The sequence below is a fragment of the Lewinella sp. JB7 genome (assembly GCF_024297185.1).
Classification (GTDB): domain Bacteria; phylum Bacteroidota; class Bacteroidia; order Chitinophagales; family Saprospiraceae; genus Neolewinella.
In genome coordinates, this window is the sequence record NZ_JANCTD010000003.1 from 57,672 (window position 1) to 115,342 (window position 57,671).

Annotated in this window: 51 protein-coding genes and 3 tRNA genes (2 of these 54 cut by a window edge); 24 read left to right on the forward strand and 30 right to left on the reverse strand. The window is 59.5% G+C overall.

Annotation, left to right across the window (positions count from 1 at the left end; translation table 11 throughout):
- From NMA52_RS06350 to mraZ, 8 genes are all read right to left on the reverse strand, one after another.
- A protein-coding gene (locus tag NMA52_RS06350) for an FtsW/RodA/SpoVE family cell cycle protein (RefSeq protein WP_254826817.1) crosses the window boundary here: on the reverse strand, positions 1 to 853 show its 5' portion. Its footprint begins 308 nt before the window's first position; only the first 853 of its 1,161 coding nucleotides appear in the window; the start codon lies at positions 851 to 853; its stop codon lies off the left edge, out of view.
- The gene (murD, locus tag NMA52_RS06355) at positions 850 to 2,169 is read right to left on the reverse strand and encodes a UDP-N-acetylmuramoyl-L-alanine--D-glutamate ligase (protein ID WP_254826818.1); all 1,320 of its coding nucleotides are present in this window, start codon (positions 2,167 to 2,169) and stop codon (positions 850 to 852) included. Before murD ends, NMA52_RS06350 begins: the two co-directional genes overlap by 4 nt.
- 3 nt (positions 2,170 to 2,172) lie before the next feature.
- Positions 2,173 to 3,429, reverse strand: coding sequence for a phospho-N-acetylmuramoyl-pentapeptide-transferase (gene mraY, locus NMA52_RS06360; RefSeq protein WP_254826819.1), 1,257 nt, complete (start codon positions 3,427 to 3,429; stop codon positions 2,173 to 2,175).
- Positions 3,419 to 4,894, reverse strand: a complete 1,476-nt coding sequence (locus NMA52_RS06365; RefSeq protein ID WP_254826820.1) for a UDP-N-acetylmuramoyl-L-alanyl-D-glutamate--2,6-diaminopimelate ligase — start codon at positions 4,892 to 4,894, stop codon at positions 3,419 to 3,421. Before NMA52_RS06365 ends, mraY begins: the two co-directional genes overlap by 11 nt.
- Before the next feature lie 4 nt (positions 4,895 to 4,898).
- Positions 4,899 to 7,022, reverse strand: a complete 2,124-nt coding sequence (locus NMA52_RS06370; protein ID WP_254826821.1) for a penicillin-binding transpeptidase domain-containing protein — start codon at positions 7,020 to 7,022, stop codon at positions 4,899 to 4,901.
- A gap of 51 nt (positions 7,023 to 7,073) precedes the next feature.
- On the reverse strand, positions 7,074 to 7,385 hold the full coding sequence (locus NMA52_RS06375) for an FtsL-like putative cell division protein (RefSeq protein WP_254826822.1): 312 nt from the start codon (positions 7,383 to 7,385) through the stop codon (positions 7,074 to 7,076).
- Positions 7,386 to 7,499: 114 nt separating this feature from the next.
- The gene (gene rsmH / locus NMA52_RS06380; RefSeq protein ID WP_254826823.1) at positions 7,500 to 8,405 is read right to left on the reverse strand and encodes a 16S rRNA (cytosine(1402)-N(4))-methyltransferase RsmH; all 906 of its coding nucleotides are present in this window, start codon (positions 8,403 to 8,405) and stop codon (positions 7,500 to 7,502) included.
- Positions 8,406 to 8,885, reverse strand: coding sequence for a division/cell wall cluster transcriptional repressor MraZ (mraZ, locus tag NMA52_RS06385; RefSeq protein ID WP_254826824.1), 480 nt, complete (start codon positions 8,883 to 8,885; stop codon positions 8,406 to 8,408).
- Positions 8,886 to 9,301: 416 nt separating this feature from the next.
- Here mraZ and NMA52_RS06390 point away from each other — a divergent pair, with 416 nt between their 5' ends.
- Complete coding sequence (locus tag NMA52_RS06390; protein ID WP_254826825.1) at positions 9,302 to 9,790, forward strand: fatty acid hydroxylase; 489 nt, start codon at positions 9,302 to 9,304, stop codon at positions 9,788 to 9,790.
- 12 nt (positions 9,791 to 9,802) lie between these two features.
- Entirely contained in the window at positions 9,803 to 10,372 is a 570-nt protein-coding gene (locus tag NMA52_RS06395; protein ID WP_254826826.1) for a hypothetical protein, read from the forward strand.
- Here the strand turns inward: NMA52_RS06395 and NMA52_RS06400 are convergent.
- The 5 genes from NMA52_RS06400 to mdh all read right to left on the reverse strand — a co-directional run bounded on the left by NMA52_RS06400 (position 10,369) and on the right by mdh (position 15,784).
- Positions 10,369 to 11,208, reverse strand: a complete 840-nt coding sequence (locus NMA52_RS06400) for a histone deacetylase (RefSeq protein WP_254826827.1) — start codon at positions 11,206 to 11,208, stop codon at positions 10,369 to 10,371. The two genes, NMA52_RS06395 and NMA52_RS06400, sit on opposite strands and share 4 nt — an antisense overlap.
- Positions 11,209 to 11,271: 63 nt before the next feature.
- Complete coding sequence (locus NMA52_RS06405; RefSeq protein WP_254826828.1) at positions 11,272 to 12,786, reverse strand: ABC transporter substrate-binding protein; 1,515 nt, start codon at positions 12,784 to 12,786, stop codon at positions 11,272 to 11,274.
- Positions 12,743 to 14,284: a glutamine-hydrolyzing GMP synthase gene (gene guaA / locus NMA52_RS06410; protein WP_254826829.1), complete on the reverse strand. Its 1,542-nt coding sequence runs from the start codon at positions 14,282 to 14,284 to the stop codon at positions 12,743 to 12,745. Before guaA ends, NMA52_RS06405 begins: the two co-directional genes overlap by 44 nt.
- 96 nt (positions 14,285 to 14,380) lie before the next feature.
- On the reverse strand, positions 14,381 to 14,701 hold the full coding sequence (locus tag NMA52_RS06415) for a metalloregulator ArsR/SmtB family transcription factor (protein WP_254826830.1): 321 nt from the start codon (positions 14,699 to 14,701) through the stop codon (positions 14,381 to 14,383).
- Positions 14,702 to 14,851: 150 nt separating this feature from the next.
- Entirely contained in the window at positions 14,852 to 15,784 is a 933-nt protein-coding gene (gene mdh / locus NMA52_RS06420; RefSeq protein ID WP_254826831.1) for a malate dehydrogenase, read from the reverse strand.
- A gap of 178 nt (positions 15,785 to 15,962) precedes the next feature.
- On the opposite strand from mdh, the gene NMA52_RS06425 reads away from it, so the two are divergent.
- A complete protein-coding gene (locus tag NMA52_RS06425) occupies positions 15,963 to 17,483 on the forward strand; it encodes a T9SS type A sorting domain-containing protein (protein WP_254826832.1) in 1,521 nt (506 codons plus the stop codon).
- An 18-nt stretch (positions 17,484 to 17,501) separates the two neighbouring features.
- Here NMA52_RS06425 and NMA52_RS06430 read toward each other — a convergent pair whose 3' ends face one another.
- From NMA52_RS06430 to alr, 3 genes are read right to left on the reverse strand one after another with little or no spacing between them, the layout of a single operon-like run.
- On the reverse strand, positions 17,502 to 19,652 hold the full coding sequence (locus NMA52_RS06430) for a S46 family peptidase (RefSeq protein ID WP_254826833.1): 2,151 nt from the start codon (positions 19,650 to 19,652) through the stop codon (positions 17,502 to 17,504).
- 23 nt (positions 19,653 to 19,675) lie between these two features.
- The gene (locus tag NMA52_RS06435; RefSeq protein WP_254826834.1) at positions 19,676 to 20,617 is read right to left on the reverse strand and encodes an NAD(P)-dependent oxidoreductase; all 942 of its coding nucleotides are present in this window, start codon (positions 20,615 to 20,617) and stop codon (positions 19,676 to 19,678) included.
- Between the two features lie 16 nt (positions 20,618 to 20,633).
- Complete coding sequence (gene alr, locus NMA52_RS06440) at positions 20,634 to 23,045, reverse strand: alanine racemase (RefSeq protein ID WP_254826835.1); 2,412 nt, start codon at positions 23,043 to 23,045, stop codon at positions 20,634 to 20,636.
- Between the two features lie 24 nt (positions 23,046 to 23,069).
- Between alr and NMA52_RS06445 the strand changes: the two genes are divergently transcribed.
- On the forward strand, positions 23,070 to 23,780 hold the full coding sequence (locus tag NMA52_RS06445; protein WP_254826836.1) for a hypothetical protein: 711 nt from the start codon (positions 23,070 to 23,072) through the stop codon (positions 23,778 to 23,780).
- Here the strand turns inward: NMA52_RS06445 and NMA52_RS06450 are convergent.
- Complete coding sequence (locus tag NMA52_RS06450) at positions 23,749 to 24,462, reverse strand: hypothetical protein (protein WP_254826837.1); 714 nt, start codon at positions 24,460 to 24,462, stop codon at positions 23,749 to 23,751. The genes NMA52_RS06445 and NMA52_RS06450 overlap by 32 nt on opposite strands.
- 326 nt (positions 24,463 to 24,788) lie before the next feature.
- On the opposite strand from NMA52_RS06450, the gene NMA52_RS06455 reads away from it, so the two are divergent.
- Complete coding sequence (locus NMA52_RS06455; RefSeq protein ID WP_254826838.1) at positions 24,789 to 25,223, forward strand: hypothetical protein; 435 nt, start codon at positions 24,789 to 24,791, stop codon at positions 25,221 to 25,223.
- Positions 25,183 to 26,298 (forward strand): DNA polymerase IV, encoded by a 1,116-nt coding sequence (gene dinB, locus NMA52_RS06460; RefSeq protein WP_254826839.1) that lies wholly within the window; start codon positions 25,183 to 25,185, stop codon positions 26,296 to 26,298. Before NMA52_RS06455 ends, dinB begins: the two co-directional genes overlap by 41 nt.
- 171 nt (positions 26,299 to 26,469) lie before the next feature.
- Here dinB and NMA52_RS06465 read toward each other — a convergent pair whose 3' ends face one another.
- The 3 genes from NMA52_RS06465 to NMA52_RS06475 form a co-directional block, all read right to left on the reverse strand.
- Positions 26,470 to 27,294 (reverse strand): methyltransferase domain-containing protein, encoded by an 825-nt coding sequence (locus NMA52_RS06465; RefSeq protein ID WP_254826840.1) that lies wholly within the window; start codon positions 27,292 to 27,294, stop codon positions 26,470 to 26,472.
- Positions 27,295 to 27,357: 63 nt separating this feature from the next.
- Complete coding sequence (locus NMA52_RS06470) at positions 27,358 to 27,705, reverse strand: hypothetical protein (protein ID WP_254826841.1); 348 nt, start codon at positions 27,703 to 27,705, stop codon at positions 27,358 to 27,360.
- A gap of 20 nt (positions 27,706 to 27,725) precedes the next feature.
- Positions 27,726 to 28,820: a VWA domain-containing protein gene (locus NMA52_RS06475; protein WP_254826842.1), complete on the reverse strand. Its 1,095-nt coding sequence runs from the start codon at positions 28,818 to 28,820 to the stop codon at positions 27,726 to 27,728.
- Between the two features lie 219 nt (positions 28,821 to 29,039).
- Here NMA52_RS06475 and NMA52_RS06480 point away from each other — a divergent pair, with 219 nt between their 5' ends.
- Positions 29,040 to 29,672, forward strand: coding sequence for a transposase (locus NMA52_RS06480; RefSeq protein ID WP_254826843.1), 633 nt, complete (start codon positions 29,040 to 29,042; stop codon positions 29,670 to 29,672).
- 13 nt (positions 29,673 to 29,685) lie between these two features.
- On the opposite strand, the gene NMA52_RS06485 is transcribed toward NMA52_RS06480, so the two are convergent.
- The 4 genes from NMA52_RS06485 to rpsO all read right to left on the reverse strand — a co-directional run bounded on the left by NMA52_RS06485 (position 29,686) and on the right by rpsO (position 31,857).
- A complete protein-coding gene (locus NMA52_RS06485) occupies positions 29,686 to 30,342 on the reverse strand; it encodes a uroporphyrinogen-III synthase (protein ID WP_254826844.1) in 657 nt (218 codons plus the stop codon).
- Between the two features lie 2 nt (positions 30,343 to 30,344).
- Positions 30,345 to 31,301, reverse strand: a complete 957-nt coding sequence (locus NMA52_RS06490) for an NYN domain-containing protein (RefSeq protein WP_254826845.1) — start codon at positions 31,299 to 31,301, stop codon at positions 30,345 to 30,347.
- 118 nt (positions 31,302 to 31,419) lie between these two features.
- A tRNA-Lys gene (locus tag NMA52_RS06495) sits at positions 31,420 to 31,493 on the reverse strand.
- A gap of 88 nt (positions 31,494 to 31,581) precedes the next feature.
- On the reverse strand, positions 31,582 to 31,857 hold the full coding sequence (rpsO, locus tag NMA52_RS06500) for a 30S ribosomal protein S15 (protein ID WP_305884742.1): 276 nt from the start codon (positions 31,855 to 31,857) through the stop codon (positions 31,582 to 31,584).
- 152 nt (positions 31,858 to 32,009) lie between these two features.
- On the opposite strand from rpsO, the gene NMA52_RS06505 reads away from it, so the two are divergent.
- The gene (locus NMA52_RS06505; RefSeq protein ID WP_254826846.1) at positions 32,010 to 33,452 is read left to right on the forward strand and encodes a S9 family peptidase; all 1,443 of its coding nucleotides are present in this window, start codon (positions 32,010 to 32,012) and stop codon (positions 33,450 to 33,452) included.
- A gap of 22 nt (positions 33,453 to 33,474) precedes the next feature.
- Positions 33,475 to 33,924 carry a GNAT family N-acetyltransferase gene (locus NMA52_RS06510; protein WP_254826847.1) on the forward strand — a complete coding sequence of 150 codons (450 nt, stop codon included), beginning with the start codon at positions 33,475 to 33,477 and terminating at the stop codon, positions 33,922 to 33,924.
- A 3-nt stretch (positions 33,925 to 33,927) separates the two neighbouring features.
- On the opposite strand, the gene NMA52_RS06515 is transcribed toward NMA52_RS06510, so the two are convergent.
- The gene (locus tag NMA52_RS06515) at positions 33,928 to 34,926 is read right to left on the reverse strand and encodes a polyprenyl synthetase family protein (protein ID WP_254826848.1); all 999 of its coding nucleotides are present in this window, start codon (positions 34,924 to 34,926) and stop codon (positions 33,928 to 33,930) included.
- Positions 34,927 to 35,088: 162 nt separating this feature from the next.
- Here NMA52_RS06515 and NMA52_RS06520 point away from each other — a divergent pair, with 162 nt between their 5' ends.
- The 12 genes from NMA52_RS06520 (at position 35,089) to ruvB (ending at position 49,291) form a co-directional block, all read left to right on the forward strand.
- Positions 35,089 to 36,063: a YpdA family putative bacillithiol disulfide reductase gene (locus NMA52_RS06520; RefSeq protein ID WP_254826849.1), complete on the forward strand. Its 975-nt coding sequence runs from the start codon at positions 35,089 to 35,091 to the stop codon at positions 36,061 to 36,063.
- Between the two features lie 38 nt (positions 36,064 to 36,101).
- Entirely contained in the window at positions 36,102 to 37,466 is a 1,365-nt protein-coding gene (locus NMA52_RS06525; RefSeq protein WP_254826850.1) for an NAD(P)/FAD-dependent oxidoreductase, read from the forward strand.
- A gap of 5 nt (positions 37,467 to 37,471) precedes the next feature.
- On the forward strand, positions 37,472 to 39,127 hold the full coding sequence (locus NMA52_RS06530) for a DNA polymerase/3'-5' exonuclease PolX (protein ID WP_254826851.1): 1,656 nt from the start codon (positions 37,472 to 37,474) through the stop codon (positions 39,125 to 39,127).
- 265 nt (positions 39,128 to 39,392) lie between these two features.
- Positions 39,393 to 42,356 carry a SusC/RagA family TonB-linked outer membrane protein gene (locus tag NMA52_RS06535; protein WP_254826852.1) on the forward strand — a complete coding sequence of 988 codons (2,964 nt, stop codon included), beginning with the start codon at positions 39,393 to 39,395 and terminating at the stop codon, positions 42,354 to 42,356.
- Between the two features lie 24 nt (positions 42,357 to 42,380).
- Positions 42,381 to 43,718, forward strand: coding sequence for a RagB/SusD family nutrient uptake outer membrane protein (locus NMA52_RS06540; RefSeq protein WP_254826853.1), 1,338 nt, complete (start codon positions 42,381 to 42,383; stop codon positions 43,716 to 43,718).
- A gap of 106 nt (positions 43,719 to 43,824) precedes the next feature.
- A complete protein-coding gene (locus NMA52_RS06545) occupies positions 43,825 to 44,016 on the forward strand; it encodes a hypothetical protein (protein WP_254826854.1) in 192 nt (63 codons plus the stop codon).
- Between the two features lie 68 nt (positions 44,017 to 44,084).
- Positions 44,085 to 44,621, forward strand: coding sequence for an NADPH-dependent FMN reductase (locus NMA52_RS06550; protein WP_254826855.1), 537 nt, complete (start codon positions 44,085 to 44,087; stop codon positions 44,619 to 44,621).
- Positions 44,622 to 44,651: 30 nt separating this feature from the next.
- Complete coding sequence (topA, locus tag NMA52_RS06555; protein ID WP_254826856.1) at positions 44,652 to 47,234, forward strand: type I DNA topoisomerase; 2,583 nt, start codon at positions 44,652 to 44,654, stop codon at positions 47,232 to 47,234.
- A 32-nt stretch (positions 47,235 to 47,266) separates the two neighbouring features.
- Complete coding sequence (locus tag NMA52_RS06560; protein WP_254826857.1) at positions 47,267 to 47,599, forward strand: DUF3467 domain-containing protein; 333 nt, start codon at positions 47,267 to 47,269, stop codon at positions 47,597 to 47,599.
- Positions 47,600 to 47,674: 75 nt separating this feature from the next.
- Positions 47,675 to 47,749: transfer RNA gene (locus NMA52_RS06565), tRNA-Val, on the forward strand.
- Positions 47,750 to 47,764: 15 nt separating this feature from the next.
- A tRNA-Pro gene (locus tag NMA52_RS06570) sits at positions 47,765 to 47,841 on the forward strand.
- Positions 47,842 to 48,262: 421 nt separating this feature from the next.
- Positions 48,263 to 49,291 (forward strand): Holliday junction branch migration DNA helicase RuvB, encoded by a 1,029-nt coding sequence (gene ruvB, locus NMA52_RS06575; RefSeq protein ID WP_254826858.1) that lies wholly within the window; start codon positions 48,263 to 48,265, stop codon positions 49,289 to 49,291.
- Positions 49,292 to 49,311: 20 nt separating this feature from the next.
- Here the strand turns inward: ruvB and NMA52_RS06580 are convergent, their stop codons facing one another.
- The 5 genes from NMA52_RS06580 to panC all read right to left on the reverse strand — a co-directional run bounded on the left by NMA52_RS06580 (position 49,312) and on the right by panC (position 54,074).
- The gene (locus NMA52_RS06580) at positions 49,312 to 50,775 is read right to left on the reverse strand and encodes a hypothetical protein (RefSeq protein WP_254826859.1); all 1,464 of its coding nucleotides are present in this window, start codon (positions 50,773 to 50,775) and stop codon (positions 49,312 to 49,314) included.
- A gap of 116 nt (positions 50,776 to 50,891) precedes the next feature.
- Entirely contained in the window at positions 50,892 to 51,902 is a 1,011-nt protein-coding gene (locus tag NMA52_RS06585; RefSeq protein ID WP_254826860.1) for an aspartate-semialdehyde dehydrogenase, read from the reverse strand.
- Positions 51,903 to 52,053: 151 nt separating this feature from the next.
- Positions 52,054 to 52,569, reverse strand: coding sequence for a fasciclin domain-containing protein (locus tag NMA52_RS06590; RefSeq protein WP_254826861.1), 516 nt, complete (start codon positions 52,567 to 52,569; stop codon positions 52,054 to 52,056).
- A gap of 231 nt (positions 52,570 to 52,800) precedes the next feature.
- Positions 52,801 to 53,148, reverse strand: a complete 348-nt coding sequence (gene panD / locus NMA52_RS06595) for an aspartate 1-decarboxylase (RefSeq protein WP_254826862.1) — start codon at positions 53,146 to 53,148, stop codon at positions 52,801 to 52,803.
- Between the two features lie 56 nt (positions 53,149 to 53,204).
- The gene (gene panC, locus NMA52_RS06600) at positions 53,205 to 54,074 is read right to left on the reverse strand and encodes a pantoate--beta-alanine ligase (protein WP_254826863.1); all 870 of its coding nucleotides are present in this window, start codon (positions 54,072 to 54,074) and stop codon (positions 53,205 to 53,207) included.
- A gap of 166 nt (positions 54,075 to 54,240) precedes the next feature.
- Here panC and NMA52_RS06605 point away from each other — a divergent pair, with 166 nt between their 5' ends.
- The 3 genes from NMA52_RS06605 to glmS all read left to right on the forward strand — a co-directional run.
- The gene (locus NMA52_RS06605; protein ID WP_254826864.1) at positions 54,241 to 55,065 is read left to right on the forward strand and encodes a glycogen/starch synthase; all 825 of its coding nucleotides are present in this window, start codon (positions 54,241 to 54,243) and stop codon (positions 55,063 to 55,065) included.
- 138 nt (positions 55,066 to 55,203) lie between these two features.
- Positions 55,204 to 56,592, forward strand: a complete 1,389-nt coding sequence (locus NMA52_RS06610; RefSeq protein ID WP_254826865.1) for a DUF4270 family protein — start codon at positions 55,204 to 55,206, stop codon at positions 56,590 to 56,592.
- Between the two features lie 121 nt (positions 56,593 to 56,713).
- Positions 56,714 to 57,671, forward strand: the 5' portion of a protein-coding gene (gene glmS, locus NMA52_RS06615; protein ID WP_254826866.1) for a glutamine--fructose-6-phosphate transaminase (isomerizing). 881 nt of this gene lie beyond the right edge of the window; only the first 958 of its 1,839 coding nucleotides appear in the window; it begins with the start codon at positions 56,714 to 56,716; its stop codon lies beyond the right edge, outside the window.

The following is a 57,671-nucleotide window of genomic DNA, read 5'->3' on the forward strand; positions in this document are numbered from 1 at the left end:
CCACGATGATGCTGTAGATGAAGTCGGACTGCGCACTGTACAGCGTGTGCCGTTGGGTGGAGTTTCCCGGTCCTACGCCGACGACGCCGCCGTTAGCGATCGCGATCATCGCCCCGGTAATCTGCCGCCGGTCGTCTACTTTGGCGGCGGCCGGATTGAAGTACGTTTCGATGCGTTTCTCCCAGGTCGCGGCCCGCGGTACTAAGTTGGGGTACTTAGCCCCCACCATCACCAGAATACTGAAGACACTAATGCCCAGCAGGATCAGCATGATGATGTACTGCAGGGCCACCCGCCCCACCACCATCATCAGGATGCAGATCACGAACAACATGATGGCCGAGGATAGGTCACTCAGGGCGATGAGCAAGCAGATGCCGAGCACCGGCAGAATGATCGGTACAAAGGCTTCCTTGAAGTCCTTGATCACGTCCTGCTTAGACCCGATGGATCGGGCCACGAACAAGATGAGCGCGAGTTTGGCAAAGTCGGAACTCTGAAAGGTCAGTCCGATGCCCGGCACGGTCAGCCAGCGCCGCGCGCCGTTGATGTCGGTACCGAACACCTGCGTCAGCAACAGCAATACGATGGCCATGACCAGCATGGAGGGCGCCCAGCGAGAGTACTTCGTGTAGGCCAGTAAGTGACCGATGTACACCACGACCAATCCAAATCCGAGGATCACGCCGTGCTTTATGATGTAACCGCTGACCGCCCCACCCGAATTCCGGTAGGCCAGGTTCGCCACCGCACTGTATACCGCGACCATGGATACCAGCGACAGGACGAAGATGATCGCCCACAGTACACGGTCTCCCCGCAACTCGGTCGCTATGCGCGTGGAAAGATTCATGCGGTCAGGGTTTTGACGTAGTGACGAAACTGGTCGCCGCGATCTACGTAGTTTTTGAAGAGATCGAAACTTGCGCAGGCCGGACTCAGCAGGATGCGGTCGCCCGGTTCGGCCACCTCCCGTGCCAGGCGAACGGCTTCCTCGGCACTCCTCGCTTCGCGGATCCGTCCGATGTAGGGAGTAAAGGCTTCGATGATTTTTTGATTATCCACACCCATACATATGAGCGTGTGCACTTTACCGGCAATGACCTCTTGTAGTACGTCGTACACATTCCCTTTATCGGTGCCACCGGCGATCCACACGGTTGGTCCGTCCATAGCCTCCAGGGCGAAGTAGGCGCTGTCGACGTTCGTGGCTTTGCTGTCGTTGATCCAGGTACGTCCGTCGGTCGTCGGTATCACCTCCATGCGGTGGGGCGCGGGGTGAAAACTGCTCAGGGCTTGCCGGATATCTTGTTCCTCTACGCCCAACAGGAGGGCGATGCGCACGGCGAACAGGGCATTCATGGCGTTGTGACGACCGTGGAGCTGGCCAGCGGACAGGTCAAACTTCCGGTCCCCTACCCGGATAACGCGTCCGTCCACTTCCCCGCGGGGATCGATGAGGGTAACGGCGGCGTGGACGGGGTTGCGGCGGCGCGCGGGAGCAATGGTTTCCGGATCGTCCAGTAAAAGCAGGTGATCGTCCGACCGCTGGTTCATGGCGATGCGGAACTTACTGTCCGCATACTTTTCCAGCGAATAACCGTAACGATCGAGGTGATCGGGGGTGATGTTCAGGATGGCGGCAATGGAGGGACGGAAGTCCACGATACCGTCCAGTTGAAAGCTGCTGAGTTCCAGGACGTACACGTCCTGGACGGGATGATCCACCAGCAGGCGGGCGAGACTATCGCCTAGATTTCCGCCGGCCAGGGCACGGATCCCCGCACTCTCCAGCAGGTGGTGGGTCAGCATGGTGGTCGTAGTCTTACCGTTACTGCCGGTGATGCCCACGATACGTGCGTTAGGGTCGAGGTAGCGGGCGGCAAACTCAATCTCGGAGATCACGGGAATGCCGGCCTGCCGCAGGTCACGGATCAGGGGTACGGTATCGGGGATGCCGGGGCTTTTGACCACCTCGTCGGCCCGCAGAATCTCCTCCCGGCTGTGCCCGCCGGTTTCAAACTCGATACCGGTCTCCCTAAGTTCTTCCAGGAACTTCGGACTGCCCGCTCCACCGTCGCTGACGAACACCCGGTAGCCCGCGCGCTGCCCGAGGCGGGCGGCACTTGCTCCGGATTCTCCGGCACCGAGTATGACGAGGCGTTTCACGGTTTAGCGCAGTTTGAGGGTTAGGATGGTGGCGACGGCCAGGAGAATTCCGATGATCCAGAAGCGGATGACGATCTTGACTTCCGACATCCCGCCCTTCTGGTAGTGGTGGTGCAGGGGCGACATACGCAGGATACGCCGACCGGCACCGTACTTTTTCTTGGTATACTTAAAGTAGCTCACCTGCGCGATGACGGAAAGGTTTTCGATCACGAAAATTCCGCACAAAATGGGGATGAGCAATTCCTTGCGGAGCATGATCGCGAGGGCGGCGATAATTCCCCCCAGGGCAAGGGAGCCGGTGTCGCCCATGAAGACCGCCGCGGGAAAACTGTTGTGCCACAGGAATCCCAGGCAGGCGCCGAACAGGCATCCGCTGAAAACGACCAGTTCCTGAGTACCCGGTAGGTGCAGAATGCCGAGGTAGTTCGCCGCGATGGCGTTACTTCCCACGTAGGCGAACACGGCCAGCGTTCCCGCGATGATGGCGGAGGTGCCGGTTGCCAGACCGTCAAGTCCGTCGGTCAGATTCGCCGCGTTGGATACCGCCGTGACGATAAATACGATCAGCGGTACGAAGATCACCCAGGCCAGTTGCCGTCCGATGCCGAAAATGTTGGCGTAGGTGAGCACGCTGCCCTTAAGGAAAGGTACGTTCGTCAGGGTCGTGCGGTAGTTTGCCCGCTCTACGGTGGTGCCATCGTCCAGGGTGACGGTCACGGCCTCCCCGACGCGTTGCTCGGCGGTGATGCCGTCGGCCTCCGCCTGGGATACGTTCATGCGGACCACGACCTGCTCACTTAGCAGCATGATGAGGGCTACAAGCAGACCGAGGCCGATCTGTCCCATGATCTTGAACTTGCCGGCCAGGCCGTCCTTATTCTTATGCTTGATCTTCAGGTAATCGTCGATAAAGCCGATGGCGCCCATCCAAACGGTGGCCACGAGCATCGTGACGAGATATACGTTGTCCAGCCGCGCAAAGAGCAGACACGGCAGCAGAATGGCGAGCAAAATGATCACTCCCCCCATTGTCGGGGTTCCCTTCTTCTCCAGCTGCCCCTCCAGTCCGAGGTCACGGACCGACTCACCGATCTGCTGCCGCCGCAGGTAGCGGATGATGCGTCCGCCGGTAACGATGCTGAGCAGCAGCGACACGATGATGGCTACGCCGGTGCGCACACTCAGGAAGTCCAGGAGATTTGCCCCGGGGAAGTCGCCGAAGGTGGCCTTTAACCAGTCGAATAGCTCAATTAACACGGGCGGATTCCTTTAGGGCGTTCGCTAATTCGATCCGGTCGTCGAAGGGGTGGCGCTCCCCCTGAATTTCCTGGTAGGCTTCGTGCCCCTTTCCGGCCACGAGGATCACTTCGTGCCCCATGCGGACCGCGGTGCGAATGGCCTGCCGCCGGTCCGTAATGCGGAGGACCCGGTGGGCCAGCGCGGCGGGAACACCGCCCTCCATCTCGTCGAGAATGGCTTCGGGTGATTCCGTACGTGGGTTGTCCGTGGTCAGAATTGTCTGATCCGCGAGTTCGGCGGTAACGCGGGCCATCTCGGGCCGTTTCGCGCGATCGCGGTTACCGCCGGCCCCCACGACGCAGGTCAGCCGGTGACCGTCCGGAAGCAGGGCGCGCAGTGTTTCGAGCACGTTGCGCAGGGCATCCGGGGTGTGGGCGTAGTCGACCAGAGCGGTAACCCGGCCACCCGGGTCCGGTACGTGCTCCAGGCGGCCCTCCGCTCCGCGCAGCGCGGACAGGGCCACGAGTACTTCCTGAACGTCCTGGTCGAGCAGTACGGCGGTTCCGTAGGCGGCCAGTAAATTGTACGCATTGTACCGACCGATGAGTTTGAAGAACACTTCGGTGCCGTTGATCTCCATTTGTAGCCCCTCGGGGGTGTTACCAATGAGCCGTGCGTGAAAATCCACCATGGTCCGCAGGCTGTAGCGGTAGGTTTTGGCCGCTGTATTCTGCACCATGACCGCTCCGCGCTTATCGTCGGCGTTCACCAGGGCGAAGGCGGACTTCGGGAGCCGGTCGAAGAATAGTTTTTTGGCCCGGATATATTCGGCAAAGCTGCCGTGATAATCCAGATGATCGTGGGAGAGATTTGTGAACACGCCCCCCGCGAAGTGGAGCCCGTACGTCCGCTGCTGGTGCACGGCGTGGCTGCTCACCTCCATAAATACGTAGTCAATGCGAGCGTCCCGCATATCGGCCAAAGTCGCCTGAATCGCCAACGCGTCGGGGGTAGTGTGCGTGGCCGGCCGTACTTCCCGTCCGATGCGCACCTCCACCGTGGATAGGAGGCCCGCCCGGTACCCCAGGTCGCAAAATAGATCGTGTAACAAGGTAGTGACCGTAGTCTTGCCGTTAGTCCCGGTGACGCCCACCAGGGTCAACTGGCGACTCGGCGATCCGTACCAGGTATCCGCCAGCTGCGCCAGCGCAACGGCCGAGTCGGTTACCGGCACTACCGGGACGGCGGCGGCTGCCTTCCCGCCCTGGTCATACCAGCTTTGCTCCGCCACGATGGCTACGGCTCCCGCGTCCACCGCCGCGTCGATGTAGTCGTGTCCGTCTACCTGGGTACCCCGCACCGCTACGAACAGGTAGCCGGGACGTACCCGACGGCTGTCGAAGGCAATCCCCTCCACGGGGATGTCCGTCGTCTCCGGGGAGGCGCTCGGGGTCAGGGGCGCTATGAGTTCGTGGAGCTTCATGCGATCAGCGGAGAATGAGTTCGACGTCCTTTCCCCGTTGCCCGCGCCCGTCGCTCTGCCAGCGCATATTGACCACGCGTCCCACGCCGCGCGGGTGGACGGTATAGCCTTCGTTCTCTAGAACGTAGAGGGCGTCGCGCAAGCGCATGCCGCGAACGTTGGGAAACTTCTGTCCGGCGGGGTTGATGGCGGACAGCGCCACCCGTTCGCCCTCGGCGGTTACCTGGGCCAGTTCCGAACCGGGCAGGGAATCGATACCTACGTTGACGTAGCGCAGCACCGTCGCCAGTTCGGGCAGGTAGCCGGCGTCCCGGTTGGGAAGCTCGTCGGCGTACAGCACGGGGCGCGGCCCCTGGTTCAGCGGCTCGTGCACCTCGATCATGCTGTTGTAGATGTTGTCGGCGATCTCGCGGAAGATGGGTCCCGCGACCTCGCCCCCGTAGTAGGCACCGGCGGTCGGGTCCTTCACTACTACGATGATGCTGTAGGTCGGGTTCTCGGCGGGGAAGTAGCCGGCAAAACTGGCCTGGTATTTTTTCTTCCGGTTGCTTTGCCCGTAGTTCTGCTGGCTCGTTCCGGTCTTGCCGGCGAAGCGGTACTGGTCCGTCTTCAGCCGTTTGGCCGTGCCCCGGTCGACGACGCCTTCCAGCAGCGACTGTAGCTTTTCGATGGTTTCCGGTTGCGCGATGCGCTTGTCGATGACGGTCGGCTTGTACTCCTCGATGACCCGGCCGCTGCGCCGAATGTCGGTGACCAGATAGGGCTTCATCATGCGGCCACCGTTGGCGACGGCATTGTAGAAGGTGAGCATTTGCAGGGGCGTCAGGCGGCTTTCGTAGCCGATGGCCATCCACGCCTTGGAGATGCCCGAAAATTCGGCGCGGCTCGTATCGTTGATGAAGGGCGCCCGTTCTCCTTCCAGTTCGATACCGCTTTCAGCGTCGAGGTGGAAATCCTTGAGGCGTTCGGAAAATTCGTTGTCGCGGTACAGGCTGTCGACCAATTTGGCCATACCCACGTTGGAGGACTGCTCGAAGGCATCGCGGACGGAAATGATCCGCCACCCCTTGCTGGCGGGGCTGGAATCCTCCATGGTGAGGTCGTAGAACGTTTTGGAGCCGTTTTCGATGTCTACTTCGCTGTCGAGATCGACGTGTCCGTCCTCGAGCAGGGCCATCATGGTGGCCAGCTTGAAGGTGGAGCCCGGTTCGTTGGAGCGCGAGATCGCGTAGTTGTACTGCTCGGCGTAGCGATTGCGGGACGCGTTGACGGCCCCGAGATTGGCCATGGCCCGGATCGCGCCCGTCTTCACGTCCATGACGATGGCGGCACCCCACTCCGCGCGGTGACGGCGCACGCCGTTTTCTAAAGCATTTTCGGTGATGTCCTGAATGTTGACGTCCAGGGTAGTGTAGACGTTCGCTCCCGACGTGGGTTCCACGATCGCGAGGTTGTCCGTGGGCAGCCAGATGCCATTGCCCATATTGAACATCTCCTGCTTTCCGCTCTCGCCGGCGAGGGCCTCGTCGAACGCGCCCTCCAGGCCGACCCGGGCGCCGCCCTCCTTGCTGTAGCCGATGGTGCGGCGCGCCAACCAACCAAAGGGTCGCTTCCGCGCGGCGCGCTTTTCTACGATCAGTCCGCCGCCCATGCGCCCCTGATTGAAAATGGGAAACTTGCGGATCCGCGCCAGCTCACTGTAGCTTACACTTTCCTTCAACTTGAAGTAATGATTGGCTACTCCGCTGACGCTGTCGCGCATCATGAGCAGGCTGTCGCGCCACGCACCCGGGGTGTGGCGGGCGTCGATGTGCCGGGAGAGCAGAAGTGCGAGGCTATCGATGTTGTCGTAGTAATCCCGGGGACTGGATACGTAGGGGTCGAAGTGCAGGCTGAAGTACGGAACCGACGTAGCCAGCAGGTTATCGTTGTGACTGTAGATGTTCCCGCGTTCGGCCTGTACGGTCACGACCCGGAAGCGCTCCTGCCCCATTTCCTTGAATTCCGCCTGCCGCACCACGGCGATATCCACCGTTCGGTACACCAGCAGGGCGGCTACGGGCACGATGACCACCGCCAGGATGGCAAAAATGCGAACCAGTACCTCGTCTTTAAAATTTACGGCCACGGGGTGGTTGGGTGAGTGAGTGAGTGAGTGGAGGAGTGTGTGGGTGAGTAACTATTTAGCTACCGGGGCGTAAATCTTTTTGGGTTTGCCGCGGTGTAGTCGGAGCCCGGCGGGTCGGACCTGGTCGACGACCTCGGAGCGGAGTCCGTTGTACATGTTTTCGCTCTGGAGCGACATGTAGAGCCAGCGTTTTTCCTTGATGTCCGACTCCAGTTCCTGGATGCGGCGGACGTTGTACTCGGCGTAGTGGGCGTTGCCGATGTAGAGCAGGGCCAACACTCCCAAAAAGGAGATGAATCCCAGATTTTCCAAAATGAGCGCGGGCACGGAAATAGCCGTGGCACGCTTGCGCTTTGCTGCCATGTTTTGTCACACCTTTTAGCTTCCCGCGGTCAATACGGGGTAAAAATAACACAGGTCCTGCGGGCCGTCGAACTTTCCGAAGCGCACGGGGCGCTTCGGAAAGGATTCGGCGGTCTACCGGAGCCGCTCCCCCGCGCGCAGTTTAGCACTACGTGCGCGGGAATTCTGCTGAATTTCTTCAGCGGAGGGCAAGACGGGTTTCTTCGTCAGAATCTTGTAGGGACGGTCAATCTTCCCGTAAAAATCCTTGGTGACGGTTCCTTCCGCGTTGCCGGTTTTGAGGAAGTTTTTCGTGATGCGATCTTCGAGCGAATGATAGCTGATCACGCTGAGTCGGCCGTGTGTTGGTATCAGTAAGTCGGTGGCTTGCGCCAATAAATCAGTAAGTGCGCCGATCTCGTCGTTCACCTCAATGCGTAGTGCCTGAAACACCTGCGCCAGGTAGCGCGGGCGTTGTCCCCGGACCCAGGGCGAAACCACCTGCAGGAAGTCCTGGATGGTCGCAATCGGTGCTTGCTCCCGGGCCTCCGCGATGGCGAGGGCCAGGGAGCGGGCGTTGCGCACTTCGCCGTATTCGCCTAGTACCTTTTGCAGGTCATCCGGACTGTAGTGATTAACTACGTCGGCGGCCGTGCGGTCGGTACCCGAACCCATGCGCATGTCCAGCTCGGCGTCGAAACGAAAGCTGAACCCGCGTTCCGCCTGATCGAACTGGTGGCTGGAGACTCCGAGGTCGGCCAGCAGGCCATCGATCCGGTCGACTCCGTAGAGTCGCAGGAAATTGCGCAGGTTGCGGAAGTTGGCGGCTACGAAGGTAAATCTGCTATCGTCCAGGGCATTGGCCGCGGCTGCTTCATCCTGGTCAAATCCGAACAGGCGCAGGTCCATGGACCCGGCTTGCTCGAGGATAAAGCGGCTGTGGCCGCCGCCACCGAAGGTAGCATCAACGTAAACTCCTCCCGGGCGGAGGTTCAGTAAACCGACGCTTTCGCCGGCCAGTACGGGGACGTGGTAAGCCATCTATAGCGAACCCTCGTCTTCGGCACTCGAACCACCGAGTACGTCTTCCGCGAGCGAGGAATAGTCTTCGACTTCCTCGTTCAACAGTCTTTCGTATTCGGCTTCCGCCCAAATTTCAATGCGATCGTTCATCGCCATCAGGACCAGATTCTTGTCCGTTTTCGCCCAGGCCAGCAACTGCTTGGGGAGCAGGAGCCGGTCGGCGGAATCGGGAACCAGTTCGCTGGCACCGCGGTAGAAGAGCCTGGTAAACTGCAGGTTCTTCCGGTTGTACTTGTTCAGCGCGTCCACCTCGGTCTTGATCTCGTCCCATACCGGCTTCGGATACAGTACGAGACAGTTGTCAAATCCTCGGTTGACGACGAACTTCAACGTGTCACGGTCGCCCAGTCCCTTCAGCAATCCACTCGGCAAACGGAAGCGACCCTTGGAGTCAAGCGCCACGTAAAATTCGCCCAGCAAGTCATACTGATGTGTCATAAACGATCAACGGGGATACGGTTACCCACCGCTGACGCTAAGGTAACACCTTGTCCCACAAGTTACCACTTTGTAACACTTTTTTTCCCCGTCTTATTTTGATTTCGCCCGCTAAATTCCGGGAACCTTCCGGAGTACAAACTTTATGCTGTTACCTCATCCCATATTCACATTTAGCTTACGGCTACACGGTGTTGAAAATGCCCATTTCGGTCGATATTCCGGTTTGCTTGCGGGAGTGCGTCCCTTGTCGCGTGGTAAAATGTGGGAAGCGGAAGCCAGCATTGAATATTGGACTCCTTAAACGCACACCGGCGGAACTAAACGAAGATCACCCAAAATGTTGGATTTGCCAAGTCCATTGCTCCCGCGGACCCGCCCTGAACTAAGTCCTGCAGCCGCTGTTGGTTCTGGGTATGCAAGTTGTGCTCTACATCGCCATTACGCTTCTGACGGTCGCCGGCATGGAGTTCGTCGCCTGGGCCGCGCATAAGTACCTTATGCACGGTGCCCTCTGGATCTGGCACGAGGACCACCACCGCCCCCACCACAAGGATGGGTTCTTCGAAAAGAACGACTTGTTCTTCCTCGTTTTCGCCATCCCGAGTGCCGCCTCTTACATTATAGGACTCAACGTCGACGGTTGGTTCTGGCTCACCTTCGTGGGGATCGGCATCAGCATCTACGGACTCATTTACTTCCTCATCCACGATGTGTACATCCACCGGCGGTTCTCCTGGTTCCGGCAACTGGATGGCAAGTACAGCCGGGCCATCCTACGTGCCCACGGACACCATCACGCCGTGACCGAAAAGGACGGCGCGGAGAGCTTCGGACTGCTCGTGGTCGCTAAAAAGTACTTCGGTAAGCGGTCGGAATGGGCCGACGAGAAGACAAAGGCGTAATTTAGCGTCGGCATGGAAGATCGATTACTGGATAAAATCGCCGAACCCTTCAACCTGCAGCTTCCGGAATACGAAACGCTGGAGGCTATGATTGACGGGGTACTGCCCGCCGTTTCCCGCTTTAGCGAGCCGAACGTTTTGCCGGAAGACAGTCCTCTCTACACCAACAACTGGGTCAAAATGACCGACCGCCCCGGGGCCACCGAGATCGTCCTCTACCGCTTTCAGGGATACCAGCAGGGAGAGATTCGGGTCGTCACCGACGGAGAAATCGGTTCGAAGGCGTACGAGGTGGAGGAAAGTGGAGAACGCATCATCGTCGGGGAGAGCATCATGCGCGACAGCTTCCTCTACGAACTGTCCTTCATCGACGCCGACTTCCTCATTCTGCGCCGCCACGGCAATTTGGCGAACCTCCCCCACCCCTACCTCTTTTTTTGCCGGGAAGCCATCGGCACCCGCCTGACCTGGAACGAGGCCCTCGAGCGACTGGTGGATAAGTACCGGAACAGCCAGTTCCCGCTCCTGGCCGTTGGGCTGTTCATCGCCGCGATGATTGCCCTGATGCTCTATTTCCGTTAATCGTACAGACTGCTCGCTACCCGGTAGGTGTTGGCGTGGGCCTCGATGATGATCGCCAATCGTTCGCTGTAGCCGCCGCCCATACTGATGGCTACGGGTAGCGCCCGTTCGTGACAGGCGTGCAGGACCAGGCGGTCGCGTTCCATGCAACCGCGCAGGCTCAGGGACAGCCGTCCGAGTTTATCGGATTCCAGTACGTCCACCCCGCTGAGGTAGAATACGATGTCGGGCCGGAGGCCGTCCAGCAGACCGTATAGATGGTTGCTCAGGGTTTCCAGGTACACTTCGTCGCCCGTCCCGTCGGGGAGACCGATGTCGAGGTCCGACCGCTCCTTGCGGGTGGGGTAATTACGTGCGCCGTGCATACTGAAGGTGAATACCCGGGGTTCGTGGGCGAAGATGCTGGCCGTGCCGTTGCCCTGGTGCACGTCGAGGTCGATGATCAGCGCCCGTTCGATCTCCCCCGTAGCGAGAAGCTCGTTCGCCGCGATAGCAATGTCATTGAATACGCAAAACCCCTCTCCCCAATCGGCAAAGGCGTGGTGGGTGCCGCCCGCGATGTTGAGTGCCACCCCGTCGCGAAAGGCGTAGCGCGCGCAGTCCAGGGTACCCTGAGCGATCACCCGTCCGCGCGCGATCAGTTCCGGCCGCATGGGAAAACCGATGGCCCGGGCCTCCTTAGCACTCAGGGAACCGTCACGCAACTTCGACCAGTAGGCTGCCGTGTGGGTACGCAGGATCGCCTCCTCGGTGAGTGGCGCGGCCGTGAAGAACTGGCTTTCCGTGAGGGTGCCCTCGTAAAGCAGTTGCTCCGGCAGTAAGGTGTACTTGTCCATGGGAAACCGGTGCTTCGGGGGAAGCTGGTACCGGTAGATCGGACTGTACGCGACCCGCATTGCCTAGTTCACCCGCTTGTAGGCGTAGTCCTGGAAGCGGAGAATGTTCACGAATTTGTTCTCGAAGCGATCGATGACGGCTTCCTCCAGATCGGTAGCCGTAGCCGGCACGACCGCGACGGGCGCGAAGCGGAAACTGGTGTGCATCATGTCCTCGGGGTGCCGCTCCAGTTCAAACTGGAAGCGGGTACCGTAGCGGGCCGCCATCCGGAGGAAGTAGGACGTGACGTCGTAACCGATGTAGGCCTCGTCGCGGGGAAGGGCGGCATAGCGATCGTAGAACTTACGCCGGAACTCCCGCACCTCGGGGTCGAGCAAATCAATAAACACGCTGCTACTGATGTGCACGTTGACACCCTGCACGAAATCGGAGTTGAGCCGTTGAAATTCCGCCCACTGCGGCAAGCCGTAGACGGCCACATTGTCCCCCCGCTCCGCGAGCGTAGTCTGGTATACCTGGCGCAGGAAATTGGAGACGAAGGCCTCGTCTTCATAGACCGGAACCATGAACACGGTGCGGCGTCCGCGCAGGTACTGGGAGAGATCCGGAATGGCTCCGCTGATCACCAGTTCTTCCAGCGGCTCGCCCTGATCGTCACCCGTCAGCAGCTTATATTCATCCTGAAAATAGGCCAGGCGGGCCCGCTGACCGGATTGCGCGACCAGTACGATACGGTCGGCACCCTGGGTGCGGAAGGCATGGCCGAGTAAGCTGCGCAGGTGCGTTTCCAGGGTCGGGTTTACCTGAATGTAGTTTGGGTTAGACTCCGTAATGCCGGTGGCGGCACTGTACGGGGAGATGAGGACTTTCTCCTGACCGCGCACCGCGTCGGCAAGTTGGGTCACCTGCTCCTTTAGGTAGGGTCCGATGATGAGTTGCGACCGCTGGTACTCCGGGGAAGCAATGATCGACTCCACCTTGCGGGCGTTCGCGCGGGAATCCTGGACGCGCACGTCGAAGCTGATGCTGGGTTCCCGCAACTCCTCCAGGGCCAGTTCGGCTCCGCTGTAAAAGTGGAGGGCCCACAGTGAATTGGCGTCGAGCCGCTCGGTATCCTCCCGGTAACGGTCCGACAGGAAGGGCAGCACGAAATCGACGCCGTAGCCGGTCAGTAAACGCGATCCGTTGCGGCCGGTACCGGTCTGGCGGACGGGGGGCAGTCCCGGTGCCGCGGGAGCAACGGGAGCAGGAGCGACGTAGGCGTGACTGCCGTCTTCGACAATAGGCGTAACCTCCTCGCTCGCTACCTCCTTCCACTGTACCGTATCCATGGGTTCGGTGGGGGCGTTGACGTAGATATAGGTGCCGGTTTCCGGGTCGAATACCCGGCGGCTCTGCACGGGGTCGAGGTCGTCGCCGCCGCGGCCGGGCCGGGTGCCGGTGGTCGGACGGGTCGAATCGACCGGCCGGAAGAGTTCGCAGGAAGTGGTGACCGTCGTCAGCAGCAGCGCCAGCAGACAGTAATACAGGGCGTTATTCCCACTCGATGGTAGCCGGCGGCTTGGTACTGATGTCATAAACGACGCGGTTAATTCCTTTAACGTTATTGATGATGGAGCTGGACACGGCGGCCAGGAACTCGTAGGGCAGATGACTCCATTCGGCGGTCATGCCGTCGGTGGATGTCACGGCCCTTAACGCGACGGCCTGCTCGTAAGTGCGCTCGTCGCCCATCACGCCGACCGACTGCACGGGCAGCAGGATGGTTCCGGCCTGCCAGACCTGGTCGTACAGTCCGTACTCCCGCATTTTATTGATGTAGATCGCATCGGCCTCCTGGAGGAGCCGCACCTTCTCGGGGGTGATGTCGCCCAGAATGCGGATGGCGAGACCAGGGCCGGGGAAGGGATGTCGCCCGATGAGGTGAGCCGGCATACCGAGTTCTCCCCCTACGCGACGAACCTCGTCCTTGAACAGGTTGCGCAGGGGTTCCACGATCTTTAGTCCCATCTTTTCGGGCAGTCCCCCCACGTTGTGGTGACTCTTGATGGTGACCGACGGTCCGTGAACGCTGACGCTTTCGATCACGTCGGGGTAGATCGTTCCCTGGGCGAGGTACTTGATGTTCGTCAGTTTCTTGGCTTCCCGCTCGAATACTTCGATGAACACCCGTCCGATAGCCTTGCGCTTGCGTTCGGGATCCGATTCGCCGGCGAGAGCGGAGTAAAACTCCTGCTTAGCGTCGATGGCCGTCACGTTGAGCCCCATACCTTCGTAGCTGCGTTCCACCTCCTCGAACTCATCCTTACGGAGCAATCCGTTATCGATAAAGAAGCAGAACAGGCGGTCTCCGATCGCCCGGTGCAGCAGCATGGCGGCCACGGAGCTGTCCACGCCGCCGCTGAGGCCGAGCAGTACGCGATCCTCCCCGACCTTCGTCCGTAGTTCTTCCACGGTTTGCTCGATGAAGTGGGCGGGAGTCCAGTCGCCGGAGCAGCCCGCGATATTGATCACGAAATTTCGGAGCAGTTGGGTACCGTCCAGGCTGTGGTACACCTCGGGGTGAAACTGAATGCAGTAAACCGGTGCACCAAAGCGACCATTTTCGCTACCAAAGGCGGCCACTTCCACGTCCGCCGTGGAGGCCAGCAACTCAAATCCGTCGGGCAGGTCCTGGATCGTATCCCCGTGCGACATCCAGACCTGGGAGCCGGTTTCGATCTTTTCGAACAGTCCGGCGGAGCGGTGTACCCTGCCCAGATTGGCCTTGCCGTATTCCCGCTTCAGGCTGCGGCTGACGGTACCGCCGTAGTAGTCGGCGATGTACTGGGCGCCGTAGCAGATGCCGAGCACCGGGCGCTTGCCGATGATCGCCTCCAGATCGGGCCGCAGGGCACGCTCTTCCCGCACGCTAAAGGGACTGCCGCTGAGGATGACCGCTTTGTAGCTGTCGTCCAGTTTGGGCACTTTGTTGTAGGGTACGATCTCGCTGTACACATTGAGCTCGCGGATCCGGCGCGCGATAAGCTGAGTATACTGGCTGCCAAAATCGAGGATGAGCACCTTTTCCGTCATGGCCGCAAATATAGGCAAGGAGTTCGCTCCTGGTACCGGGGCGGGGCCGCAGGAGCCGGCTAAATCGGAAAAGCCAGGGTTTCCGGTGGGGAACCTTTACATATTGCACTGGCAATTTTCCAGACACTCGATGATCAGACTGACGTCCCGTTCCTTCAGGGAGTACATCACGGATCTTCCGTCGCGCTTAGCACTGAGGATGCCCTTCAGTTTCATGGTCTGCAGGTGGTGACTTACCAACGACTGCTCGCTTTCCAGAGCGTCCGTAATGTTACTCACGCTCAGTCGCGGATGCTGCTCCAGCAAGTGCACGATGCCCAGACGGAGTGGATGCGCGACCGTCTTCAATATAAAGGCGATCCGTTCCAGTTTTTCGGCTTCCTGGGGGTTGAGTACGGTAGGCTTAATATCTGGCACAGCGCGGAAGGATTGATAAGGAGTGATCCTTTATACGCGCGGGGGGAGGTAAAGGTTGGGGGGAGGGGGGGGGTGGTAGTGTGGTAGGGTAGTAATCTGGTCATACCAAACTACCACATTACTTGACTACCACATTACCATTCCACCATTCTAAATATCCAGTCCCTCAAAAACCTCCATCACTTCCCGTACGTGGTCGGCGCTGGTGTTCAGGAGGTCCATTTCCTGATCGTTGAGTTTGAGTTCGATGACCTGGGCGATGCCCTCCTTACCGAGCTTAACGGGGACGCCGAGGAAGATGCCGGACATACCGTACTCTCCGTCCAGCTGGGCGCAGCAGGGGAAGATGCGGTTCTCGTCGCGGACGATGCTGGCGACCATCTGAGCGGCGGCGGCGCCGGGAGCATACCAGGCCGAAGTGCCCATCAGTTTGACGAGCTCTCCCCCACCCGATTTGGTGCGTTCGACAATGGCGTCGAGATCCTCATCCGAGATCATTTCGGTCACCGGAATACCGCTGACGGTGGTGTAGCGGGGCAGCGGCACCATGGTATCGCCGTGGCCACCGAGCAACATTGCCTGGATGTCCTTCGGGCTGACGTCGAGGGCCGTAGCGAGGAAGGCGCGGTAGCGGGCCGTATCCAGGATGCCGGCCATACCGAACACCCGGTTGCGGGGCAGACCACTGGCCTTGTGCGCGGCGTGGGTCATGACGTCCAGCGGGTTGGACACGACAATGATGATGGGGTTCTTGGAGTATTCCATGATCGACTTGGTCACCATGGTCACGATCTTGGCGTTGGTCGAGATCAGGTCATCGCGGCTCATGCCGGGCTTGCGGGGGATACCGGCGGTAATGACCACGATGTCGCTATCGGCGGTGGCGGCGTAGTCCTCCGTACCCGTGAGCCGGGTGCTGTAATTATCAATGCTGGCCTGCTGCCAGGAATCCAGGGCCTTACCCCGGGCCATGTCACCCTTAATATCGAGGACCACGACTTCGCGGACCAGATCCTTATGGGCGAGAACATTGGCGACGGTGGCTCCGACATTTCCGGCGCCGACAACAGTTACTTTACTCATTATTGCTGTTCGTTTAAATTGATTTGGCTGTACTCCTCCGGTGGAGGCAGTACGGGTTAAGATTAATTCAGGGAGTTGGCGAAAGTAGCCAAATTTGTGCTGACGCCCACAAATGCCGCGATACTGACCGTTTATCAGGGGACTCCGGGGTACTTTTACCCAACCCTACCTTCCCCCGATGACGATAAAGCGACTAACGGTTTTTAGTTTACTACTCTTCTTCACGGTGTGCCAACTGCCCGCCCAAACGTCGCCGCCAACCCAGGTTTGCGGCACCACCGGGCGCTCCCCGTGGTTGGATAAATACCAGGCCGGTAAGATCGCTCCGCTGCCCAAGTCGGCCGCCACCCAGTACATCCCCGTCCACCTCACCATCGTGGGCGAAGACGAAGGTTCGGGCTACGCCGATCCGCTGACGCTCGTCCAGAGCTTCCAGTTACTGAACCAGGACTTCAGCGGACTCAACATTCAGTTCTATATCGACGGCGACATCGACTACTTGAACAGCTCGATCTATTACGACCATGACTTTAATAACGGTCGCGATCTGCTCACCAACTTCAATCGCCGCAACGTCTTCAACAACTACGTCGTTGGCAATCCCGCCGGCAACTGCGGATACTACAGCGCCGCCGAGGATGCCATCGTACTGGGAGTCGGATGCATCAATGGAGGTGACCGCACCTGGAGTCACGAGGTGGGGCACTTCCTCGGACTTCCCCATACCTTCTACGGCTGGGAAGGCGTCGGAGAGATCAGCAAGGTCGAGGCCTTCGACAAGCCCGCTCCCACCACCGTCACCCTCGGCCGCCAGTCGGTCGAAGTGGAACGGGTCGACGGCAGCAACTGCGCCGACGCGGCCGATGGTTTCTGCGATACGCCCCCCGATTACCTTCCCGAGCGCTGGCAGTGTAACAACGCGGGCGTCTACGCCGACAGCCTGCTCGATCCCGACTCCACCCGCTTCGTGGTGCACGGTAAGAACATCATGTCCTACGCCAACGACCGCTGCGTAGAAGAGTTTTCGGAGGAGCAGATTACCGCCATGACCACCAACCTCGGAGGACGCACCGGACTGGCCATCACCAACCCTCCGGCCTTCGCGGCGGCACGGGCGGAAGACCTCACCATTCTTTCTCCCGCCGATCGTGCCGTGGCTACTTATTCGGATGAGGTCACGCTGGTGTGGAACACCGTACCCAACGCCGACTTTTACCTGGTTCAGCTCAACATCAGCTCCAACTTCAACGGCAGCGTCTTCACCTCCTTCTTTACGTCCGACACCAGCGCGGTCATCCGCAATATCCTGACCCCCAACCGGCGATACTACTGGCGGGTCCGCCCGCTGAACCGTTATGATCTCAGCGGATCGTTCAGCGAAATCAGCCAGTTCCGCAACGGAGCCACGACCACCGCTACGATCGATCCGGCCTTCGATGCCGCCATCAGTCTTGCTCCCAACCCCGTCGGCGGCGGGCAGGAGCTACGGCTCAGTGGCAGCGGCCTCACGAATGGGCGGCTGGAGTACACGCTGTTTTCCTCCGACGGACGACAACTGCTCCGCAGGGACGGCGTACAGCTAACCAACGGATCGTTTCAACAAACCATATCTACGGCCTCCCTATCTCCGGGCGTCTACTTTTTGCGCATGACTCTCGACGGGCGACTTTCCACCCGACGCCTGGTCATTACGCCTTAGAGAGCAGCCGGCCTCCCCTCAGTCCACTACCGTCATCTCGGCGACCAGATGGGGCGCACCCCCGAATTTGTCGATCAGGAAGAGCACGTAGCGAATATCCACCATGATGTTGCGGCAAATGGCGGGATCGTAGTGCACGTCGGACATCGTACTCTGCCAGGTTCGGTCGAAGTTCAAACCCACCAGTTGTCCCTTGCCGTTCAGCGCGGGACTTCCGCTGTTGCCACCGGTCGTGTGATTAGATCCCAGCACGCAGACGGGCATACGGCCGTCCTCCGTGGCGTAGGGGCCGTAATCCTTCTCCCGGTACAGGGTGCGCAGTTTCTCCGGTACGTCGAATTCGTAGTCGCCCGGCACGTACTTATCCATGACGCCGTCGAGGTAGGTCTGGTGGGTAAAGGTCTCCCCTTCCAGGCCCGTGAATCCTTCGTATTTACCGTAACTGACGCGCAGCGTACTGTTCGCGTCCGGGTAGAACCGCCGGTCCGGAAAGAACCGCAATAGTCCATCCATATAGGCACGCTGGAGGCCGTTGATCCGTTCTGCGTAAGCGTTGTAGTAATCGATCACGTGCCGCTCATTGTGCCGGTTGAGTTGGCGCGCGAACTGGAACGCCCGGTCCGCCCGTACGTACTCGACAAACTCTTCGGGGTCCCGTTGCAGCAATTCGATGAGCCGGTCTCCACGGGTGAGATAACTTCCGGCAAACAGCTCGTCAATCAGTTTACCCGGAGTACCCGCAAATGCAAGTTGATCCCGTACGAAGGGCGACTGATCGTCCGGTGAGACGGCAGCCACGTATGCTTCAAACAAGGACCTGGCTACCCGCCGGTCGATGTCCGGATGATACCCCCGGTAAAAAGCGCGCAGATCTTCCAGCAGGGCGGGTACCCGTTGTCTGAAGGCTTCCGCGCCGTTGTTGTCGGCTATCCGCATACGGGCCTCCAGGAGGTTGGCCATCCGGAATAAGTCGACGTTATAGTTGATCTCTCCCACGTAAGCGCGAACGATTTCGGCCGGCAGCCGGTCGGCGTACAGTCGCTCCAACTCGGGTAACAAGGCTTGGTACTCCGCGCGGGCGGTCGGCTTTGCCTCCAGCCGCTGCCGGAACTCCCGCTCCAGCGCGCGTCGTTGTTCGATGGCTCCGACGGCTGCTACTCCCTGACTTTCCCCCCGCCACTTCTTCCAGGCGTTGGCGATGCGGGCTTGTTTGGAGGCGTAGTCGATTCTTACCTGAGGGTCGGCCCGCATGGCGCTATCGATGACGGCTAGGCTGCGGTCGCGCATCCCAATGCGAATGGGATTGATCACCTCGGTCCGCTGCACCATCGCCGTGGCGGGCAGGTACAGATCCGTAGTGCCCGGAAAACCGAAGATCATCGAAAAGTCACCCGGTTTCACCCCGGCGGTACTTACTTCTAGATGGCGTTTGGGTACGAGGGGCACGTTCGTTTCGCTGTAGTCCGCCGGGCTTCCGTCCGGGGCGGCGTAGATGCGGAACAGACTGAAATCGCCGGTATGCCGTGGCCATTCCCAGTTATCGGTGTCGGCACCAAACTTACCGATCGACGACGGAGGTGCGCCCACCAGCCGCACGTCGGGATAGGTTTTCGTGACGAAGGCATAGTACTGGTTGCCCTCGTAGAAGGGTTTGATCAGCACCTCGGTGTGCGCGGGCAACTCGTAGGTAGCCTTCAGCGCCGCGGTATTCACTTGGATGATACGTGCCCGTTCCCGCTCGTCGGTGGTATCCGTAATGCCCGCCGTGATCCGATCCGTTACGTCGTCGATGCGCTCGATGAAGGTCACGAACAGTCCCGGATTCGGCAATTCTTCCTGCGTGTTCATCGCCCAGAATCCGTCCTCCAGATAGTTATGTTCCAGGGTGGAGTGGTCCTGAATCGCGCCGAAACCGCAGTGATGATTCGTGAGAACCAGTCCCCGGTTGCTGATCACTTCCCCGGTGCAAAAGCCGCCGAAGTGCACGATGGCGTCCTTTAGGCTGCCGGCATTAATGCTGTAAATATCCTCGGCCGAGATTTCCATGCCCATCGACTGCATTTCCTCCTCATTGAGGTTTTCCAGCAGGAGGGGCAACCACATCCCGCCCCCGGCACTCAGGGGGGCGATCGTCAGGAGAAAAGCGATAAGGGATAGCGCGTAACGCATGTAGCTATAATTGTAGGGGCTTCCTAGGCGAAGGCCCGGGTAATTTTTTGGTATAGGGTGCGGGCGTGGCCTTCTTCGGCTTCGAAGCTCCATCCGGCGATGTGGGGCGTGAGTACGGTACGATCGCTGCGCCGCAGGTACTGGTAGGGCTCGGGCAGTTGATCGGGATCCAGCTTCACGAAACTCTGTTCCTCATACTCGTTCACGTCCAGGGCGGCGCCCAGAATACGTCCCGACTCCATGGCTTCCACCAGATCGGCCGTACGTACGACCTGCCCCCGCGCCGTATTGATCAGGTAGATCGGCTTGGCGAAGCGTTCGATCCAGTCCCGATCTACGTAGTTGTGATTGCCCTCCAGGAAAATGTGCAGACTTACCACATCTGCTTTGGCCTGTAGCTCTTCCAAACTTACCTGGGTCGCGTAGTCGTCGCCGTAATCCGAGCGGTACTTATCGTGGGTGATGACCCGGCAACCGAACCCACTGAGCCGGCGGGCCGTCATCTGTCCCATATTTCCGTAACCGATGAGCCCGACGGTCAGGTACTGGAGTTCGGTCCCCGTGTTTCCGCGCCGTACCCACTGCCCGGCCCTTACCTGACGATCGGCCCGCCCCAGGTGGTTGAGTAGCATCAGTAACATGCCTACGGTATGTTCGGCCACCGTATGCTTACTCCCCTCGGGACTGTTAAATACGGTCACCCCGCGTTCCCGGGCGTAGTCAAGATCTATGTGATCGGTACCCACTCCCCAGCGTGCCACGAACTTCAGGCGGGGGCCGGCGGCATCCAGCAACGCCCGATCGATGTTCAGGCGCGACCGGACCACGATACCGTCGTACTCCGGCAGAATAGACAGGACACGGGCGCGGGCGCAGGAGCTGTGATCATCGACTAAGTGCCCATCCGCTTCGAGCGCGTCCCGCAGAAAGGGGTGAGCCGGGGGATCCAAAAATATGATCTTCATGGGGGCCCAAGTTATGTCACTCTCCGACATAGATGCGATGCACCCGCGGTCCGATGCCCGTCAGAATCTCGTAGGGAATGGTCCGGGCCGCGTCGGCCAGGAGTTCGATCGGGTGCTCGGGTCCGAAAATGGTCACCCGGTCCCCTACCCTCACCTCGGGGATTACCGATACGTCAACGGTGCACATGTCCATACAGATGGTTCCGATGGTGGGTGCGGGACGCCCGTGTATCCGTACGGCAAAGTTTCCTCCTCCCGCCAGTCGCGGCAGCCCGTCCGCGTACCCTACACTCAGTACCGCAATACGGCGGTCCCGGTCCAACACCCCGCGACGCCCGTACCCGATGCTTTCGCCGGCACGACGGTCGGTCAGGGAGGTTACGGTGGTGGTTAGACTAAGCGCCGGCTGCAGCTGAGCACGAAGCTCGCGGTCACCAACCCCGAACAGGCCTATCCCGAGGCGCACCATTTCGTACGTGCCTCGGACAAACCGGGTGATTCCATTGCTGTTCAGGGCATGACGCCGGACCCGCGCGCCGCCGCCCGCCCGAAACACCGCGTACAACTCATCAAAGAGATCGAGTTGGTGGTGGGTAAAATCGTCGTGTCGAGCATCCTCCGCCGCGGCGAGGTGGGTGAAGAGCGACCGGATAGCAGCTTGCGTTTCCGGAGAGGGTGCGGAAAAATGTTTCCTGAATTCATCCGGCCGAAACCCGAGTCGGCCCATACCGGTGTCCAGCTCCACGTGCACCGGCAGGTCCAGCGAAGCCGCTAGTCGCAACTGGGTGAGATCATGAACTACCGGTTCGAGTTGGTACTCCGCCAGCAGGGGAAAGCTGAACACCTCCGCGTTAAGTACCATGATCGGCAGGGTGATGCCCCCCCGTCGCAGCTCCCGCCCCTCTTCCGGATAGGCTACGGCGAGGTACTCCGCCCCGGCGTCCTCCACGGCCTGGGCTACGGGAAGGGCCCCGCTGCCGTACGCCGAGGCCTTGGCCATGACGATCATCCCGCAACCAGGGGGAATGCGGCTGCGGTACGTTCGGAAATTGTGGCGCAGGGCCGGCAGATCGACCTCCAGAATGGTCCGGTGAACCTGGCCGGTCAGTAGATCGGCGATCCGTTCGAAGTGCTCGTAACTAGCCCCCTTGACCAGTACCGTTTGTTCGCGGAAAGATAGTCGGTGCAGATTCCGCAATAGGAGATCAACCGATGCGTAGTACTCGCAGTCGGGAAAGGCGTCCCGCAACGACTCATGATCCGAACCCACCAGAATCAGTCGTCGTGCGCGGCCGTGGAGCAACGCGGTCAGGCGGGCCTCCCGGTTTTCCACGGCCTGAACCGTACCCAGGATGAGCGTCAGGTGATTAAATGGATCGTGGGTTGCGGAGAACTGAATGGCCGCCGCCAGGGCGGTCAGATCGTTGCTGTAACTGTCGTTAATGACGGGCCCGCCGTCCCGTCCTTCCCGGCGTTCCAGTCGGTTGCTCAGCGGAACTAATTTCTCTATGGCCGTTTGCAGGGCCGGTAGCTCCATGCCCAGTTGCAGCGCGCAGGTGACTACCGACCGACCGTTGGCGAGGTAGGGTGCCGGCCAGTCGGGGAAGGTAATGTCAAGGACTTGGCCGTTGAGGTCGAGTCCCGTTCTTCCCTCCCCAACCCAGCGGTGAACTTTCACTCCGAACAACGCGGCGACTGCTTGATCCGTCGCGCAAAGCTCGGCGGGAAGGACCACCCAATCGGTGTGCTGAAATAAGCTCAGCTTCTCGGCCCGGAGTTCATCCGCGGAGTCGAAATTAGCCAAATGGGCGGTGCCCAGGCTAGTCAGTATGCCCCCCGTAGGTTGCATGATGTCGCGCAGCAATTGCATTTGTCCGGGCCGACTGATTCCCGCCTCGAATATGGCCACTTCGTGCGTGGAGTTCATTCGCCACACGGAGAGCGGAACGCCGATGGCCGAATTGTAGGAACGGGGGCTGGCGCACACCCGGTACTCCGTCGAGAGCACTTCACTCAACCAGTCCTTTACGATCGTTTTCCCGTTGCTCCCCGTAATGCCTACTACGGGAATACGAAACTGCTGTCGGTGGAAGCGGGCAAGTTCCTGTAACAAGCGTAAGGGGCTGTCGACGATCAGTAGGGTGAGTCGGTCGCTTCCGTCAGCGTCATGCTGTAGTGCCGCGGCGACCTCGATTTCCTGTCGGTAGTCGTCGATCCGGTCGCGGGCTACGGCAAACTGGGTCACCCCGGCACGAACCAACGGCGCGATAAAGGCGTGACCGTCACGACGTTCGCCGGGAAGCGCGAGGAACAGCGCGTCCCCGGGCTTACTAATTAGCCGGCTATCGACGACGAGGTCGTAGTCACGGTACATTCCGTAGAGTTCCGGAAGTTGTGTCGGAATATCCGGAATATGCAACTCACGCATTGTCGAAGATCGTAAATTTGGCCGATGCAAGTGCCCAAGATTCAGAAAGCCGTCGCGGAATTCAAAGTATGGATGATGACGGAAGAGGCCCGGGAGCTCCTCCCCCTCTGGGAAACCCAAAAAAACTGGCAGGACCACTTCAACGTGGAATCTAAGCAACTGGCCGAGAGCTACGATGCCGCCCTGGACAGTAAAACCAACCGGCGCCACTACCGCCGGGGCGGGTACGATCCCAAACGAAGCATGCTGGCCATCCTGGAATGGGAACCCGATTTCGCGCGCGACGCATTCCGCGATCTCTTCAGCGAAGATCGGGACCTAGAAGGACGGATCCAGCGATTTGTCTTTTACATCAACGAGCTCTTCAATCGCTACCGGGACGCGAAGCCCAAGGCTCGGATACCCACCCACTACCACGACGACGACTACAACATGGTGTCGCTGTACCTGATGGGGCAGTATCCGGAGATCTATGCGCCCTACTCGACCGACTTGTTGCAGACGGTCTGTCGCAAACTCGGCGCGAAGGACGTGCCCCCGGCCGCGGATTTTCCCCGGTACACCAAGCTGTTGAAAACGCTGCGGCCCTTTTTGGACAAGGACGAGGAACTGCTCGCAAATTACCGCGAGAGTCTACGGGAAGTTGACTACCAGGGCGACAGCGCCTTACTGGTCTACTGGTTCTTCCGCTACGTGGAGATGGCTACGCCGCAGCCCGCTGCAGCTGCCGAATAAGGTCGACGTCGGCCGGCGTGGTGAACAGCCCTTCCCCCTGGCGGTCGTCGGATACCTCCAGACGCATATTTTCGGCCAGTTCGCGGGCTAGCTTGCCCAGCTGCAGAGCGTACGGGATGCTATATCCCTGGGCGGCGTAGTGATCGACAATCCCCACTCGGATACATTCCAGCGGATCAAAGCGGAGCAGTAATTCCCGTACGCGGTGATTCCGGTTGAAGGGAATGTTCCGTTCCTGCAAACCCTCCCGGAGCTCGTCCATGGTAATCTTCACCACGTTATCGACTCGGTAGCGATTCCAGTAGTCCGCCGAACCGGTCCGGCGCACGTACTCCTTAAGGTGGCGCTCCTCCGCGGCGGTCTGGCAGCTGAAGCGCGTCATGGCCTTAGTCTGTTCCAGCAGTTCGAGCGTCTGCTCGGCGGTCAGCTGCACACGTTCGGGGTAGATCGCTTCTTCCTTGCTCAGCTTAGTGGCAATGGCCTGCTTTACCCGCGACTTGGTGGCCAGTGCGACCAAACGGGCCAGCTCGAGGTTGAAGTAGTATTCGTGGACAACATCGGTTTTCGTATTCGTCGACCGCGCGTAATCCTGCATACCCACCGGCTTGCGAATACCGTCGGCAAACTGGTACACGTCCTTGATCCAGGTCCGCACGTTCGCCTGGTAGTGATGATCGGACAAACCCAGCGCACGGTGTAGCTCCGAAGCTTTAACGACGCGTGTCCCCTTCTTGCTGACTCGAATAGTTAGGTCCATGTTTGAAACCTGATGGTGATGCAACAAATTTAGTCCATGTTGGAATACAAACCAAGTTTAAAACAAAATATTTGTAATTATTTTGCTAAGTAGTCTTGTTCCTTCAACTAAGGGTCAGCCATATACGGTCCTAATTTTACCAAATTGATTACGTATTGTAGGTGTTGCCCCCGGGTTCCGCCGCGCCGGGATCTACAAATGCAACAGAAAGACCCGTCTATCGGGCGTATCTTTGGTGAAAGTCCGCGGTTATGTTTCGTACGCTCTTTAAGTTGTTGCTATTACTGGTGGTTGGCCTGCTCGCCTACAACTACTTCTACGGTACGTCGGCGGAGCGGGCGCAGAGTCGGGCCATTGTCAACAAGGCACGGGACTTGGGGGCGGACGCCTGGGATTTATTGCGCAGCGAACGGGCAAAACTGAGCGAGGGCAAATACGACGACGCCCTCGACCGACTGGAATCACTGTTTTCCGAATTAAAGGAGACGACGGATGCCCTGGGGGACGCCGACCTGCGGGAAGAACTGGACAGTCTCCGCCTGCGCCGGGAGTCGATCGAGACCGGACTGCGGGGAGGGGATGAACTAAGCCGGTCGGCCCAACGTAAACTCGAAGAACTGACCGCCGATACCGAAGCGCTCATGCATGAAATGGAAGCGAAAAGCCAACCGTCGGCTCCCTACTGAACTGCGTAAGATCATCCACATCGATATGGATGCGTTCTTCGCCAGCGTCGAGCAGCGGGACAATCCGGAACTCCGCGGCAAACCCATCGCCGTCGGAGGGAGCAAGATGCGTGGGGTAGTCGCGGCGGCCAGCTACGAAGCCCGGGTATACGGGGTACGTTCCGCCATGCCGAGTATTACGGCAAAGCGGCTCTGTCCGGAGCTCATCTTCGTAAAATCGAGCTTCGACAAATACCGGGAGGTTTCCAATCAGATCCGGGAAATCTTTTATTCCTATACCGACTTGGTGGAACCGCTCAGTCTCGACGAAGCATACCTGGATGTGACCGAAACCAAACGGGGGCCCTCCTCCGCCACCCTCATCGCGCGGGCAATCCGGGATGAAATATTCGCCACCACCCAGCTCACGGCTTCGGCGGGCGTGAGCTTCAATAAATTTCTGGCTAAGGTGGCCAGCGACATCAATAAGCCCAACGGCATGAAGGTCATCATGCCGGAGGAGGCCGCCGGCTTTTTATCGGCCCTGCCCGTCGAGGACTTCCACGGTATCGGTAAAGTAACCGCCGCGCGGATGCATAAGATGGGCTACCGGACCGGAGCGGATCTGCTGAAGTTGTCGGAAGTGGAAATGGCCCAGCGGTTCGGCAAAGTCGGCCGTCACTACTACCGGATCGTGCGGGCACTAGATGACCGACCGGTCAATCCGAACCGCAACCGCAAAAGCGTCGGCGCCGAGCGCACCTATAGCGAAGACGTTACTACCCTAAAGGATATGACGGAGAAGCTCGACTGGCTGGCGGAGAAAGTTTTCGACTACCTGGAAGCCCAAAATAACTTCGGGCGCACCGTCACGCTGAAAATGAAAAGTCCACACTTCGTCATTCACACCCGCAGCCGCAGTTTCAGCGGGGAAATCCGCAGGCTGGCCGATCTAAAGGAAGTAGCGTATCAGCTCCTCCGCGAGAACATCGACGAAGTACCTGTGGTGCGCCTTCTCGGGCTAAGCGTCAGTAATCTGGAGCGGGAGGGCGGCGAGGGCGTCCAACTTCTGCTACCCTTCGGGGAAGAGGAATAGTTCTCGGTGCGGTTGGACGGCTATAGCCGTTGGACCGCTATAGCCGTTGGACGGTGGGGGACCGTCCAACGACGGTAGTCTCTCGGTCCGTACTCCGCACTACCCGACTAAAGAACTTCTGACTACCTACTAACTGGCAACTGACTACCGTACTAACTGACTTCTGACTTTCTATCCATTCATTTTCTGGAACATCAGTATGCCCCAGTCTAGGCAACCGTCTTCAGCTAGGCGGATGAAGTTTTTGTAGGTCGTAATCCGGTCGTCTACGAAGCGTTTGCTGCTCTGTTCGACGAGTTTTTCTTTATTGGCCTGCAGGGTGTACAGCACTTTGGTATAGTGATGGACGAGCTGGTCAGACAGTTCCACGCTGTAGATCTGCTGCAGAAAACCCCGCTTGGCGTCGCTGCCGTATTGTTCTTCGGTGATCAGCTCCTCGAGGGGCAGCTTTTTGATCAGTTTTTCGGATTCGGGATCCTCGCACTCCTCGCTACGCATCAACGCACTGATAATGAGCCGGCCTTCCGGTTTAAGTACGCGATGGATGGCGCGGAAGGTTTCCTTCTTCTTACCGGTTAGGCTAAAGGCATCCTGGGCGATCACGAAGTCGAAGAAGTCAGGATCGTAGGGCATGTACTCCACGAATCCCTTGCTCACTTTCACTTTTTTGCTTAACTCGAGCTCTTCGATCTTGCGTTCGTTGTACTCGTTTTGCTTCTCGTCGTCGTTCAGGCACCAGACCTTGCACTTATACTGTTCGGCAATGTAGCGGGCCGCGCCGCCGAAGCCGGATTGCACCACCAGCACTTTGGAAGCGCGCTTGATGCGGGGCAGAAGCTTGATCATCCGGTCCGTGGTCTTGCGATTGGCCTCGTACAGACTCAGGCTTTTCGGACGGTAAATACCGATGTGCAGGTCATCTCCCCCCCACACGTTATGGTAAATGTGCTGGCCTTTTTTCTCTTCGACGAATAGTGGGTTGGGATTGTTAGACATAGGTTGGCTTTACCTAAGCTAACCCGCAACAATCCACATTGTTCGCAATTTGATGATAATACGCTATTCGCGTTTCGTCAGTTCCTGCTGCCAGGTGCGCACTTCGCCGAGGCGAAAGCGGACGGGAAAGCGCGTGGCTTCCTCGAGTTGCAATTCCAGCCGACAAAAGAAGGCCAGGTACGGCTTAGTGCTCGTGAAATCGAAATCAGCATTGGCCTGCTTGCGGGCGTCCGCACCGGAGGGGGCGGGTCCGCGGGTGCTGTATACTTCCGTTAATAGCCAAGCTTGTGGGTAGTGGCGTAGTGAGGGGGTCGCTACCCGTAGCGTTTGCTGGATTTGAGCGTGCTTTGCTCCTGCGCCCGCGCCCATTTGCAACTGCCCCCGGGCCACTCCGCTAAGAGAAAGGAGCACCAATATGGCTAATGCGCGCATCACTTCTTTTTGTTGCGTTTGTAATCCCGGAATACGAAGTCACCAAGTCCCTGTAAACCACTGTAGTAAGCCTTTCCACCGTTAGTTTCGGTGAAGCTCTGCACGAACTGTACCAGGTAAGGGTCACGGGCGATCATGAAGGTGGTGACGGGGATGCTGATCTTCCGCAGACGGGCGGCCAGATTGAGCGTGCGGTTGATGATGGTGCGGTCGAGGCCCATGCTGTTCTTGATGTACCGCTTACCACGTTTGATGCAGGTGGGTTTACCGTCGGTGATCATGAAGATCTGCTTATTGGGATTGCGGCGGCGGCGCAGGATGTCCATGGCCAGCTCCAGTCCGGCGACGGTATTGGTGTGGTAGGGACCGACCTGGAGGTACGGAAGGTCCTTGATCTCGACCGGCCAGGCGTCGTTGCCAAAAACGATGATATCGAGGGTATCCTTGGGGAAGCGGGTGGTGATGTACTCGCTCAGGGCCATGGCGACCTTCTTGGCCGGGGTGATGCGATCCTCGCCGTAGAGTATCATGGAGTGGCTGATGTCGATCATGAGCACCGTGGACATCTGGGCCTGGTAGTGGGTTTCGTAGACTTCTAGGTCGTCGGTGGTCAGGCGGAACTCGTCGATCCCGTTGTTGATCTGAGCATTGCGGAGGCTCTCGCTGACGGCCATCTTATCGAGGGCATCCCCGAACTCAAAGGGGCGGCGCTCGCTGGTGGTTTCGTCGCCGCGACCGCTGTAGCGGGTGGAGTGGTTGCCGCGTTTGGTTTTCTTGATCTCGCCGAAGATGTCCTTGAGCGCCTTTTGCCGCAGTTCGCCTTCCATCTTGGCCGTGGGGACGTATCCGGGGCTTCCGGGGCCGTCGCCGGGCTGGATGTAGTTCTTGTCGATCAGTTCCTGAATGAAATCGCCGATGCTGTAATCGTCGCTGGTCAGTTCGTACTGTCGGTCGAGATTGGTGAGCCACTGCAGGGCTTCCCCGACGTTTCCGGAGGTATGGGTGAGCAGTTCCTGAAACAGTTTCAGGAGTTTTTCAAAGGGGGTCTCGTCTCCCTGGCCCGCGATGTAATTTGAGAATTTCCAGCCGATCATACTGGAGGAACAGGTGGGATGGGGGATGGTTTTGGGGTGGTGGTGGGGGGGGGCGATTAGCCGTTGGACCGCTATAGCCGTTGGACCGCTATAGCTGTTGGACCGCTATAGCCGTTGGACCGCTATAGCCGTTGGACGGTCCCCCACCGTCCAACGGTGTCGGGCAAGATTTAACACCACTCCACCAATAGTGGAGTGGCCGACTCTTCTTTTGCGCCTATGTACAATCCGAATACTATCTACCACATCTACAACCAAAGCATTAACTATGAACTCCTCTTTAGGACCGATGCCAATTACCGGTATTTCTTGGAGAAGCTAAAACGACACGTGCTCCCCCACGCGGATGTGCTCGCTTTTTGTCTTATGCCCGATCATTTCCACTTGCTGCTCAAACCGACCGTAGTCGGATGCGAGCCCGGTAAATGCGGAAGGTATCTGCGGCTAACAGAAACGGGAGAGGATGCATGCTTTCAACAGAATTTGAGCAGTGCCATTAAAACTACGTTGAGTAGCTATACTCAGGCTATCAACAAGCGCCACGGTCGGCGGGGTTCCCTCTTCAAGGCTAAAACCAAGGCCAAACCGGGGTATAAGGGCTTCAGTCCGGAAGAGCTGGGTCTCGATACGGATGACCCGCTTACCCAAAAGATACCTTACCTCAGGACGTGTTTCAACTACATCCACGCAAATCCCGTGAAATCGAACCACGTCAATCACCCTGAAGAGTGGGAATTTTCTTCCGCGCTGGATTATGCGGGATACAGAGACTGTGGGTTGATAAATTTTACGGCAGCCGAGCAGCTGCTTGGAATTGTCCGGAAAAATCCTTACAGCGGTCCAACGGGGTGACACCGTCCAACCGCTATAGCGGTCCAACCGGTCCATGCTCCCCCAGCATCCCCACCAGGCCAGCCTCGCTCGCCACCGCCGGCCAGGCGCAGTCCACCCCCCGCCGCCGCAACTCAGCCCCCGTACTAGGCCCGATGGCGAGCACCCGCGCGCCCACGGGTAAAGAGTAGTGATCCAGGTAGGCGGCGACGTTTAGCGGGCTGGTAAAGATGTAAATATCGGCGGCTACGGGTGCCTCCGGCGGGGAGGGGCGATTGTCGTAGCACACCGCATCCAGTACGGTGATCCGACCGTCCAGCACCCGTTGTATACTCAGACGGGACTGCCGGGCCCGCGGAAAGAAAACCCGGGCACCCTCCCCCACCGCTAGAAAGTCTTCCGCCACCTGCTCCGGATGACCGTTCCCGCAAAAGTCTACGCGGCCACACGATTCCAGTAAGGTAGCAGCCGTACTTCCACCAATCGCCGCCACCCGCACTTCGGAAGGTATAGCCCCCGCAAACCGGACGGCCCGGGAGCTGTAAAAAAACCACCACTGGGCATCCGCCGGCGCGGAGAACGGCACCGGAGCGAAAGTGAGCAGGGATTGCGCGTGGATGCCGTGCCCGTGAGCTTCCGCCCACGATTGTAGCGGACTGGCCGGTTCAAGTCGGCGGCTAACGAAAATCATCCTTACTCCTGCTCGGAATGATCGCCTTCCAGCTCCCCCAGAAAGTAGACTTCCTGAGCTACCAGGGTCCCCTTATCGCTGTGGGTCAGGACGAACTCGACGGGGTCCCCCTCCAGCAGGTCCTCGAAGCGCACGTTCTTCACGTTGGTATGGTGAAAGAAGAGGTTATTCGGCGGGTAGGTAATAAACCCGTACCCACCCTTCAGGCTGAAGATCTCACTTTCCATCACCTCCCCGATCTGCCCCCCGACGGGCTCCTCCAACACTACGGAATCCTTTTTGTCCGGCGGCGGTGAAGCGTCCTTTTTCTTGTCGGACACAAACAGGGCTTCTACCAAGCGCGCTTCGGTGTCGGAAGCCGGGTGGTCGATGAATTCCGACATATTCAGGGGGTAACTGGACTCCCGGAGCAGATCCTGACTGGTGCGCGTGACGAAGCCGCTGCCGCTGTCGGTGGTAAATTCAAAATCCCACCCCAGCACCATCACCCGCGTACCCAGTGAGTTGATCTTACGGACCAACGGCACGTAGTCGCCGTCGCTCGCGATGAGTACGACGACGTCAAACCGCCGTAGTACGGCCTGCTCGTAAGCTTCGAGCGCGAACCACACGTCGATGCCCTTCTCGTGGCGTCGCCCGTGGTTACTGCGCAGGGGGGAATAGTGAGTGGTGATACCACTCGACATCAGAATATCGTCGAACACCCGGTCGTAGTACAGCGCGCTTCCCCGTTTCTGCGCCTCCGTGGCGTTGAGTCGTCCCCGGAAGTAATGACTGTCGACAATCTTCGTGCGGTCCAGGCGCGTACCCTCTTCCCGCGCGACGCGGGCTTCGATGAATTGGTGCAAACCGGTGATGCTGAGGCGGCGGCGTTGCGGATGATCGTAATTGTAGTAGTTGCTGACGTGTAGAAAGTAGTTACCGTCGTAAAAGACGCCTATTCTGGTGAGTGTTGACATATCTATACTGTAGGTTACGCTATCGGGTAAACTTACGCCCCGCCGGCCGAACCGCCCCCGCTGGTCCAAAAAGACAAAGCCCCATCCACGCGAATGTGCGCGGACGGGGCCTGTAACGTGAGCCCCCAGGGGCTCGAACCCTGGACCCCCTCATTAAAAGTGAGGTGCTCTAGCCAGCTGAGCTAGGGGCTCTGGAGGTCGCTCTATTTCTAAAGCGACGCAAAGGTAAGCACGGCTAATCTACTTATGCAAACGCTGTGCGGATAATCTTTGCAACATCCTACTTCCGGATGCCCAACTTAGCGATCAGCGAACGGTACCCCTCGAGGTCCTTCCGCTTAAGGTAATTAAGCATCTTGCCGCGGCTACCGACCAGGCTCAGCAGAGCCTTACGGCTGCTGTGATCCTTGGGGTGAGTGCGCAGGTGGTCGGACAGCGCCTTGATGCGGAAAGTGAACAGGGCAATCTGTCCTTCGGTGCTTCCGGTATTCTGGGCGGAGCCGCCGTATTCGGTGAAGATCTCGTCCATCTTCTCCTGGGAAAGGTAAACTGGCATAATAAAGGCCTTTAGTAAATAGCCCCCGCGGAGGGAACTAATCAGTTAAAGCGAAAAATTTCGGGACGCAAAGGTAGGCATTCTTCCATTGTCCGACACTATTAATGTCAACTACTGTCTATTTTACCCGACGTTTGCACAAACCGCTCCGTATGAAACACCTGCTACCCCTGCTCTTCGTCTTCCTAGCCTGCTCCTGCGTCCGCGCCCAGAACTATATCAGCGTCGATAAACAGGAGCGCCTGACGGCCGAGCAGATCGGCCGGCAACTACCGATCACGACGGAGTACGACGTGGTCATCTACAAGGTACTATACGCTACCGTGGATGCTTTCGGGAAGCCGGATACGGCCAGCGGGATGCTTTCCGTACCCGACGATCGCTCGCTCCGCTTCCCCATGGGCATCTACATGCACGGAACGGTGACCGACCGTGAGGCGGTACCCAGCCGGCGGGAAACGCTGGAGCGGTCCGTGGTCAATGCCTTCGCCACCAACGGATACATCATGGTAGCTCCGGACTATATCGGCCTGGGGGATAGCGACGGTTTCCACCCCTACGTACACGCGGCTACCGAATCCAGCGCCGGCCGCGACCTCATTCTCGCCGCCCAGTCCTGGATGGACGACCAGCAAGTGGCCTACAACGATCAACTCTTCATTACCGGCTACAGCCAGGGCGGACACGCCGCGCAGGCACTGCACCGCGACATTCAGGCCGATTCCGGCTCCGCTTCCCTCTCGGTCACCGCCGCAACCCACCTCTCGGGCCCCTACAGTATCAGCGACGTAATGCGACGGGCCACCCTCAGCGAGGGTCGCCCCACCCTGCCGGGATATATCGTATATACCTACGTCAGCTACAACAACGTCTACCAGATATACGACAGTCTCGGTCAGGTATTCGTACAGCCTTACCTCGACGTGATCCGTCAGTACGACCGGGAGGAAATCGACGGGGAAGCCTTCAACGCAAGCCTTACCGATTTGCTGGAAGAGCGGCAGGAACGCCTGATCGATATGTTCCAGGACTCCATCGAACAGCAAATTTCTTCGGACGACGACGATAGCCGCATCGTGCAGGCGCTGCGCGATAACGATACCTTCGACTGGGCCCCGGAAGCCCCCACCCTGTTGTACTACTGTACCGCTGACGAGCAGGTACCCGCCGAAAATGCCCTGGTGGCCGCCGCCCGCATGCGCGAACTGGGGTCCACGTCGGTGATCGCGCAGTCCGGCGGAGACCTGTCGCACGGGGGGTGCATCCCCTTCGCGCTGCTGACGACCTTAAACCTATTTGACCAGTACGCGACCATCAGTTCGACAACTTCGCTGGGCCGGGCGGTGGATATCCCCGCTTTCACGATCAGCCCCAATCCCGCGGGCGCGGGTACCGACCTTCGCCTGACCGGACTGCCGGCGGGAATCGAGGCGCGGTACGATCTCTACGACCCGACGGGCAGAACCATTATGCACGGGCATATTACGGACCGCGCTTCCCTCACCGTGCCCGCTACGGTCCGCTCGGGCGTACACGTGCTGCGGCTAACGCTGTCCGACGGCAATTTCGTCGTGCGCCGGGTGGTGCTTCGGTAGAGCGGCCCTTACCTTCGGGCCCATGAACGTACAGATACGCCAGGGCACCGCCGAGGACCTGCCCGCCGTCCACCACCTGGTGGGTGAGTTGGCGCGCTTCGAACGCGCACTCGACAGCTTCACCGCTACCCTGCAGGACTACCGCGATGATTTCCGCGACGAGTTTTTTGAAGTCATCGTCGCCGAGGATATGGCTACGGGCAAGGTCATCGGCATGGCCCTCTACAACTTCGTCTACAGCACCTGGAAAGGGCGCATGATCTACCTGGAAGACTTCGTGCTGGACCCAGACTACCGCCGCCACGGAATCGGCCAGCGACTGTGGGACGTACTCAAGGAAAGGGGGCGGGAACGCGGGTGCCGGCTTCTGAAGTGGCAGGTGCTGGACTGGAATACCGATGCCATTCGGTTTTACGAAGCCCAGGGAGCAGCCATCGAGCACGAATGGCTCAACGGAAAACTGACCCTCTGAGAACTAGTTCTTCCGGCTGAGCAGATCCTCGGCCAGTTGCCGTAAGACTCCCTTCCACCGTTCGTCGCCCCCGGCCGCCCCGAGGTGGGCGTAGGCCTCCCGCTGAAACTGGTCGCGCAACTCCGCGACCAGCCGGGGCACGTCACGTAGTCGCATCAATTCGGTAACGCGGGCCACTTTGGGGGCCGGATCGTCCGGAGAGTGGCTGAACCAGTGCACGAGTTCGTCGCGTTGCTCCGCGCCGAGCGCCTCGAAGGTTTTGATGTAGAGGAAAGTTTTTTTGTTGCGGATGATGTCGTTGCCGGTGAGCTTGCCGGTTTGTTCCCCGTCGCCGAAGGTGTCGAGCAAGTCGTCGTGCAACTGGAAAGCGAGGCCGGTCAGGCGTCCGAAGGCGTAGAGATGATCGGCATCGGCGCGACTGGCCCCGGCGGCGAGCGCGCCCATTTCGAGGGCTCCCCCCAGCAGGACGGCCGTCTTGAGCTCAATCATGTGCAGGTACTCCTCGATGGTGACGTTGCTACGTCCTTCGAAATCCACGTCGAATTGCTGCCCCTCGCAGACGCCCGTCGCCACCCGGTTGAAGGTGCACAACAGCTCGTGGGTCCGCCGCGTATCGGGAGCCGCGCAGAGATGAGCATAGGCCTGGATGAGCATCAGGTCGCCGCTGAGAATGGCGGTATTCACGTCCCACTTTTCGTGCACCGTGGGGTTTCCGCGGCGCAGCGGACTGTCGTCCATGATGTCGTCGTGCAGCAGCGTGAAATTGTGAAAGGTCTCCACGGCCAGTGCTACGGGCATACCGGCGGAGAGTTCCTCACCGTCGCCGAACATGCGTGCGGCGATGAGGGCCAGCAGCGGTCGCACCCGCTTACCACCGATGCCCATAATGTATTCCACCGGCTCGTACAGCCCCCGGGGCTCCCGTCCCGTGGCGGACTCCCGCAGGCGGAGGAGAAAGCGTTCGCGGAGCGCGTGGAGGGGATCACGGAGGGGCTGAGACATGGGCGGGGGCGGCTTATTCGGTCCGACAAACATACGAAGAAGGTTGCCCGGCATCATTTGTCGCCGGACATGAACCAAGGTTGCCGGTCGTACGTCCTACTACTTTAAGCCACCTTCGTTCATCAACCACCGCGGGCAGCGCGCCGCGGGAATCCAGTAGCTATGTACGACCTCATCATCATCGGCGGCGGGCCTTCCGGGATCAACGTGGCGATCAGCGCCCGGCGGGCGGGACTGAACTACCTCATCATCGAGAAGGGGGTGATTGCCAACAGCCTGTTCCATTTTCCGGTCAACATGACCTTCTTCAGTACGTCGCTCAAACTGGAGATCCAACGGACGCCCTTCATCAGTCACCTCGACAAGCCCACCCGCGCCGAGGCGCTGGAATACTACCGGCGGCTGGTCCAGCACTTCGACCTGCAGATCAAACTGTACGAGGAAGTCAGTGAGATGGACAAGCGGACGGACGGAGGATACCGCGTCCGCACCAACCGCGGGAGCTACGACACCCACCACGTAGTGGTGGCCACCGGATTCTACGACACCCCCCGCCTGCTCGGCATTCCGGGAGAGGACCTGCCTAAGGTGCTTCACTACTACGACGACCCCCACGCCTACATCGGCCAGCGGGTGCTTGTGGTGGGCGCGGCGAACTCCGCCTGCGATGCGGCCCTGGAGTGCTGGAGAAAGGGCGCCGAGGTCACCATGGCGGTGCGCGGCGGAGAAATAAACGATCGCGTCAAGTACTGGATCAAACCGGACATTGAAAACCGGATCCGCGAGGGCAGTATCCAAGCCTACTTCAACACGACGATTCAGGCCATCCGCCCGGATGAAGTCGACCTGCTCACGCCCGGTGGCCCGGTCACCCTTCCCAATGACTTCGTGCTGGCCATGACGGGCTACGAACCTAACTACGCGCTATTCGAACGACTCGGCCTGCCCATCGAACCGACGGATGCCTGTAAACCGGTATTCAATCCAGACACCCTGGAAACTAACCTACCCGGCGTATACATGGCGGGCGTGGCGTGTGCCGGACGCCAAACGAGCAAACTCTTTATCGAAAACACCCGCGATCACGGCGACATCATCGTCGAGGGTATCACCCAGCGCACCGTCGCCGCGCAGTAGCGAGGTGGCTGAGTGTATTTTCTAAAAACCCTTGGGGTATGTCTATGAAAGAATACGATGTTGTCGTAATCGGTGCCGGCAGCGCCGGTCAGTCCGTCGCCGCCGCCGCAGCTAAAGCCGGTAAGACCGTGGCCATTACCGAAGGTCGCGAATACGGCGGCACCTGCCCGCTGCGCGGTTGCGACCCGAAACTCGTGCTGCACGCCGCCGCCGAGACCATGCATCGCTTGCATAACCTTCGGGGCAAGGGATTCACCAGCGATCCGGATTTTTCGTGGCCCGACCTGATGGAATGGAAGCGGTCGTTCACGGAGCCCATTCCGGAGAACAGCCAGGAACGCATGCGGGAAAACGGCGTGGAAGTGTACGAAAGCTACGCCACCTTCATCGATGCCCACACCCTCCAACTGACCGACGAGGTACGCATAAAGGGAAAAACCATCGTGGTGGCCACCGGCCTGCGCCCCACACCGCTCGACTTTCCCGGAAGCGAGTATCTCTACACCAGCGACGACTTTCTGGAAATGGATGAGCTGCCCGGCGAGATGGTCATCGTAGGCGGCGGCTACATCGGGACCGAAACCTCCCAGATCAGCCACGCCCTGGGCTGCCGGGTCACCGTAATTGTGAGTGACGATGTCCCCCTCAGTAAATTCGATCACGACCTGGCCGGGCTGCTGCTGACATCCGCCGAGGAAAGAGGCATCAAATTTCACCTCAACACTAGGGCCAAGGCCATCCGCAAAACGGGTGACCGGTTTGAGGTAGACGTGGAGGATAAGGACGGGCAGCAGACGACCCTCACGACCGACCGCGTCATTCACTGTGCCGGACGTACTCCCAACATCGGTGAGCTCGACCTGGACGCCGCGGGGATCGAGCACGACAAGAAAAAAGGAATCGTCGTCGACGACCGCCTGCGCACCAACCTCCCCCACGTGTACGCGGTCGGAGACTGCACGGATAACGGCCTGCCCCTCTCCCCGGTGGCCAGCTACGACGCGACGGTGCTGAGCGAAATTCTGTTTGAGGGCAGCGACCGTAAGGTAGAGTACTACCCCCTCCCCACCGTCGCCTTTTCCCTGCCCGGCATGGCCGCCGTGGGCATGACGGCCGACGAAGCGCAAAAAGCCAGGAAGGAAGGACGAAAGATTGCCGAACGCTTTGCCGATGCTTCCGACTGGTACCACGCCCGTCACCTCAACAGTCCGGTCTTCGCCTACAAGGTGTTTCTGGATGAGGACGAGGACCGCATCCTCGGGGCCCACCTGCTCGGACCTGACGTCACGGAGTTGATCAACCTCTTCTACCTCGCCATCTTACAGAAAACCCGGGTGGCCGAGCTGAAAAAAATGATCTTTGCCTATCCTACTCCGGCTTCCACCCTCAAATCGATGCTTTAAGGCCTATGACCAATCCCGAGATCGCCCGTCACTTCCGCGAACTGGGTAAACTGATGGAGCTGCACGGCGACAACCCATTCAAGATCCGGTCGTACACCAACGCCTACAATAAATTACGTAAGGACGAACGCGACCTGGCCGGAATGTCGGAGGCCGAGTTGCAGCAGCTGGAGGGGGTCGGGAAGGCCATTGCCGGCAAAATTCACGAACTGGCCACCACCGGGCGCATGGAAACCCTGGAAAAGTGGCGGGAAAAGACCCCGGAAGGCATTCGGGAGATGCTCAACATCAGCGGTTTCGGCCCGAAAAAAGTGAAGGCGGTCTGGGACGGTCTGGGCGTCACCACCGTCGGGCAACTGCTGTACGCCATCAACGAAAACCGGCTGGTCGAACTGAAGGGCTTCGGGCTCAAGACGCAGGAGAGTCTGAAGCAGAAACTCGAATTTCTGCAACGTAGCCGGGGCCGCCTCCTGTACCCCACGGTGGCCCTCACCGCGACCGCCCTGCTGGAGCAGCTCCGGAATATGTTTCCCGACGAGCGCTTCGAGCCCACGGGTGAGTTGCGACGCTGCTGCCCTACCCTGTCCGCATTGCCCCTGCTGACGACGCTGGCTCCCGCGCGCGCCGCCCGCATTCCCGGTCTGCAGGTGCGGGAGGCTACGGAGGAACGGACGGTCGCGGAGGTCGACGAAGTGCCGGTAGTGCTGCACCACTGCACGTCCGCCGACTTTGGCAGCAAACAATTTCGGCACACCGGTAGCCGGGCGTTTTTACGGACTTTCGTGGAGCAGTGTCCGGGACTCGACTTCACCGGTCTGGCCGAGGAGGAAGACGTTTTTGCGCGGGCGCGGGTCCCGTGGATTGCTCCGGAAATGCGGGAGGACGGCCGCGTACTGGAACTGGCCCAAAACGGGAGCCTGCCGGTATTGATCGAAGAAAGCGACGTGCGGGGGGTGGTGCATGCGCACTCGACGTACAGCGACGGCATCCACAGCTTACGCGAAATGGCCCTGGCCGCCCGGGAGCGCGGCTACGAATACCTGGTGATGAGCGATCATTCCCAGGCCGCCTTTTACGCGAATGGACTGAAGCCGGACCGGGTACGCGAACAGTGGCAGGAAATTGAGGCGCTCAACCGGGAGCTTGCCCCCTTCCGCATCCTGAAGAGCATAGAGTGCGACATTCTCAGCGACGGGAGCCTGGATTACGACGCGGATTTACGTAGCGGATTCGATTTGATCATTGCCTCGGTCCACAGCAATCTGAACATGGACGAGGAGCGGGCCACCGAGCGCTTGCTGGCGGCTATTCGTAATCCGGATACCGATATCCTCGGTCATCCGACCGGGCGTTTGTTGCTGAGCCGGGAGGGTTACCCCATCGATCATATGCGCGTGATCGATGCCTGCGCGGAGCACCGGGTAGCCATCGAACTGAACGCGAATCCGTACCGCCTGGACCTGGACTGGTCGTGGATCCCCTACGCCGTGGAGCGGGGGGTGATGGTAAGCATCAATCCGGACGCCCACGCTACCGGCGGCATCGGCGACATACGCTACGGCGTGCTGGCGGCCCGGAAGGGAGGGCTCGAAAAACGCCACTGTCTGAATGCCCTGGGGTGGCGTGAACTGCTCCTCAGACTTGGTCGGATAGAAGCATAATCCTCTACATCCGCTCTGGTGTGAAAGGATGTGCCTATATTTGCGCGCCGGTCGTTGTTCCGACAATTGTCTTGACTCTTCTGCAGTGCGGGCAGCGAAAAGACGGCCAAACGAGTTTTAGGTAAAATAGACCTTGGCCTAACCGAATAAATGAATGATCCGAACGTAACGCGTTGCTCCTTTCGGAGTACGGGGCGGGTCCTCCAAATCACCAACCTTTTTCTTAACAATTCATAGTATGAAGTCATTTAAACTTTTAGTTTGGGTGCTACTCCTCGGGAGTTTCAGCACCCTACAGGCCCAGCAGGCCATCACCGGTTCGGTGGTGGACGATAGTGGGATTGGCCTCATCGGTGCTACCATCCTGGTTAATAATACCACCACGGGTACGGTCACCGATCTCGACGGCAATTTCGCGCTCGAAGTCCCGGCTGGCGCCCGCGCCCTAACCATCTCCTATACGGGTTTCACGACTCAGCGCGTACCGTTGGTGGATAACCAGACGGTTTATAATATCACCCTCGCCGAAGACGGCATCGGACTGGATGAGGTTGTGGTAGTTGGCTATTCGCCCGTTCGCCGTAAGGACCTGGTGGGCGCGGTAAGCTCCATTAGTGCTGACGACGTGAACGCGGAGGCAGGTGCCACCGTGCAATCCGCCCTGCGTCAGGCCGCCGGTGTGGTAGTTCAGCAGAGCAACGGTGCTCCCGGTGCCGGATACAACATTCGCGTCCGTGGGGTAACCTCCATCAACGCTTCCAACGAGCCCCTTTTCGTCGTCGACGGTGTACCGGTAATCTCGGGCGACCTCTCCCAGCAGGGCGTAGGTGGTCAGGGAACCAACGCACTGGCCGACATCAACCCCGCCGACATCGAGTCGATGGAAGTCCTGAAGGACGCCTCGACCACCGCAATCTACGGTAGCCGGGCGGCCAACGGTGTTGTACTCATCACCACCAAGTCCGGTAAGTCCGGCAAGACCCGCATCAACGTCAACTCCACCTACGGATTCAACGAGCTGCCGAATATGATCGACGTGGTCGATGGTGCTACGTACAACGAGTACCTCAAGGAGCGTTACGGTGCTACCGCTAACGCCTTCGGCATGGACTCCACCGTCAGCAGCAACTGGCAGGAGCTCATCTTCGACCGCAACCCCGTCACCAGCCAGCAGCTAAGCATCAGCGGAGGTGACCAGAAAACCAAGTTCTACGGTTCGCTGGGTTACGACGACAACCAGGGTGCCCTGAACGGTACGCGCTTCAAGCGCTATAGCGGCCGCCTCAACCTCGACCACACCGCTTCGGACAAGCTGGCCCTCAATATGAACTTGGGCTACACCAACTCCAATAACAAGCGGATCCAGGGTGACAACAACATCTACGGAGCCGTTTCCGCGGCCATTCTGCTTCCCCCCACCGTACCCGTTCGTAACGAAGATGGTACCTACGGTTCGGCCTTCGGTCTGGAGAACCCCGTAGCCGCTACGGAAGTGTACGAGAACCGTGCCCTGACCAACCGCATCATCGGTAACGCCTCGGCCACCTTCTTCCCGATCGAAGCCATCGCCCTGAAGGCCAAGCTGGGGGTTGACAACGTCAACTACCGCGAGAACGTCTTCGAGCCGAGCACCCTGCAGTCCACCGCTCAGGGCCAGATCGTCGAAAGCAGCAACGTGCGCACCCGGATCATCAGCGAGTACACCGCTACCTACAACGGTAACGTCGGAGACTTCAACCTGAACTCCACGATCGGTGCCATCTTCCAGCGCGACGACATTCGCCGCAACTTCTTCGAGACCAACGACCTGCCGAGCGACAACTTCCCCAGTGCCGATGCCGCCGCTACCCCGTCGACCATCGCCGGTGATAAGTTCGGCAGCACCCTGCAGTCATACATCGCCACCGTTAACGTGAACAACGGCGGCCTTTACGTCACCGCTTCGTTCCGGGCTGACGGATCCAGCCGCTTCGTCAACGATCGCTGGGGCTACTTCCCCGGTATCGCAGCCGGTTACGACTTCGCTTCCAGCGAAATGGTCGGCCCCTTCGAGCAGCTTAAACTGCGTGCCAGCTACGGACAGACCGGTAACAACAACATCGGTGACTTCGCTACCCGCCCCCTCTTCGCCGGCGGAGCTTCCTACCTGACCACTCCCGGTATTTCCCAATCGCAGCTCGGTAACCCCGACCTCGTGTGGGAGACGACCACTCAGTTCAACGCCGGTCTTGACGTTGCCATCCTGACCAACCGTATTGGTGCGTCCTTCGACTTCTACGTGAAGAACACCGACGACCTGATCCTGAACCGCCCCATCCCGACCACCTCCGGATTCGGAACCGTGGTATCCAACGTCGGTAGCATGCGCAACACCGGCCTGGAAGCCTCGCTGACCTTCGTGAACGTACAGCAGGCCGACTTTACCTGGAACACCACCCTGACCGGTGCGTACAATAAGAACGAAGTAACGGCCCTGTTCAACGATCAACCGCAGGACTTCGGTTTTGCCACCCGTCTGGCCGTAGGCCAGCCCGTAGGTTCCTTCTTCGGTCTGGTAACCGACGGTATCTACCAGAATCAGGCCGAGATCGACGCCGACAACGCCCTGAGCGACGACCGCGACTACATCGTAGGTGCAAAGCCCGGTGACTTCCGCTTCGTAGACCAGAACAACGATGGCATCATCAACGACGACGACCGCACCTTCATCGGCAAGGCGCTTCCCGACTTCACTGGTGGTGTAAACAACAAACTGGCGTACAAGGGCCTCGAGCTGGATTTCTTCTTCCAGTTCAGCCTCGGTAACGAAGTGTACAACAACAACCTGGCTTTCGCCGAGGGCCTGAACTCCGTCTTCGCCCCCACCGTCCGCGCCTACGAAGGTGCCTGGCGCATGGAAGGCGACGGCGACGACTTCCCCCGCATTACCGGTGGCGCGTCGGCTGACAACAACCGTCAGGACTCCGACCGCTACGTAGAGGATGGTTCTTTCGTTCGTCTGAAGACGGCCACCCTGGCTTACAATATTCCGAGCAACGTACTGAGCCGCGCCGGAATCGACCAACTGCGTCTCTTCGTATCGGGTACCAACCTGATCACCTGGACGGACTACAGCTGGTTTGACCCCGAGGTAAATGCTTTCGGCGACAGCAACGTGGCCCTGGGCACCGACTTCCTCACGCTCCCCATTTCCCGTACCGTTGAATTCGGTATAAATCTGGGATTCTAAGCCACCCCCAAAAAATTGACAACAATGATTAAGCAGATATTTCGCATTACTTCGGGAGTAGCCCTCGCCGCCCTTACGCTGGGTTGCGATGATTTCTCCCTGGACGCGGTCCAACCGATCGACTCCGTCCCCCTCAATCTAGCCGTCACCGATGCCAAGTCGGCCGGTGCCGCCCGCGCCGGTGTTTACAACGAACTGCAGGACGCTACGCTGACCTTTGATGGTTACGTCGCTTCCTATACCTACTTCAGCGACGACAGCGACTGGACGGGCACCTTCCCTACCCGGGCGCAGTTCGATAACTACAACGTACTGCCCTCCAACGGTACCATGGCGTCCGTATGGGCTGACTACTACGACGTGATCAATACGGCCAACAACCTGCTGGACGTACTGCCCGGCGTGGAAGATGCCTCCCTCACGGAATCTACCCGCAACAGCCTGCTGGCGGAAGCCCGCTTCGGACGTGCCATCGCGTACTTCCACCTCGTCACCGGATGGGGCGGCGTACCGATCGTACTCACCCCCACCGTCGGCGTTGGCGAAGAACTCAATGTTCCCGCCTCCACCGCCGCCGACGTGTACGCACAGGTCATCGAGGACGCGCAATTCGCCGCCGACAACCTCGGTACCGGTTCGCTGGGTATGAACCCCGCCGCCGCTAACGCCCTCCTCGCCCGTGTTGCCCTGATGCAGGGTCGCTACGACGATGCCGGTGCCTTCGCCACCTTGGCCATCGGAGCCGATTACGACCTGACGACCGTGCCTTACCTGGAGGATGAGATCTTCTACCTGAAGTTCAGCTCCACCGACGGACAGAGCAACGCCTTCTTCTTCGGTGCCAGTGGTATCGGTGCCAGCCGCTACTCCATCGCCCCGAGCCAGAAGCTGGACGATGCCTACGAGGAAGGTGACGAGCGCCGCGATCTTTCCATCGCCTTCACGGACGGTGGTGTACGTTACGGCATCAAGTACGACGACTTCCAGGCCGCCGCCGGTTCGCAGAACGACCCCATCTACTTCTTCCGGGCCGCCGAGCAGGTGCTGATCCTGGCCGAAGTAGCCGCCCGCAACGGTGATTTCGATACCGCCGACAAGTGGATCAACCAGGTCCGCAATCGTGCCGGTCTCGACGACATCGAACTGGACGCCGACAACTTCGAGGACGCCATCCTGCAGGAGCGCTTCGTGGAACTGGCCATGGAAGGTGGATTCCGCCTCTGGGACCTTCGCCGCACCGGCCGTGCCGTCTCCACCCTCGGTCCCGACGGTTACGACCCCTGTGACGATGTATGGCCTTTCCCCCAGGACAACATCGACACCAACACCGCGCTGCAGCAGAACAACTGCTGCAACTGCTAGACCTTCCGTTTAGCAGCGTGTACGACGCCCCGCTTCCTCCCCGGAAGCGGGGCGTTTTGTTTACTTTCACCTGGTGAGCGTACGCAGACCAAAAATATTACTGTGTTTGGCCGGATTACTGGCCGTCGTGCTCCTGCTCTACGGCATGTCCGCAAGTGAGATCGGCAGCGAAGCGATCAGAGGCGGCAACGGTAGCGGCAGCGTAGTGACGTTCCGGATATCCTCCGCCCTTCCCATCGGCATTATCGGACTGATGGCCACCGCGGTGGCTTACCGAATCGGTCTGGCCCGGGACTAAGTCGGCACGGCTCCCGCGGCCCCGCCCCGAAATTCGTTGTACGTTTGTGGGGCCCTAAATCCTGCCACATGATTACCGTCATTTCCGGTACCAATCGGCCCGAAAGCCGTACCCTGCTTTTCGCCACCCACTTCGCGGAGGTATTGCGGGAGATGGGGCAGCAGGTGGAGGTACTCAATATGGAGGAGTTGCACCACGGGTACTTCGCCGGCAAAATGTACGACCCGCTGGGTCACGACGATCAGCTGGTGGCGTGGCAGCGACGGTACATCGGGCCCGCCCGGAAATTTGCGGTATTCGTGCCGGAGTACAACGGAAGCTATCCGGGAGTCATGAAACTTTTCATCGATGCTATTTCGGTCATCGATTACGACGGCAACTTCAAGAACAAGCACGTAGCCCTGGTGGGGGTCTCGTCCGGTCGGGCGGGCAACCTGCGGGGGATCGATCACCTGGCCGACGTCTTTGCCCACATGGGGGCCTGGATCCTCCCGAATCGGCTGCCCCTGTCGAGTGTCGAGTCCCTGCTCACGGACGACAAGTTGACCGACGAAGAAACTAAAAAGACCCTTATGCGGCACGCTGAGCAACTTATTGCCGCCTAGAATCGTAACCAAAGAGGAACGAAAACACCTATGTCGAAGCATTTACTCATCGTTGAGTCCCCCGCCAAAGCGAAAACCATAGAAAAGATCCTAGGGAAGGAATATACCGTCAAGTCCTCCTTCGGGCACATACGTGACCTGGACAAGGGCGACGGAGCCGTGGACGTGGAGCGGGACTTCGCTACGAAGTATGTCGTGTCCCCCGAGAAGCGTAAGGTCGTCAAGGACCTGAAGGCCGCGGTGAACAAGGTCGATACGGTCTGGCTCGCGACGGACGAAGACCGCGAGGGGGAAGCCATCAGCTGGCACCTTTGCGAAGTGCTCAAATTGCCGGTAGACAGTACGAAGCGGATCGTCTTCCGCGAGATCACCCCGCCCGCCATCAAGGCGGCGATCGGTAATCCGCGTACGGTGGACGTAAATCTGGTGAACGCCCAACAGGCCCGCCGGGTACTCGACCGGTTGGTCGGCTACGAACTGTCCGGAGTGCTCTGGAAAAAGGTTAAATTCGGCCTGAGTGCCGGCCGGGTTCAATCCGTGACCGTCAAACTCGTCGTGGAGCGCGAGCGTGAGATCATGGGCTTCGAGCCTTCGCCGTTCTTCCGGGTCAACGCCATCTTTACCGTGCGCAACGAGCAGGGCAAGGAAGTCGACCTGAAGGCGGAGAGTCCCGATCGCTTCGATGACCGGCAGTCGGCCGAGGCGTTCCTGAAGCGGTGCATCGGCGCCAAATTCAGCATCAGCGACATCGAGGTGAAGCCGGCGAAGCGCAAACCCGCCCCGCCCTTCACCACGTCTACGCTGCAGCAGGAGGCCAGCCGCAAGTTGTACATGAACGTGGAGCGGACCATGCGGGTCGCCCAGCGACTGTACGAGGCGGGCCTGATCACGTACATGCGTACCGACAGCATCAGCCTGTCGGAAACCGCCCTGCAGGCCATCGAGGCGGAAGTGACCAAGGAGTACGGTGCCCGCTACAGCAAGGTGCGTCGGTTCAAGAGTAAAAAGAAGGACGCCCAGGAGGCGCACGAAGCCATTCGCCCGAGTTACGTGGATCGCCACACCATCAGTCAGGGCGACCGCGACGAGCAGCGGCTCTACGAGTTGATCTGGAAGCGGACCGTCGCCAGCCAGATGGCCGACGCCGAACTTGAAAAGACTACGGTAAACATCGCGATCGACAAGGCTCCCGACGCCCGGCTGCGCGCCCAGGGCGAAGTGCTGAAGTTTGACGGCTTTCTCAAGCTCTACATCGAGAGCAACGACGACGACGAGGAAGACGAAACCACCGACGGTATCCTGCCGCCCCTAACGAAGGGTCAGGTGCTGCCGCTGCGGGAGATGACGGCGATTCAGCGGTTCACCCGCCCGCCGGTCCGGTACACGGAAGCTTCCCTGGTGAAGAAACTGGAAGAACTCGGCATCGGACGCCCGTCGACCTACGCGCCGACGGTTTCCAAGATCATGGATCCCAAGCGCGGATACGTGACGCGGGAGAACCGCGACGGCGAAGAGAGAACCTATGATGTCCTTACCCTCCGCGAGGGTTCCATCACGGCGGAGCAAAAAACGGAAGTGACGGGTACGGTAAAGAATCGCCTCTTTGCCAGCGACATCGGCATGGCCGTCAGCGACTTCCTTGACGAGCACTTCGAGAACGTGATGACCTACGCGTTTACCGCCGAGATCGAGGATAAGTTTGACGAAATCGCCGACGGGAAAGTGACCTGGACGCAGATGCTGCAGGACTTCTATTATCCCTTCCACGAAACCGTCGAGGAAACCACCGAGAGTGCCGAACGGGTAACCGGCGAGCGGATCCTCGGCACCGACCCGCTCACGAAGAAGACGGTGCTCGTCCGCCTCAGCCGGAACGGTCCGGTCATTCAGCTCGGCGCGCCCGACGAGTTGGTGCCCGAAGAAAAACCCCGCTACGCCAACCTGCCGGCCAACACCAGCATGGAGGAAATCGACCTGGAAACCGCCCTGCCCCTCTTCGAACTGCCCAAGGTGCTGGGCGAGATCGAAGGACGGGAAACCGCCGTCGGCATCGGTCGCTTCGGCCCCTACGTGCGCTGGGGAGAGACTTTCATTAGTCTCCCAAAGGGCGGTGATCCCCATAGCGTAACCCTGGCCGACGCCAAAGAAATGGTGGCGGAGAAGAAAAAGGCCGACGCGCCGGTGATGACCTACAAGGGACAGGACGTGACCCAGGGTGCCGGTCGGTTCGGCCCCTTCCTGAAGTGGAACGGTATGTTCATCAACATTCCCAAGCGGTACAATCCCGAGAAGCTGAGCAAAGACGATATGATCGAGCTTATTCAGGCGAAGGAAGAAAAAGAAGCTAACCGCTACATCCAGCGCTTCGAGGCCGACAAGATCGATGTCGAGCAGGGTCGCTGGGGACCCTTCATTCGCTTCAAGAAAAAGTCGCTGAAGTTGCCGACGGTCGACGGCAAAAAGATGACCCGCGAGCAAGCGTCGGAGTTGTCGCTCGAGGAAGTGAAGAAGATCATCGAGGAGCAGGTGCCCAACGCCTTTAAAAGCAAGGCCAAAGCCGCTCCCAAGAAGAAGGCGCCCGCTAAGAAAAAAGCGGCGGCCAAGAAGAAGTAAGCCGCTACCCTACTCACCAACTACGACGGATCATGGCCGAAGACAAGAAGAAACAGCAACCGCAGAATCAACTCAGCATTGATCTGCCGGAAGATATCGCCGAAGGCGTCTACTCCAACCTGGCGATCATTACCCACTCCAGTTCGGAGTTCGTAGTCGACTTCGTAAGGATCGTCCCCAATACCCCCAAGGCCCGGGTAAAGAGCCGGGTGATACTCACGCCGGAACATGCCAAGCGGTTGCTGGCCGCACTGGCCGACAACGTGCAGAAGTACGAGCGACAGTTCGGCGTGATCAACCACAGTACCGGTAATAACGGTCCGCAGTTTCCCCCGACCAGTTTTACCCCTACGGCTCAGGCCTAAACGGGTAAAAATTTGCCGCGATTACTTTTGCGCTCCCGACGGTAGTCGTATATTTGCAGCCGCTTAGATAGTGACGGTCGATTAGCTCAGTTGGTTTAGAGCGTTGCATTGACATTGCAGAGGTCACTGGTTCGAATCCAGTATCGACCACCGTTAAGAAGAATTCGGGATGTGGCGCAGCCCGGTAGCGCACACGCCTGGGGGGCGTGGGGCCGCTGGTTCGAATCCAGTCATCCCGACCACACCAGAAAGGTCAGTCTGCTCGCAGACTGGCCTTTCGTGGTTTTACCGGTAAGCGGAAGGGATATAGAGAAGCGATGGATTTGTTTGCGCCCTCACTTTCAGTAATTTACACATTTTTAGTGGCCGCAAGTGACCTTCACCGCGCGGAACAATGGGACGAAAAGTGTCCTTGTTTTCTCCTCCGCCCTACCCCATCTTTGTATCATCACTTAGCCGGGAGACTTTTCCCGGCGCCCGCACCAGCATACGATTTTGACCATTCCTAGTAACCCAAAAATGTCAATACGTATGATCGAGGATGAACTGTTCTGAGCGGGCTGCCTACGGTACGTCGTTCGGCGGGCGAAGTGTCGCATAGGTCACTTCGCCCCTGGTTTTTTTGGATATTTCCCACAAAATGTTTCGTAACTTGCGGTCGATATGAATCAGCATTTAGACCCATCCGCCGCAAGGCTCAGCACCGAAGACGGTGCCATGGAACGGGCCCTCCGTCCGGACAGCCTGAGCGAGTTCAGCGGTCAGCCCAAGATCGTCGATAACCTGAAGATTTTCATCCAGGCGGCGGTGCAACGGGGCGATTCGCTCGACCACGTTCTGCTCCACGGCCCCCCCGGTCTGGGCAAGACGACCCTGAGCCACATCATCGCCAACGAGTTGGGAGCCGAACTGAAGCTCACCAGCGGCCCGGTCCTCGAAAAACCGGGCGACCTGGCGGGTCTGCTCACCAACCTCAACGAGGGGGACGTGCTCTTCATCGACGAAATTCACCGCCTCAATAACGTCGTGGAGGAATACCTCTATTCCGCCATGGAGGACTACCGCATCGACATCATGATCGATAGCGGCCCCAACGCCCGTTCGGTACAGATCAATCTGAACCCCTTCACCCTGGTCGGGGCCACTACGCGTATGGGGCTTCTCACGGCACCGATGCGGGCCCGTTTCGGAATCAACTGTCTACTCGACTACTACGACGTCCACACGCTGGTGAACATCATCAAGCGGTCCTGCGAGATCATGGCCGTCCCCATCACCGAAGACGGTGCCCAGGAGATTGCCCGGCGCAGTCGCGGCACGCCCCGCATCGCAAATGCCCTGCTGCGGCGGATCCGTGACTTTGCCCAGGTTAAGGGCAACGGCACCATCGATAAGGGCATCGCCGACTACGGCCTGGCGGCCCTGAACGTCGACGAAGGCGGGCTAGACGAGATGGACAACAAGATCCTCGACGCCATTATCCATAAGTTTAAGGGGGGACCCGTGGGCGTGTCCACGATCGCCACGGCCGTCGGCGAGGAAACCGGCACCATCGAGGAGGTGCATGAACCCTTCCTGATCATGGAGGGCTACCTGATGCGTACGCCGCGCGGCCGGCAGGCTACGGAAAAGGCGTACCACCACATCGGTGCTACGCCTCCCGGGACGGTCAATACTTTATTCGAATTCTAGCGAATCGGATCTGAACTGACCTATTCTTCTTCCGCGATCACCTGAGCGGCGGCCTTCACGGTATCCACCGCCTGCTGCACGCCGTGCTCCGCGGCTTCGATCCCGCGGTCAATCTGTTGGGTAACCTGATTCAGGAGGGACGGGGCCGGCGTACGCTGCGCTTTTTCCCTGCGCGGCGGCTCCGTCTCACCGGCCATTACCGCACTGAAGGCGGCGAAATTCGCGATCACGTCGGTCGGCGGTGCCTGCCGCAGTTCCTTGCGGTCGGCCTTGGCCTGCTTCTTACCCGACTTGATGGCTGCGGCGGCCGCGGCTAGCTTAGCTTCTTCCTCCGGGCTGAGGTTACGGTTGGCCATATCGGCGGCAATCTTCGCCCGCGCGGCCTCCTTGGCCTGCCGTTCGGCCTGCTTGCGGGCCTGCTTTTCGGCGCGCTTCTTGTCTTTTTCGATGCGGGCTTCGAGCATGGACTTGGTCTTGACCATATCCGCCAGCTTATCGTTCTTGCTCTTGATCCGGCTTTCGATCATGAGGATCTTCGCCTGGCGGATCTGCGCCTCCAGTTGGCCGTCCGTGCGCTCGATGCGGCGGCGTTCGAACTTGAGATCCTCCTCATCGCGGGCGATGCTTTTCTGCATACGATCCATGGCCTTCAGTAGCCCCTGGTAGCGAGATTCGTTACGGCTCGTAGCGGCGGCGGCTGCTCCCGCGCCGTCTCCCGTACCCTGGCCGCGCTTCTCCTTGACCTGCTTGAACGCGGCGTCGATGCGGGCGTAAACCTCGTCGCGATCGTTCTTGGTGAACTTGACGCCGTGGAATTTGCGCTGCAATTCTCGCAGTTCCTGAAATACCTTGTTGAGGTGGGTGCCCTCGCCGATACGCTTCTCTACGTCCTCCAGCAGGCCGGCGAATTTGGCCTTCTGCTTCTTGCTTTCCTCCTCATACTGGGCGTTCACGGCCTGCCGGAGCTCCTTCAGCTTGGCGAATACGGCATCCGACCGCTTGCGCAGTTCGTTGCCCTGCTCGCGCATGAGGGTCTTGTCCTGCAACTGCGACTGTACCTTCTGCCAGAAAGCCTTCGCTTGGTTCCACAGTTCACTGCTGTAGGCCCCGGCGCGGTCGATCCGGTCTTCCATTTCCGCCAGTTCGCTGCGGTAGGTCTGGGCCAGTTTCTCGCTCAGCACGTTGAAGTGCCACTCCGTCTGCGCGCGTACCACCATATCGGTCTGTTCGGCGCGGAGGTCGTCGGGCAGGAGGGATTCCGTGACGCTGAGTTCGCGGGCGATCACGCGGTCGGGTTCGGGCAGGCCCTCGGCGTCTTCCCCCTTCCGCCACTTATCCATGAAGGCGGTGTATACCTCGTCGGTTACGACCTTCTCGGGGAAGGTGTGGATACGCACGATGTTATCCTCTACCTGAAGCTCGATGGTAATGAGGACTCGTTTTTCCTGGGCGTCACGCCCCCAGACGGCAATTCGGTTTCGCATGGCGATGGTCGTCTCCACCGACGGAGCGCGGGATCGGCTCCTACCGGTGAGTGTAGTGATGTAGTGGTCGAAGGTACAACGTGCCCCCCGGATATGAGTTTTAGCGGAGGGGGTGCTCAGACCGTTACCTCCCGACCGATCAGATTGTTCTCCAGCAGGTACTCGGCGATCTGTACGGCGTTGGTAGCGGCCCCCTTGCGGAGATTGTCGGCCACGATCCACAGATTGAGGCCGTTGGCGATGCTTTCGTCGCGGCGTATGCGGCCCACGAATACCTCGTCGCGGTGCTTGGCCAGCAGCGGCATGGGGTAGACGTTATTGGCTGGATCGTCCTGCAGGACCACGCCGGGGACTTCGGCCAGGAGTTCCCGGACCCGCTCCACCGTGAAGGGGCGTTCGAATTCCACGTTTACGCTCTCACTGTGGCCACCGTGTACGGGTACGCGCACGGCCGTTGCGGTGATGGCGATGTCGTCGCTGCCCAGGATCTTGCGGGTCTCGTGGACCAGCTTCATTTCTTCCTTCGTGTAGTCGTTATCGAGGAATACGTCGCAGTGCGGGATACAGTTTTCGAAGATCGGATAGTGGTAGGCCGGTTCTTCACTCCGCTCACCGTCGCGCTCGGCCGTGTACTGACGAACGGCCTTGACGCCGGTGCCGGTGAAGGATTGATAGGTTGAAATTACCAGGCGCTTGATGCCGAATTCCCGGTGCAGGGGGGCCAGGGCTACGACCATCTGGATGGTGGAGCAATTCGGGTTGGCGATGATCAGATCGTCGGCGGTGAGTTCGTCGGCATTTACCTCGGGGACTACGAGTTTCTTCGTGGGGTCCATGCGCCAGGCGCTGCTGTTATCGATCACTACGGTGCCCACTTCGGCAAACTTAGGGGCCCACTCCAGGCTGGTAGACCCGCCGGCGGAAAAGATGGCTACGTCGCAGCGGGCGTCCACCGCGTCCTGCAGCGATACCACGGTGTATTCCTTCCCGCGGTACTCGATCCGCTTGCCCACCGAACGCTCGGAAGCTACCGGCAGCAACTCGGTGATCGGGAAGTCGTGCTCCTTCAGTACTTCAAACATTACGCCACCGACCAGACCGGTAGCACCCACAACGGCAACTTTCATCTTACGTAGTTTTCGGAACCAACAAAAGTAATACACGGGGCGGGGACGCGGGAGCCGGCCACTCCCGGAAGAGCAAACAAAAGCGGCCCCGATTTACAACTTCGGAGCCGCTTCAGTGGACGTCGGACGGGATAGCCCGGCCCGTAAGTGATTAGTGGTCGCCGTGGAGAGTATCCAGGTCGACCCCTTCCGGGATCAGTACCTGATCGATGAGGTAGATGTCGCCGTTCGAGGCGGACAGGTTCTCACCGATGGTAACTTCGTCTCCATTCAGTACGCTGGCGAGGAGATCGTTTGAGCTCTGATCGGAACTGTTCACCAGATGGTGCTCCAGGAGCACGACCAGCGTTTCGACGTTCTCCGGCAGCAGCAGGGCGTTCAGCAGACCCTCGGGCAGGGCGGCGAAGGCGGCGTCCGTGGGAGCCAGCAGGATGAACTGGCCATCGGCATCGAGCGCGTCGGTCAGTCCGGCGGCCTCCAGCGCCGATTTCAGCGTGGTGGTTTCCGCGTGGTCGGCGATAATTTCCCCGATGGTGGCGGAGCCTACGGCGTCGGCGGCCTCCGTTGGCATATCGTCGGTCATGGGAACTTCCTCCTGGGCGTGCACGCCCGTGGAGAGGATGAATACGGTGGCCAGTGCCAGGAGATAACTGAATAAGGACTTCATACTCGGTTGGTTTAATGAAGAATAAAGCAACCGGGGTCCGCGCATTCACGGTGGATCACGCGCGTAGTTCGAGGGGATTAACCGTCAAGTTCGGGGGAAGTTGATATTTATAATCACCAACAATGTTAAATATTTTCCCAAACATTGGTCCTTGGGATATACGTTGCTCCCGCGCCCCGCCGCCCGGGAAAAATTTTCAATCTTATCGGTGGTGGTACGGGGGAGCGTGGTCTAATTCAGGCGATTGTGTTCTCCCGGGAAGGCGACCTTAGGTTCGAACGCGCGTGCTTCCTCCTCGGTCATGTAACCGTAAGCGATAATGATGACCGTATCTCCGACCTGGCACCGGCGCGCCGCGGCACCGTTGAGGCAGATGATGCCGGAGCCTTCTTCTCCGCGAATGGTGTAGGTTTCTATTCGCTCGCCGTTGTTGTTGTTTACGATCTGCACTTTTTCTCCCTCGAGGATGCCGGCCGCGTCGAGCAGCTGACCGTCGATGGTGATGCTGCCGACGTAGTTGAGATTGGCCTCGGTGACGGTAGCGCGGTGAATCTTTCCTTTAAAACGTTGAATGAGCATGGTCGGGGTAAAATTGGGCTGAAGTGGGTGCCGGCTTAGAAACGCGCGGCCGTCGGTTAGGGTTGGGCGGGGGGAACGATGCGATTGTCGATGAGCCGTACGCGGCCTACCCGCACGGCCGTAGCTACGACGAGCTCCCGGACCGGATCGCCATCCTGGTACGGCAGGAGAGTATCCCCGTCAAAAACCTCGACGTATTCGGGGTTTAGGAGGGGTAGTTGGTGCATGGTAGCCGTGGCGATTCGTTCGAGTTCGCGGGCGGGCCAGCCGACCTGTAGGCCCGCCACTACGGCGGCAAGCTGGCCGTTGATGGCCCCGGCGGCGCGCCGTTCTTCGGGTTGCAGGAGGCGGTTGCGACTACTCAGGGCCAGGCCGTCCGGCTCCCGGACCGTGGGTACGGTACTCACCACTACCCTACTGCCGATCAGTTCGATCATGCGTCGGATCACGGCTACCTGCTGGTAATCCTTCTGGCCCAGATACAGCACGTGGGGATCGACGATCTCCAGCAGCCGGTGGACGACCTGAGCAACGCCGCCGAAGTGGCCGGGGCGTTGGATGCCCTCCATGCGGGTGGTAAGGCTGCCGAATTCGAGCCGATCCGTCAGGCGTTCGGCGGTGCCGGCCGGGTATACGTCCTCCACTCCGGGCATGTACAAAAAGTGACACCCGCTGGCCTCCAGGAGGGCAATGTCGGCTTCCGGGGTACGCGGATAGGCCGTCAGGTCGGCGCCCTCGGTGAACTGCGTGGGGTTGACGAAGATGCTGACCACCGTAAGGTCCTGCTCCTCCACGCTGCGCCGCACCAGCGTGGCGTGGCCCCGGTGGAGGGCACCCATCGTGGGCACGAAGCCGATGCGCTGCCCCCGCCGGCGGGCGGCGGAAAGGAGGCCGGTAAGCTCGGCGGCGGTGGTGAACGTTTGCAAATCAAATACTGCTTGGGGGCGGGCCGGGCCGCTAACGGCCGGCGAAGATAGGGGGTGTCCACAATATTTTGTAACTTTGCCCCCCGCGGAGCTGGCGTAATCGGCTCCCGTACCGGGGCGCAATGGCGGCTCGGTCCGTCAATAACCTGCAACGCGATCATAAGATATGAGCAAAACTAAGGTGCTGATTGTTACCCAGGAAATGGATCCCTATACGGAACTGACTGAGATAGCTACTACCGTGCGGGCCCTGGCCCCCTACCTACAGAAAAACCAGATGGAAATCCGCGTGCTGATGCCACGCTACGGCACCATCAACGAACGTCGCCACCGCCTACACGAGGTCGTGCGACTTTCCGGAATGAACATTATTGTCGACGACGATGACTACCCGCTGATCATTAAGGTGGCTTCCCTGCCCGACAAGGGCGTACGGATGCAGGTTTACTTCCTGGACAACGAGGACTTCTTCAAGCGCAAATTCGTCCACGTCGATAAGGCGGGCAATCCCTTCGACGATAACGCCGACCGGGCCGTATTCTTCAGCAAAGGCGTGATCGAGACCGTTCGTAAATTCGGCTGGCCGCCCGACATCATCCACGTCCACGGCTGGATGACGAGCCTGATCCCCTTCTACCTCCGTACGGCCTACAAGAACGAGCCCCTGTTCAAGAACAGTAAGATCGTATACAGCCTCTACGAAAGCGGCCCCGAAAATCACATCACCGATGACTTCGCCATGAAGGCGAGCATCAACGCCCTGAGCGAGGACGACCTGGCCCCTTACCTCGAGGACGGCAAGCCCGCACTGCACCGCGGGGCCATCAAGTATAGCGACGCCGTCATCCGGGGTAGTGCCGAAATGGACGACTCCCTGGTCGCCGCGCTGACCAGTGCCGATATCCCCGTACTGAACGTCCAGGGCGAGGAAGCACCGAAGGCCAGCGTAGAGTTCTACCGGGAACTGCTGGCCGCCGAAGTCGAAAAGTAACCAACCCCACCGCAGCCGCGGCCGTCTATATTATGACACCTACGAGTCCTTCCTTTATCCGGGGAAGGACTCGTTTACTTTTTCCGGGATCAGCGCAATCGCCCCGATGGCCGTATCCCCCTCTACAGATCAGACTAAATGAAGCCTACCCTCAGCTTTTTCACCCTCGCGCTCCTCCTTACCGGCTGTACCGACCCCATCACCGTCGGGTCCGACCTGCTGGACGACGATCGGGCGGAGACGGGGGAGACGACCGATGTCGCCTTCACGACCCGGGTCGTGCGGGAAGACAGTCTCTTTACCTTCAACGGCCTGAACCCTACGGCTCCGGGCACTTTCACCTTCGGGCAAATCGAAGATGCCAACTTCGGCCAGGCCCGGCACAGCGTCTACCTGGTACCCCGGCTTCCGCGCAACGCCAGCGGTCTTCCCGTGGTTCCCTTATTTACCCAGCGTCCGGACATCACGATCGATTCCGCCGTGCTGATCATTCCCATCGACACGGCCCGGGCGTTTTACGGCGCGGGTCGCACCTTCGCCGTGCGTGGGACGGAGATCTCCGCCCCCATTCCCTTCGATGAGGATGCCTACAGTACCTTCTCTACGGCCACCAACGGAATCGACTTGCTCGGAGAAAACAGCTTTACCGCTTCGGTAACTCCCACCCAGGTGCGGGACACGGCCATTACCGGCAATTCCTTCCGCCGGGCCCACGTGCGCATTCGCATGGGGCAAGCCTTCATCGATCTGATCAGGAACCTGCCGTCATCGGCTTACGATGCGGATTCCACCTTCCGCGACAATTTTGCCGGACTTTACCTCGAGCCTCAGGAGAACAGCAATGCCCTCGTGACCTTGCTCCCCGGAGAAGTCGCCGCTACCTCCGCCGATACCCTTTACAACGGATTCAACATCTACTACCGCGACACCACCGACGCGCCGGCGGAGTACCGCATCAGCTTCCGACAGGTGCTTCCCAACTATGCTTACGATTTCAGCAACTCGCTGGTCGGCCAGTTGCTGGACGGGAACGATGATAACGACCTGACCGCCCTCGTGGGCCAGGGGGGCGTTGTCACCCGCCTCGATTTCACCGACCTGAGTGCGCTAAGCGATCGCGTGATCAATCGGGCGGAACTAGAAATCCCCGTCGCCGACGTGGACGGCGTCACCTACACGGACTTTCCCCTGCCGAGCCGGGTGGAGTTGTGGTACCGCCCCAGCAGCGATGCGGAGTTGACGGTGATCACCGATCGTTTCGAGCTGAACCGCACCGGGGCCAGCCTGGCCAACATCTACAACTTTCTGGACGGTCGCCTGCGGACCGAGAACGGACTGCGGCTCTACGCCCCGGCCTTTACGGTGCATATGCAACGGATGGTGGACGGAGAAGTGCCGCCGACGGTTTATCTTCGCGTGACACCCCTGGAGAGCACCGAATTTCGGGCCGGCCGGGCCTTCCTCAACGGTCCCGCAAGCGCCGAGAATCCGGCCCGGGTAAGGATCACCTTCACCCAGCTGGATTAGCGCGGGCAACTAAGCGCCCGGGAATTCCGTTTGACCTCACGGGACCTTTACCTCACCGGGTCATTGCCCACGTTCAGCTACCGAGGCTCCACCCCCATAAACACCCTCAACACTCTTCTTTATGTGTGGAATTGTAGGATACATCGGCCACCGCCAGGCCGACGCTCTGATTATCAAAGGACTGGAACGTTTGGAATACCGTGGCTACGACAGCGCCGGTATCGCCGTCCTGAACGATAAACTGTCGATCTGGAAGAAAAAGGGGAAGGTAGCGGCACTGCGTAAAGAGATCGCCCAGAACGATACCCGGGGTACGGTTGGCATCGGCCATACGCGCTGGGCAACCCACGGGGAGCCTAACGATACGAATGCTCACCCCCACACCGGCGGCAGCGGCCGGCTGGCGCTGGTCCACAATGGCATCATCGAAAACTACGCCGTCCTGAAGAACGCCCTCATCGCCGAAGGCCACACCTTCGAGAGCGAGACGGACACCGAGGTACTGGTCCACCTCATCGAAGAGATTCAGGACGAGGGCGACCTGGCCCTGGAAGAGGCCGTTCGTCTGGCCCTGAACCGGGTGGAGGGAGCCTACGCCATTGCCGTGGTCGACAGCCGCAACCCCAGCATCCTCGTGGGTGCCCGCAAAGCCAGCCCCCTGGTCGTAGGCATCGGCGAGGGAGAGTATTTCATCGGCTCCGATGCTTCTCCCTTTCTCGACAGTACCCGCCGCGTGGTCTACCTCGACGACAACCAGATCGCCAGTATCACCCTGGAGCACGGGCTGCAGATCAAGAATACCGAAAACGAAACCCAGCCCCCCTTCATCCAGACCCTCGATATGCAGATCGAGGCCCTGGAAAAGAATGGCTACGAGCACTTCATGCTCAAGGAGATTTACGAACAGCCGACGACGATCTACGACGCCATGCGTGGACGTATCAGCAGCAAGGAGAACCGGGTTACGCTGCGGGGACTGGAGGAATACGCCAACCGCTTCGTCCGCGCCAACCGGATCATCATCGTAGCGTGTGGTACCAGCTACCACTCCGGCCTGATCGGCGAGTACCTCATCGAAG

Excerpts from the sequence above, each read along its gene's own strand:
- NMA52_RS06560 (WP_254826857.1), top strand. The coding sequence starts at position 47,267 with ATGGCCGAAGACAAGAAGAAACAGCAACCGCAGAATCAACTCAGCATT.
- NMA52_RS06585 (WP_254826860.1), bottom strand. The coding sequence starts at position 51,902 with ATGAAAGTTGCCGTTGTGGGTGCTACCGGTCTGGTCGGTGGCGTAATG.
- NMA52_RS06605 (WP_254826864.1), top strand. The coding sequence starts at position 54,241 with ATGAGCAAAACTAAGGTGCTGATTGTTACCCAGGAAATGGATCCCTAT.
- NMA52_RS06490 (WP_254826845.1), bottom strand. The coding sequence starts at position 31,301 with ATGTCAACACTCACCAGAATAGGCGTCTTTTACGACGGTAACTACTTT.
- NMA52_RS06430 (WP_254826833.1), bottom strand. The coding sequence starts at position 19,652 with ATGCGTTACGCGCTATCCCTTATCGCTTTTCTCCTGACGATCGCCCCC.
- rpsO (WP_305884742.1), bottom strand. The coding sequence starts at position 31,857 with ATGCCAGTTTACCTTTCCCAGGAGAAGATGGACGAGATCTTCACCGAA.
- NMA52_RS06465 (WP_254826840.1), bottom strand. The coding sequence starts at position 27,294 with ATGTCTAACAATCCCAACCCACTATTCGTCGAAGAGAAAAAAGGCCAG.
- NMA52_RS06540 (WP_254826853.1), top strand. The coding sequence starts at position 42,381 with ATGATTAAGCAGATATTTCGCATTACTTCGGGAGTAGCCCTCGCCGCC.
- NMA52_RS06550 (WP_254826855.1), top strand. The coding sequence starts at position 44,085 with ATGATTACCGTCATTTCCGGTACCAATCGGCCCGAAAGCCGTACCCTG.
- topA (WP_254826856.1), top strand. The coding sequence starts at position 44,652 with ATGTCGAAGCATTTACTCATCGTTGAGTCCCCCGCCAAAGCGAAAACC.
- NMA52_RS06515 (WP_254826848.1), bottom strand. The coding sequence starts at position 34,926 with ATGTCTCAGCCCCTCCGTGATCCCCTCCACGCGCTCCGCGAACGCTTT.
- NMA52_RS06390 (WP_254826825.1), top strand. The coding sequence starts at position 9,302 with ATGCAAGTTGTGCTCTACATCGCCATTACGCTTCTGACGGTCGCCGGC.
- NMA52_RS06590 (WP_254826861.1), bottom strand. The coding sequence starts at position 52,569 with ATGAAGTCCTTATTCAGTTATCTCCTGGCACTGGCCACCGTATTCATC.
- NMA52_RS06435 (WP_254826834.1), bottom strand. The coding sequence starts at position 20,617 with ATGAAGATCATATTTTTGGATCCCCCGGCTCACCCCTTTCTGCGGGAC.
- NMA52_RS06395 (WP_254826826.1), top strand. The coding sequence starts at position 9,803 with ATGGAAGATCGATTACTGGATAAAATCGCCGAACCCTTCAACCTGCAG.
- NMA52_RS06445 (WP_254826836.1), top strand. The coding sequence starts at position 23,070 with ATGCAAGTGCCCAAGATTCAGAAAGCCGTCGCGGAATTCAAAGTATGG.
- guaA (WP_254826829.1), bottom strand. The coding sequence starts at position 14,284 with ATGACGGAAAAGGTGCTCATCCTCGATTTTGGCAGCCAGTATACTCAG.
- NMA52_RS06530 (WP_254826851.1), top strand. The coding sequence starts at position 37,472 with ATGACCAATCCCGAGATCGCCCGTCACTTCCGCGAACTGGGTAAACTG.
- ruvB (WP_254826858.1), top strand. The coding sequence starts at position 48,263 with ATGAATCAGCATTTAGACCCATCCGCCGCAAGGCTCAGCACCGAAGAC.
- alr (WP_254826835.1), bottom strand. The coding sequence starts at position 23,045 with ATGCGTGAGTTGCATATTCCGGATATTCCGACACAACTTCCGGAACTC.
- NMA52_RS06510 (WP_254826847.1), top strand. The coding sequence starts at position 33,475 with ATGAACGTACAGATACGCCAGGGCACCGCCGAGGACCTGCCCGCCGTC.
- NMA52_RS06400 (WP_254826827.1), bottom strand. The coding sequence starts at position 11,208 with ATGGACAAGTACACCTTACTGCCGGAGCAACTGCTTTACGAGGGCACC.
- NMA52_RS06480 (WP_254826843.1), top strand. The coding sequence starts at position 29,040 with ATGTACAATCCGAATACTATCTACCACATCTACAACCAAAGCATTAAC.
- mdh (WP_254826831.1), bottom strand. The coding sequence starts at position 15,784 with ATGAGTAAAGTAACTGTTGTCGGCGCCGGAAATGTCGGAGCCACCGTC.
- NMA52_RS06610 (WP_254826865.1), top strand. The coding sequence starts at position 55,204 with ATGAAGCCTACCCTCAGCTTTTTCACCCTCGCGCTCCTCCTTACCGGC.
- mraZ (WP_254826824.1), bottom strand. The coding sequence starts at position 8,885 with ATGACACATCAGTATGACTTGCTGGGCGAATTTTACGTGGCGCTTGAC.
- rsmH (WP_254826823.1), bottom strand. The coding sequence starts at position 8,405 with ATGGCTTACCACGTCCCCGTACTGGCCGGCGAAAGCGTCGGTTTACTG.
- NMA52_RS06485 (WP_254826844.1), bottom strand. The coding sequence starts at position 30,342 with ATGATTTTCGTTAGCCGCCGACTTGAACCGGCCAGTCCGCTACAATCG.
- NMA52_RS06475 (WP_254826842.1), bottom strand. The coding sequence starts at position 28,820 with ATGATCGGCTGGAAATTCTCAAATTACATCGCGGGCCAGGGAGACGAG.
- NMA52_RS06365 (WP_254826820.1), bottom strand. The coding sequence starts at position 4,894 with ATGAAGCTCCACGAACTCATAGCGCCCCTGACCCCGAGCGCCTCCCCG.
- NMA52_RS06405 (WP_254826828.1), bottom strand. The coding sequence starts at position 12,786 with ATGACATCAGTACCAAGCCGCCGGCTACCATCGAGTGGGAATAACGCC.
- NMA52_RS06525 (WP_254826850.1), top strand. The coding sequence starts at position 36,102 with ATGTCTATGAAAGAATACGATGTTGTCGTAATCGGTGCCGGCAGCGCC.
- NMA52_RS06375 (WP_254826822.1), bottom strand. The coding sequence starts at position 7,385 with ATGGCAGCAAAGCGCAAGCGTGCCACGGCTATTTCCGTGCCCGCGCTC.
- dinB (WP_254826839.1), top strand. The coding sequence starts at position 25,183 with ATGAAATGGAAGCGAAAAGCCAACCGTCGGCTCCCTACTGAACTGCGT.
- NMA52_RS06520 (WP_254826849.1), top strand. The coding sequence starts at position 35,089 with ATGTACGACCTCATCATCATCGGCGGCGGGCCTTCCGGGATCAACGTG.
- NMA52_RS06505 (WP_254826846.1), top strand. The coding sequence starts at position 32,010 with ATGAAACACCTGCTACCCCTGCTCTTCGTCTTCCTAGCCTGCTCCTGC.
- NMA52_RS06580 (WP_254826859.1), bottom strand. The coding sequence starts at position 50,775 with ATGCGAAACCGAATTGCCGTCTGGGGGCGTGACGCCCAGGAAAAACGA.
- panD (WP_254826862.1), bottom strand. The coding sequence starts at position 53,148 with ATGCTCATTCAACGTTTTAAAGGAAAGATTCACCGCGCTACCGTCACC.
- NMA52_RS06425 (WP_254826832.1), top strand. The coding sequence starts at position 15,963 with ATGACGATAAAGCGACTAACGGTTTTTAGTTTACTACTCTTCTTCACG.
- NMA52_RS06455 (WP_254826838.1), top strand. The coding sequence starts at position 24,789 with ATGTTTCGTACGCTCTTTAAGTTGTTGCTATTACTGGTGGTTGGCCTG.